Origin of the sequence: Simiaoa sp., assembly GCF_051972595.1 — a bacterium.
In the GTDB taxonomy this organism is placed as follows: Bacteria; Bacillota; Clostridia; order Lachnospirales; family Lachnospiraceae; genus Acetatifactor; species Acetatifactor hominis.
Map to the genome: position 1 here is coordinate 1 of NZ_JBOKRY010000014.1, position 57,671 is coordinate 57,671.

The 57,671-nt window shown below is 48.2% G+C and carries 40 protein-coding genes and 1 riboswitch (1 of these 41 running past the window's edge); of the genes, 33 read left to right on the forward strand and 7 right to left on the reverse strand.

The genetic code is table 11. The features are described 5' to 3' along the window. From guaB to pdxR, 11 genes are all read left to right on the forward strand, one after another. On the forward strand, window positions 1–1,314 hold a 1,314-nt coding region (gene guaB / locus ACTRDR_RS07005; RefSeq protein WP_440526640.1), incomplete at its 5' end, for an IMP dehydrogenase. 244 nt (window positions 1,315–1,558) lie between these two features. Next, on the forward strand, window positions 1,559–7,708 hold the full coding sequence (locus ACTRDR_RS07010; protein WP_440526641.1) for an MBG domain-containing protein: 6,150 nt from the start codon (window positions 1,559–1,561) through the stop codon (window positions 7,706–7,708). A 284-nt stretch (window positions 7,709–7,992) separates the two neighbouring features. Then, window positions 7,993–9,315 carry an IS30 family transposase gene (locus ACTRDR_RS07015; RefSeq protein ID WP_440526642.1) on the forward strand — a complete coding sequence of 441 codons (1,323 nt, stop codon included), beginning with the start codon at window positions 7,993–7,995 and terminating at the stop codon, window positions 9,313–9,315. Window positions 9,316–9,782: 467 nt separating this feature from the next. Then, window positions 9,783–11,078 carry an ATP-binding protein gene (locus tag ACTRDR_RS07020; protein ID WP_440526643.1) on the forward strand — a complete coding sequence of 432 codons (1,296 nt, stop codon included), beginning with the start codon at window positions 9,783–9,785 and terminating at the stop codon, window positions 11,076–11,078. A 280-nt stretch (window positions 11,079–11,358) separates the two neighbouring features. Beyond that, window positions 11,359–13,950, forward strand: a complete 2,592-nt coding sequence (locus ACTRDR_RS07025; RefSeq protein ID WP_440526644.1) for an EAL domain-containing protein — start codon at window positions 11,359–11,361, stop codon at window positions 13,948–13,950. Between the two features lie 52 nt (window positions 13,951–14,002). Beyond that, a riboswitch (ZMP/ZTP riboswitch) is annotated at window positions 14,003–14,096 on the forward strand. A gap of 52 nt (window positions 14,097–14,148) precedes the next feature. After that, window positions 14,149–14,856, forward strand: a complete 708-nt coding sequence (locus ACTRDR_RS07030) for an IMP cyclohydrolase (RefSeq protein ID WP_440526645.1) — start codon at window positions 14,149–14,151, stop codon at window positions 14,854–14,856. Between the two features lie 40 nt (window positions 14,857–14,896). Continuing rightward, window positions 14,897–16,075: a phosphoribosylaminoimidazolecarboxamide formyltransferase gene (locus ACTRDR_RS07035; protein ID WP_440526646.1), complete on the forward strand. Its 1,179-nt coding sequence runs from the start codon at window positions 14,897–14,899 to the stop codon at window positions 16,073–16,075. A 153-nt stretch (window positions 16,076–16,228) separates the two neighbouring features. Next, window positions 16,229–17,776, forward strand: a complete 1,548-nt coding sequence (locus ACTRDR_RS07040) for a DHH family phosphoesterase (protein ID WP_440526647.1) — start codon at window positions 16,229–16,231, stop codon at window positions 17,774–17,776. 93 nt (window positions 17,777–17,869) lie between these two features. After that, complete coding sequence (locus ACTRDR_RS07045; RefSeq protein ID WP_440526648.1) at window positions 17,870–19,564, forward strand: glutamine--tRNA ligase/YqeY domain fusion protein; 1,695 nt, start codon at window positions 17,870–17,872, stop codon at window positions 19,562–19,564. Window positions 19,565–19,588: 24 nt separating this feature from the next. Further along, a complete protein-coding gene (locus ACTRDR_RS07050; RefSeq protein WP_440526649.1) occupies window positions 19,589–20,434 on the forward strand; it encodes a DUF2225 domain-containing protein in 846 nt (281 codons plus the stop codon). A 9-nt stretch (window positions 20,435–20,443) separates the two neighbouring features. After that, window positions 20,444–21,850, forward strand: coding sequence for a MocR-like pyridoxine biosynthesis transcription factor PdxR (gene pdxR, locus ACTRDR_RS07055; protein WP_440526650.1), 1,407 nt, complete (start codon window positions 20,444–20,446; stop codon window positions 21,848–21,850). 30 nt (window positions 21,851–21,880) lie between these two features. Here the strand turns inward: pdxR and ACTRDR_RS07060 are convergent, their stop codons facing one another. Beyond that, window positions 21,881–22,273 carry a hypothetical protein gene (locus ACTRDR_RS07060; RefSeq protein WP_176862062.1) on the reverse strand — a complete coding sequence of 131 codons (393 nt, stop codon included), beginning with the start codon at window positions 22,271–22,273 and terminating at the stop codon, window positions 21,881–21,883. A 113-nt stretch (window positions 22,274–22,386) separates the two neighbouring features. Between ACTRDR_RS07060 and ACTRDR_RS07065 the strand changes: the two genes are divergently transcribed. Then, complete coding sequence (locus ACTRDR_RS07065) at window positions 22,387–23,025, forward strand: TetR/AcrR family transcriptional regulator (RefSeq protein WP_440526651.1); 639 nt, start codon at window positions 22,387–22,389, stop codon at window positions 23,023–23,025. A 37-nt stretch (window positions 23,026–23,062) separates the two neighbouring features. On the opposite strand, the gene ACTRDR_RS07070 is transcribed toward ACTRDR_RS07065, so the two are convergent. Next, window positions 23,063–23,824, reverse strand: coding sequence for a DUF6062 family protein (locus ACTRDR_RS07070; RefSeq protein ID WP_440526652.1), 762 nt, complete (start codon window positions 23,822–23,824; stop codon window positions 23,063–23,065). 191 nt (window positions 23,825–24,015) lie between these two features. Between ACTRDR_RS07070 and ACTRDR_RS07075 the strand changes: the two genes are divergently transcribed. The 3 genes from ACTRDR_RS07075 to ACTRDR_RS07085 all read left to right on the forward strand — a co-directional run bounded on the left by ACTRDR_RS07075 (window position 24,016) and on the right by ACTRDR_RS07085 (window position 27,847). Beyond that, window positions 24,016–25,362 (forward strand): MBOAT family O-acyltransferase, encoded by a 1,347-nt coding sequence (locus ACTRDR_RS07075; RefSeq protein WP_440526653.1) that lies wholly within the window; start codon window positions 24,016–24,018, stop codon window positions 25,360–25,362. A gap of 23 nt (window positions 25,363–25,385) precedes the next feature. Beyond that, a complete protein-coding gene (locus tag ACTRDR_RS07080) occupies window positions 25,386–26,339 on the forward strand; it encodes a GDSL-type esterase/lipase family protein (protein WP_440526654.1) in 954 nt (317 codons plus the stop codon). A gap of 140 nt (window positions 26,340–26,479) precedes the next feature. Beyond that, on the forward strand, window positions 26,480–27,847 hold the full coding sequence (locus ACTRDR_RS07085; protein ID WP_176862072.1) for a solute carrier family 23 protein: 1,368 nt from the start codon (window positions 26,480–26,482) through the stop codon (window positions 27,845–27,847). Between the two features lie 157 nt (window positions 27,848–28,004). On the opposite strand, the gene aroA is transcribed toward ACTRDR_RS07085, so the two are convergent. Further along, on the reverse strand, window positions 28,005–29,345 hold the full coding sequence (gene aroA / locus ACTRDR_RS07090; protein ID WP_440526655.1) for a 3-phosphoshikimate 1-carboxyvinyltransferase: 1,341 nt from the start codon (window positions 29,343–29,345) through the stop codon (window positions 28,005–28,007). A 404-nt stretch (window positions 29,346–29,749) separates the two neighbouring features. Here aroA and cysK point away from each other — a divergent pair, with 404 nt between their 5' ends. From cysK to ACTRDR_RS07120, 6 genes are all read left to right on the forward strand, one after another. Further along, on the forward strand, window positions 29,750–30,688 hold the full coding sequence (gene cysK / locus ACTRDR_RS07095) for a cysteine synthase A (protein WP_440526656.1): 939 nt from the start codon (window positions 29,750–29,752) through the stop codon (window positions 30,686–30,688). A gap of 123 nt (window positions 30,689–30,811) precedes the next feature. Continuing rightward, window positions 30,812–31,822, forward strand: a complete 1,011-nt coding sequence (locus tag ACTRDR_RS07100; protein WP_440526657.1) for a methionine ABC transporter ATP-binding protein — start codon at window positions 30,812–30,814, stop codon at window positions 31,820–31,822. After that, window positions 31,812–32,474 carry a methionine ABC transporter permease gene (locus ACTRDR_RS07105; protein WP_117464845.1) on the forward strand — a complete coding sequence of 221 codons (663 nt, stop codon included), beginning with the start codon at window positions 31,812–31,814 and terminating at the stop codon, window positions 32,472–32,474. The genes ACTRDR_RS07100 and ACTRDR_RS07105 overlap by 11 nt, the downstream gene beginning before the upstream one ends. A gap of 86 nt (window positions 32,475–32,560) precedes the next feature. Next, window positions 32,561–33,466: a MetQ/NlpA family ABC transporter substrate-binding protein gene (locus tag ACTRDR_RS07110; protein WP_440526658.1), complete on the forward strand. Its 906-nt coding sequence runs from the start codon at window positions 32,561–32,563 to the stop codon at window positions 33,464–33,466. A 276-nt stretch (window positions 33,467–33,742) separates the two neighbouring features. Then, window positions 33,743–34,183: an Rrf2 family transcriptional regulator gene (locus ACTRDR_RS07115; protein WP_176862090.1), complete on the forward strand. Its 441-nt coding sequence runs from the start codon at window positions 33,743–33,745 to the stop codon at window positions 34,181–34,183. A gap of 378 nt (window positions 34,184–34,561) precedes the next feature. Further along, on the forward strand, window positions 34,562–35,467 hold the full coding sequence (locus ACTRDR_RS07120) for a DegV family protein (protein ID WP_440526659.1): 906 nt from the start codon (window positions 34,562–34,564) through the stop codon (window positions 35,465–35,467). Window positions 35,468–35,475: 8 nt separating this feature from the next. Here the strand turns inward: ACTRDR_RS07120 and ACTRDR_RS07125 are convergent, their stop codons facing one another. Further along, entirely contained in the window at window positions 35,476–36,339 is an 864-nt protein-coding gene (locus tag ACTRDR_RS07125; protein ID WP_440526660.1) for an HAD-IIA family hydrolase, read from the reverse strand. Window positions 36,340–36,717: 378 nt separating this feature from the next. On the opposite strand from ACTRDR_RS07125, the gene ACTRDR_RS07130 reads away from it, so the two are divergent. The 8 genes from ACTRDR_RS07130 to ACTRDR_RS07165 all read left to right on the forward strand — a co-directional run bounded on the left by ACTRDR_RS07130 (window position 36,718) and on the right by ACTRDR_RS07165 (window position 47,976). Next, complete coding sequence (locus ACTRDR_RS07130) at window positions 36,718–37,161, forward strand: SseB family protein (protein ID WP_440526661.1); 444 nt, start codon at window positions 36,718–36,720, stop codon at window positions 37,159–37,161. Window positions 37,162–37,181: 20 nt separating this feature from the next. Further along, window positions 37,182–37,871 (forward strand): hypothetical protein, encoded by a 690-nt coding sequence (locus ACTRDR_RS07135; RefSeq protein WP_440526662.1) that lies wholly within the window; start codon window positions 37,182–37,184, stop codon window positions 37,869–37,871. 36 nt (window positions 37,872–37,907) lie between these two features. After that, the gene (locus ACTRDR_RS07140) at window positions 37,908–38,660 is read left to right on the forward strand and encodes an exodeoxyribonuclease III (protein ID WP_440526663.1); all 753 of its coding nucleotides are present in this window, start codon (window positions 37,908–37,910) and stop codon (window positions 38,658–38,660) included. Between the two features lie 24 nt (window positions 38,661–38,684). Next, window positions 38,685–42,119 carry a helicase-exonuclease AddAB subunit AddB gene (addB, locus tag ACTRDR_RS07145; protein WP_440526664.1) on the forward strand — a complete coding sequence of 1,145 codons (3,435 nt, stop codon included), beginning with the start codon at window positions 38,685–38,687 and terminating at the stop codon, window positions 42,117–42,119. Between the two features lie 152 nt (window positions 42,120–42,271). After that, complete coding sequence (addA, locus tag ACTRDR_RS07150; RefSeq protein WP_440526665.1) at window positions 42,272–46,156, forward strand: helicase-exonuclease AddAB subunit AddA; 3,885 nt, start codon at window positions 42,272–42,274, stop codon at window positions 46,154–46,156. A gap of 107 nt (window positions 46,157–46,263) precedes the next feature. Continuing rightward, a complete protein-coding gene (locus ACTRDR_RS07155; RefSeq protein ID WP_249326578.1) occupies window positions 46,264–46,611 on the forward strand; it encodes a helix-turn-helix domain-containing protein in 348 nt (115 codons plus the stop codon). Beyond that, window positions 46,601–47,416, forward strand: coding sequence for an ImmA/IrrE family metallo-endopeptidase (locus ACTRDR_RS07160; protein WP_440526666.1), 816 nt, complete (start codon window positions 46,601–46,603; stop codon window positions 47,414–47,416). The genes ACTRDR_RS07155 and ACTRDR_RS07160 overlap by 11 nt, the downstream gene beginning before the upstream one ends. Window positions 47,417–47,550: 134 nt before the next feature. Beyond that, window positions 47,551–47,976: a hypothetical protein gene (locus ACTRDR_RS07165; RefSeq protein ID WP_440526667.1), complete on the forward strand. Its 426-nt coding sequence runs from the start codon at window positions 47,551–47,553 to the stop codon at window positions 47,974–47,976. A gap of 76 nt (window positions 47,977–48,052) precedes the next feature. Here ACTRDR_RS07165 and arcC read toward each other — a convergent pair whose 3' ends face one another. Next, on the reverse strand, window positions 48,053–48,988 hold the full coding sequence (gene arcC, locus ACTRDR_RS07170) for a carbamate kinase (RefSeq protein ID WP_440526668.1): 936 nt from the start codon (window positions 48,986–48,988) through the stop codon (window positions 48,053–48,055). Between the two features lie 92 nt (window positions 48,989–49,080). After that, window positions 49,081–51,138 (reverse strand): methyl-accepting chemotaxis protein, encoded by a 2,058-nt coding sequence (locus ACTRDR_RS07175; protein WP_440526669.1) that lies wholly within the window; start codon window positions 51,136–51,138, stop codon window positions 49,081–49,083. A 327-nt stretch (window positions 51,139–51,465) separates the two neighbouring features. On the opposite strand from ACTRDR_RS07175, the gene ACTRDR_RS07180 reads away from it, so the two are divergent. Together ACTRDR_RS07180 and ACTRDR_RS07185 are read left to right on the forward strand one after the other, a co-directional pair. Beyond that, window positions 51,466–52,593, forward strand: coding sequence for an acyltransferase (locus tag ACTRDR_RS07180; RefSeq protein WP_440526670.1), 1,128 nt, complete (start codon window positions 51,466–51,468; stop codon window positions 52,591–52,593). Next, window positions 52,590–54,569, forward strand: a complete 1,980-nt coding sequence (locus ACTRDR_RS07185; protein WP_440526671.1) for a hypothetical protein — start codon at window positions 52,590–52,592, stop codon at window positions 54,567–54,569. The genes ACTRDR_RS07180 and ACTRDR_RS07185 overlap by 4 nt, the downstream gene beginning before the upstream one ends. 90 nt (window positions 54,570–54,659) lie before the next feature. Here the strand turns inward: ACTRDR_RS07185 and asnA are convergent, their stop codons facing one another. Further along, complete coding sequence (gene asnA / locus ACTRDR_RS07190) at window positions 54,660–55,670, reverse strand: aspartate--ammonia ligase (RefSeq protein WP_440526672.1); 1,011 nt, start codon at window positions 55,668–55,670, stop codon at window positions 54,660–54,662. Between the two features lie 233 nt (window positions 55,671–55,903). On the opposite strand from asnA, the gene ACTRDR_RS07195 reads away from it, so the two are divergent. Both ACTRDR_RS07195 and ACTRDR_RS07200 read left to right on the forward strand, forming a co-directional pair. Further along, complete coding sequence (locus tag ACTRDR_RS07195) at window positions 55,904–57,205, forward strand: putative DNA modification/repair radical SAM protein (RefSeq protein WP_440526680.1); 1,302 nt, start codon at window positions 55,904–55,906, stop codon at window positions 57,203–57,205. Further along, a protein-coding gene (locus ACTRDR_RS07200; protein ID WP_440526673.1) for a TIGR03915 family putative DNA repair protein crosses the window boundary here: on the forward strand, window positions 57,202–57,671 show its 5' portion. It continues 298 nt past the right edge of the window; only the first 470 of its 768 coding nucleotides appear in the window; the start codon lies at window positions 57,202–57,204; its stop codon lies beyond the right edge, outside the window. The genes ACTRDR_RS07195 and ACTRDR_RS07200 overlap by 4 nt, the downstream gene beginning before the upstream one ends.

The window sequence follows — 57,671 nt, forward strand, 5'->3', positions numbered from 1 at the left end:
ATGGATACCGTTACCGAGCATCGCATGGCGATCGCTATGGCAAGACAGGGTGGTATCGGTATCATCCATAAGAACATGTCTATCGAGGCACAGGCAGAAGAGGTAGACAAGGTAAAGCGTTCCGAGAATGGTGTCATCACCGATCCTTTCTCTCTGTCTCCCGAGCATACTCTGGCAGACGCAGATGCACTGATGGCGAAGTTCCGCATCTCCGGCGTACCTATCACCGAGGGCAGAAAATTAGTCGGCATCATCACCAACCGTGACCTGAAGTTCGAGACCGATTTTACCAAGAAGATCAAAGAGTCCATGACCAGCGAAGGTCTGATCACCGCTCCCGAAGGCATCACCTTGGAAGAGGCGAAGAAGATCCTGGCAAAGGCAAGAAAAGAAAAGCTCCCCATCGTGGACAAGGACTTTAACTTAAAGGGTCTGATCACCATCAAAGATATTGAGAAGACCATCAAATATCCTCTGGCAGCCAAGGATTCCCAGGGCAGACTGCTCTGTGGTGCCGGCGTAGGCATTACCGCTAACGTACTGGATCGTGTGGCAGCTTTGGTAGCAGCCAAGGTTGATGTCATCGTACTGGATTCCGCACATGGTCATTCCCAGAACGTATTGAACTGCCTGAAGATGATCAAGGAAAAATATCCCGATCTGCAGGTGATCGCAGGTAACGTAGCTACCGGCGATGCAACCCGTGCACTGATCGAGGCAGGTGCAGATGCCGTTAAGGTAGGTATCGGACCCGGTTCCATCTGTACTACCCGTGTGGTTGCAGGTATCGGTGTTCCCCAGGTATCCGCTATCATGGACTGTTACAGTGTGGCAAAGGAATACGGTATTCCCATCATCGCAGATGGCGGTATCAAGTATTCCGGAGATATTACCAAGGCGATCGCAGCCGGCGGTAATGTATGTATGATGGGTTCCATGTTCGCAGGATGTGAGGAGAGCCCGGGAGAATATGAGCTGTTCCAGGGCAGAAAGTACAAGGTATACCGTGGCATGGGGTCTATCGCAGCTATGGAGAACGGCAGTAAGGATCGTTACTTCCAGGAGAATGCGAAGAAACTGGTACCCGAAGGTGTCGAAGGTCGTGTGGCTTACAAGGGCAGCGTAGAAGATACCGTATTCCAGTTACTCGGTGGCCTCCGTTCCGGTATGGGCTACTGCGGTGCACAGGATATCGAGACTCTGAAGGAGACCGGCAGATTTGTGAAGATATCCGCTGCATCCCTGAAGGAGAGCCATCCTCATGATATCCATATCACCAAGGAAGCTCCGAATTACAGCGTGGATGATAAATAAGTTGTAAGAAAATAAAATATAGAACCAGGAGAAACGCACCCTCGTCGGTGCGTTTTTTTTCGGAAGAAACTCGTTTACAAAACGGGAATCTCGGGTGACTATTGAACGAAAAATTTCCCCTACGGTCGATTCATGTCATTTTTGGGTCGATTCATGCAAAAAATGGTTTTGCCGAGAGAAAGTGTGGTACGTTATCTTTAAGATAATGGGTATCACTATGCCCGTCGGAAAGAGGTAGAACGCTATGAAAAAACGAGTATTGAGCATGTTACTGGCATTTATTCTCTGTTTCTCAACACTGCCCATGACAGCATTCGCACAGGAGGCTGATGCGGTGACAGAGCAGGAGGAACAGCAGGAAGCAGCCCCTGCGGCAGAGCCGGAAGAACAGCAGGAAGCAGACTCTGCGGAAGAGCAGAAGGAAGCAGAAGCAGTGGCGGCACCGGGGGAAGAGACTTCGTCCGATAAGAGCACCACTGCGGCAACTCCCGGTACGGAAGATCCCACTGCGGGCGAAGCCCCCGATACTGTGAAATCCACTGGTGAAAGCATTAGCGATAATGATGCCGGCACGCAGGACACCGCGGCAGACGATGAGAAGAAGGCAGCAGTGCAGAAGGTACAGGCACTCATCGATGCTCTGCCGGAGACAGTGACGGAAGACAATGCAGAAAGTGTCGGTGAGCAGCTGGAAGCTATTGACGAGGCTATGGAGTCACTGACCGAGGAGCAGATCGCAGAACTGGATATGACACGACTTAATGCCATTTCTGAGGCTATGAATGCACCGATGACGGTGGCGGAAGGTGAAACACACATTCATTATCTCTGTGGCGGAGATGAGTGTAATAAAGTCGGACATACGGAGACTGACAAAGTCACCTTTAAGGCATGGAAAGAGACATCTGCACTGCCCACGGTGGTAGGTAACTACTATCTGATGAATGATGTTACATTGAGCGAGTCTTGGAGATTTGTCAACGGTGTAGTACTTTGTTTAAATGGGCATACGATCACCGTGGAAGCTAAAGATTCTGGTATTACAGTAGGGAACGGGAAGACATTTACCCTCTGCAACTGTACGGGCAGTGGAAAAATCACTCACGGAACGGATAGTAATGGCGATAAGTATGATGGCAGAGGAGTAGATGTGTCGAAAGGTACCTTCAATATGTACGGTGGCAGTATCACTGGCAATAAGGAACTTAAAGGTGCAGGCGTAGACATGTATTGTGGTACTTTTAATATGTACGGCGGCAGTATCACCGGGAACGAAGCCAAAAACCTTACTACAAATAGTGACAATGTAGGTATAGGCGGCGGTGTGTACATGGAGCAAAACAGCACTTTCAATATGTACGATGGAACAATAAGTAATAACACAGGTGAATATGGCGGTGGAGTGAATATCAATTCTAAGAGCGTTTTCAATATGAGCGGTGGCACTATTGAAAATAACAAAGCTACTGGCAATAATATGGCTTTTGGCGGTGGCGGCGGAGTGAACATTGCTGGCTCCACTGACGACACTTTCAATATGAGTGGTGGTACAATTAGGGGCAATACGACGAACACATATGGTGGTGGTGTGTATGTGAGTTGGAATTTTAATATGACCGGTGGCGAGATCACTGGTAACAGAGCTGCTAAATACGGAGGCGGTGTGTACGTAAAATCCGCATATGGTAATATGGGTCATTTTACAGTATCCGGTTCGGCTAAAGTCTCTGATAACACAACGAGTAATGTCTACCTGCCTGATGGTGCGACGATGGCCATTGGCCAAGGAGGATTTGACAAAACTGCCAGTATCGGTGTGACCACAGAGAATTTACCGACACTGGGCAGCTATGTTGCCATAGCTACAGGTGCTGCTGATGACTATAAAGACGGTACATTTACCGCTGACCAAACTACTGGTGACTGTGAATTTCGACAGGTGGGTGATCAGATCCTGCTTGTCAATGGTACGCTGCATCAGCATCCTATCTGCGGTAAGAACTGTGACCATGGCGGCGCGGACACCGACGAGGCATGGAAGGGTGTCTCTTCACTTAGTGAAATTAAAACAGGCGGATATTACTATTTGACGAAGGATATCGACCGGACGCAGACATGGAATCTTCCAAATGCTAAAGTGGTACTCTGCCTGAATGGTTATAACATCACTGCAAATGCGAATGTAGATGTAATCAAGACATCAAGTTATGCACAGTTTATTTTGACCGACTGCAGGGGTGAGAAGACGGAGTACGGCAAAATTACTCATAAAGAGGGAAGTGTAGGGCGTGGTATATATGTCAATAGCAGCTTCACCATGTATGGAGGGGAGATCAGCGGAAACACAGTTGATGCACCTTCTGCTTCTGATAAAGAATACGGCGGTGGTGTATATGTGTCTGATGGGTGTTCTTTCACAATGAATGGTGGAAAGATTACCAGTAACACAGCAGGGGTTTATGGTGGCGGTGTGTATTTAAGCCGTAAAAGCAATTTCACAATGAACGGAGGTAGTATTACTGGTAATAGGGCCCAAATGAGTGGCGGCGGTGTGGAATTATATGGAGGAAATTCCGGCGACGATAGCACATTCACCGTTAGTGGCAAAGCAGTGATCAAAGACAACCTTACGAAAGGTAGCTCTACAAAAGCCAACAATGTCGCTTGTAACGGAACGATTATCAACGTTGCCTCTCCCGGACTGGATAGTGAGGCACATATTGATGTAAGAACAAGTGAAATTAGCGCGGGAGACTATAAGGTTGTGGCGCAAGGCAAAAGTTCCTACCAAATGAAGGATACGGATGCGGAACGCTTTCATAGTGATAATGGCTATGCATCGAAATTAATAGGAAACAGCATTGTTTTTATGAATGGTATGTTGCACGAGCATGCCGTTTGCGGTAAGACGGACTGTACAGAGGCAGGTCATGACAATACCCTGTGGATACCTTTGACTTATGACAGCGAGAAGCAGATACTGCAATATGGTGGAAAAAGTTTAAAGAAGCCCACGTATAATAATAAATATACTCTTCCAGCGGGCAATTATTATCTGTTTGCTGATATTACACTCGACGGATCTATTGAGATTAGCGGCGATGTAAATATCTGTCTGAACGGACATACAATTTCTACAAAATTATATAATAGTGTCTTTGATATAAATTCGCACAAGCTTGCGGTTTGTGATTGCAGCACAGGTCATTCGGGGAAAATAGAAATAATAGATAATCATAGCGAAACAAATCCATCGTTCGTTGTAAGGTTGTATGCTGCACAGCTTTGTCTGTATGGAGGTACGATTCAGGGAGGCGATTATGGAGTATATAGCAATAATTCTAGCGTGGAGCTTTTCGGAGGCAGCATTACCGGTAATACAATCGGAGTAGATGGTTCGTCTTACGATTCGCTAACAATTGGTGGTGATGCAAAGGTCATTAACAATACAACGAAGAATCTCGTACTGCTCCGCAAATCAGTCATCAGTATTGATAAAAGCCTGACATCGAATGCCCGGATAGGCATCTCAACATTCACTGAACCTTCAGCGAATGCAAACATCAAGATTGCCACCGGTGCGACGAATTCCGAGCTGGATTATGCACAGATATTCACTCCAGATACAAGCGAGCAGAAATACGTAGTCACCAAGGATGAGAAGGGCAATCTGTACATGGGACTTCATCAGCACAGCTGGACATACACCACAGGCGGCGACGATACGATCAAAGTAACGTGCAGCGCTGATGGCTGTAATTTGGAAAGTGATTTTGCTGCCACCTATATGGTTACTGCACCGACGGTTTTGACCTACAGTGGTAGCGATAAGGTGGCTACTGTAAAAGTCAGTGATAACGCTACTGGTGAGGAATTCCCTGATGTGCCTAAGATTGTCTATCAGAAACAGACCGGAGGTTCATTCGAGGAGATGGAAGGCGTACCTAAGGATGCCGGCACTTATCGGGCTGAAATTATGATGGGGAATCAATCCGCATGGGTCATTTATGCCATTAAAGAGAAGACGGTTACCACTCCGACCATTGAAGTCACGACTCCCGTAACCTACAATGGTACGGCGCAGAAACCGACTGTGGTTGTAAAGGACGGAGCAAATGTGATTCTTGCCAGTGAGTATAGTGTTTCCTATGCAGATAATATCAATGCTGGCACCGCTACTGTAACAATTACGGATGTAGCAGGTGGAAACTATAATGTCAGCGGAAGTACGACATTCACCATTGATAAAGGAACCTACACCGGAACAGTAGGTAAGACGGTAAATATTATAAAGAACCGTAGCACTGCGCAGACAGGCACTCTGACGGCGGAAGACTTTTTCCCGGAGGGAGCGGTACCCGAAGGCGCTGTGATTTCCAATGTTAATGGTGGCTTCGACAGTGATGTGATGAATTCGTTGACATTAGATAAAGATGCTGGAAAAATTTCCTATATCACTGCGGCGAACATTACCTCCACGACTGACCAGACACGCATAGTTACCATCTCTTCCGCAAACTACGAGAATATTGAGGCAACCCTGACCTTCCATCCTACGGACAAGATGACGGTTACGATCGACGGTCTGACCTATACGAACAAGACTTATGACGGCGGTGTGATTCAGCCTACCGGTACATTGCATGTTACCGGCGGCGACGTTCCTACAGACGAACTGGAAGTGCTGTATGAGGGTACAAGTGCGAATGGTACGAACTATAGCAACAGCAATGCACCCAAAGATGCAGGTACTTACAAGGTGACCTATAAAGTAGCTGACAGCAACGAGAGTTATACCGGCGAGGTGACGTACCCCTTTACCATTTCTCCGAAGGCTGTTACCGCGGATATGATTGGAGCGATTGCTGATGAGACATACACCGGCAGTGCTATTAAACCGAAACCGGTTGTGACGGATGGCAATACTATACTGACTTCTGGCACAGACTTTGACTTCAGCTACGACGAGAATATCAATGCCGGCGAGAATACAGCGACCCTGACCATCACCGGACAGGGGAACTACACGGGAAACGCAATCCGGAAATTCACGATCAAGCCGAAGGACATTAGTAGTGCGACAATCCGGCTGAACAACAACAGTTTTACTTATGATGGTATAGCGAAGAAAGTGGAAATTGCTTCGGTAACACTTGGTGAAAATACAAATATTTTGATTTTGACATCACCCACGGATTATGACATCAAAGCGGGTAATACGTTCATTAATGCAAATGATGCCATCACTCTGACCATCGCTGGCAAGGGCAATTATACCGGAACAGCCACCACGACCTGGAAGATTACTAAGGCAGCTCCCAAGCTGGGGAACTTCGACGTGACTCCGGATCTTTCCCAGAAGCAGACCTACGATGGCAAACCGAAAGAGGTGACTGCGAAGACTAAGAACGGTGTGATCGACATGGGTGATGTAACGGTATACTACGAGGGTACTTCCGGTACTACCTATCCCAGAAGTAAAACAGCACCCACCAACGCCGGAACCTATCAGGTGATCCTAACCGTGGCAGAAGGCAAGAACTACACCACAGCAGAGATTGAAGCGGGTACACTGACCATTGATAAGGCGGATCTTACAGTAGAAGATGTTACAGAATTCTTCGAGTACACGAAGACCGGCGCACAGACCATCAATATAGCGAACCTTGTGCCGGGCGCAAGAAGCTATGCACTTGGTACGGCTGCCGGTGACCTCGGGGTTCTCTCGGAAGCTATTAGCATAGATGCAACAACAGGTCTTATGAAGTTTACATTGTCTGCACTGACGATAGGCAATATCGACAATAAGGTGACTGTGCCTGTGACCATTACCTCGGAGAACTATGAAGATGTTACCGTCAATGTGATCATCTACATTTCACCGGAATATCGGATTATCGATGGCGCAAACAGTTCCTGGACACAGAATACGGATGGTACTGTCGTGATCCGCGGAAACGGCGAAATTTCCAGGTTCCATGCTGTAAAGGTAGATGGAAAAGTGATCGATCCTGCTAACTACGATGCAACAGAAGGCTCTACCATTATCACCCTGAAGGCAGAATACCTTAAGACATTAGCTACAGGCAGTCATACCTTTGCTATCGTCTGGAACAATGGTATCGCAGGTACTAACTTCACGGTTGCAGCCAATACCTCCGGCAATAACAGTGGTAATAACAGCAACAATAATGACAGCAATCATGGCAGCGATAACAGCGGCAACAATGACAGCGGTAATACGGCAGGTGCGGCTGCCAATACCGCCGTCGCTTCGGCGCAGGAACTGGACAAGGTTCCGGCGACCGGAGATCCCTTCGGTATCTGGCTGACGCTCTTTGCGATATCCCTGACCGGACTCGCTGGAATGCTGGCAAGAAGAAAGAAGAACTAAGAAAATAAGTAATACAGAAGCCCCAACGCAGGGATAAAACTCTGCGGCGGGGCTTTTTGTGCATTTTGCGGCACACGTTTCTCTATGGGAATATAGCGCTCAATTGAAAAAGTAACTTCCAGTTACTAAGGTTTTTATATTTTATAAAACAGAAATAAGTCATACAAACATGAAGATGGAAGATAGTCTTGTAAATAGATGATCTTCCTTTTCTTTTTTGTGTAATAATGGTAATCACTTCAGTAGTGTCAGGAGATGGCAGCAAGACTAAGGAGGATAAGTACATGTCATCCTATAAATATAAGCATCTGACACTGGATGATCGCATTACCATACAGAAAGCTTTAAAAGAGGGGCAGACGTTCGTTGAAATAGGCGCTCTGATAGGCAAGGATCCATCAACTGTTTCTAAAGAAGTGAAAGCCCATCTTGATTATCGAAATACTGGTACGCGTTCCAGAGGCTATAATCCATGCAGACACAGAAAGAGATGCACTAAGCAGTATATCTGTGGCGAAGATAGCTGTGGGTTTATTAATCGGTTATGGCACGGAAAAACATACTGTTCTGAGTGTGCTTTGTGCATGGTCAATTGTCCTGATTTTGAAGAGGAAAAATGTTCAAGTCTAAAGAAAGCACCCTATGTTTGCAATTCATGTAAACAGGTACGTTCCTGTACTCTTGCCAAACAGTTCTATGATGCAAAGGAAGCTCATAAAACATACGAAAAGACACGTTCTGATTCCCGTAAGGGTATCGATATAACACCAGAAGAACTGGATCGGCTTGATGCCATCCTTTCGCCTCTTATCAAACAAGGCCAGTCGATTCATCAAATTTGTATGAACAATGCAGCAGAAATCATGGTAGATGAAAGGACCATTTATAACTACATAGATGCCGGCATACTTTCTGCTGGAAATATAGATCTTCCCAGAAAAGTGCGTTATAAAAAACGCAAATCCAAAAAGGTTGTACGTGTCGATAAGAAATGCCATATTGGGCGTACCTACGAAGATTTTGAAACTTTTATGAAAGGACATCCTGATTTCAACGTGGTGGAAATGGATTCGGTAGAAGGCACCAGGGATTCCACAAAGGTGCTGCTTACAGTATTCTTTAGAAACTGTTCCCTTATGCTGGCATATCTTAGGGAAGCGAATACAGCCAAGTCGGTAACAGAAGCGGTGAACCATCTTTATGAGATACTTGGGCGGGAACAATTCTGTGAGATGTTCCAGGTCATCTTAGCAGATCGCGGAAGCGAATTTACGGATCCATTGGCAATAGAGTTTGATGAGGATGGAAGACGCAGAACCTATGTGTTTTACTGTGATCCGCAACGTCCTGATCAAAAAGGAGGTATTGAAGTAACTCATGAATTCATCAGAAGGATTGTTCCTAAGAAAACATCATTTGCTTTTCTTACACAGGATAAAGTCAACCTGATGATGAGTCACATTAACTCCTATACAAGAAAGAAGCTGAATAATCGATCCGCACATCAACTATTCAGCTTCTTTTATGGCGCGGATACAGCCTCTAAGCTTAACCTGGAAGCTGTTCCTGCTAATGAAATCATACTAAAACCTGAACTGCTGAAGTAAAACTGCCAATGTCATCTCCTGATCATGTCACCCATATCCCAGAGGTGGAAGTTTCCCTTGCAAACATGCAAACGAAGCGACGACTTCTTATTTGCATACAGTAAAATATGACTTCAAGAGTATAGTAACATGCTAAAAAGCCCTATTTCAAGCGGTTTGTAATACTAAAGTCCACTCCTGCAATACTAATTTCCAGTTGGCACTGTCTTCGCAATACTTATTTCTGTTTTCAAGGTGCTGATCCCGAAGTTAATCTTGCAAAAATAATTCAAGAAGAAGTTACCTTTGCAAAACGGAAGTTAAATTTGCTATTTACCATGGGAATATAGCTTATAGTGGTAAAGGTAGAAAAATGTTAAAAACGCAAGAACATTCATGTAATATAGTGCAAAATCAGCATCAAAAACATTTGATTTTTACACGAATATGGATTATGCTATACACAGAAGCTTTATGGAGGACGAAGGATGTATAGAAAGATTATGGACTTCTTAGAAACGTGGAAAGAAAGTGAACATCGTAAACCCCTTATTTTGCAAGGGGCAAGACAGGTGGGAAAAACCTACTCCATTTTAGAGTTCGGACGAACTCACTATGAGAATGTGGCATATTTCAATTTTGAAACAGATCCTAAATTGAATGAAACTTTTGAAGAAAACATCAGTCCTGATTATCTGATCCCCATTTTGTCTCATATTGCGGGTCAGACCATCGTAAAAGAAAAAACGCTGATTGTATTTGATGAGGTGCAGCTTTGTGAAAGGGCTCTGACTTCTCTGAAATATTTTAACGAGAGCGCTCCAGACTATCATATCATTGTTGCGGGCAGCCTGTTAGGTGTGGCTGTCAACAGAGAAAAGGTCTCATTCCCTGTGGGCAAGGTGGATATGAAAACCCTGTATCCCATGGATATGGAGGAATTTATGATCGCTATGGGTGAGGGAGATCTTGTGAAGCAGATCAAAAGGTGCTTTGCAACAGATCAGCCGATGCCGGCGGCACTCCACGATGCGGCTATGCAGCTTTACAGGCAGTATCTTGTAGCAGGCGGGATGCCGGAGTGTGTGATGCAGTTTGCCCAGACAAGGGACTATATCCTGATCCGCCATATACAGGATACCATTCTTGCAAGTTATCTCAACGACATGAGTAAGTATAATAATCTGAATGAAATCAAGAAGACCAGGCTTGCCTATGACAATATTACCGTTCAGCTTTCGAAGAAAAATACCCGTTTTCAGTATAAGCTGATGAAAAAAGGAGGGCGGGCGTCTGAATTTGAGAATGCCATAGAATGGCTCTGTCTGTCCGGAATCGTATCACAGGTCTATAAGGTAGAGCAGATTAAAAAGCCTTTGGAAAATTATCGTGATATCGACGCTTTTAAGATATATGTTTCGGATTTGGGGCTGCTTTGTGCCAAGAAGGATCTGGCGGCCAATGATATTCTGTATATGGTTGAAGAATTGAATGATTTTAAGGGCGGTATGACGGAGAATTACGTCAATGTACAGCTCTCCATCAATGGTTACAATACTTACTATTGGGAGTCTGAGCGTGGTGCGGAGATAGATTTTGTTATTCAGCGTGACGGGCAGCTGATCCCGATTGAAGTGAAATCTGCCGACAATACCAGAGCAAAGAGTTTAAAGGTCTACATGGATACCTATAAGCCTGCATATGCCATCAAACTCTCTGCAAAAAACTTCGCATTTGAAGATAACAAAAAGATAGTACCGCTCTATGCAGCGTTTTGCATCTGAATACGACAGGTGAAGTAAAAATAATTTTTATTCTGTTCTTTTGGCGGATAGTATTTTCTGGGGGGTGCAACCCGTCCTCTACGGTCGATTCATGACATATTTGGGTCGATTCATAGTATTTGCAATAATTGACAAAATGAACTGAATTTTTCAAGCAATTTAATAAATATAGCAAAAAATGTAAAATAATAGCTTGTATCAATTTCGGAATGCATGGTAGAATATAAATATTCGGGAAAGAATTTCTGGATATTTTACAGAGAAACAGGGGAGCAAAAAAGTGGCTGAGATTGCATTACGTGAATTGATAGACGAAAAGCGCCTGCAGCATCTGCAGAACGAGTTCTGTAAAGTGACGGGAGTGATGGCTGTCTGCGTGGACAAGGAAGGCAGAGCCATAACAGAGCCCTACATCGATAAGTCTCTGATACGACCGGATGGGGAAGATCCGATCGTAAGGGAGTATCGAAGAAAAGCGGCGCAGGCGTTGGACAGAGTACAGGAAGGATCCCTTGAGGAACAGGTGGTGGAAGAGCTGCCGGACGGTGGACATGTGGCAGCAGTTGCTGTCAGAGTGGAGAACACCATCATTCTATACTGGCAGGTATATGATCTGAAGAAGCTTGACACCATATCTTTTTACCAGATCCTGGATCTGCTGAGGGATACCAGTGCGGATATTTACAGAGACCGTATGTCCTGCTTCAGCGCGGAAGCCGAGAGCAGAAGGAGCAGATATGCGGAGGAAGAGATGAGTCGCAATCTCCATACGATAGAGGCGACTACGGAGATCGTTCAGCTCTTAGACAGTGATGAACAGATCGAACTGACCATGAACCGATGGCTGAAGATTTTGGCACAGCACATTCAGGTAGACAGTGCAGAGATTTTTCAGCTGCAGGCAGACACGGATACGATGGATGTAGCCGTAGAATGGCTGGCACCGGGACAGATCTCTTATTTTGACAAGACCAGTGGGATTTTCGTGAATTCTTTTCTCCATACAGAGAAGCCACTGGTGGTATCTACGGACAGCGTGGGTAAGGCGGACTCTGAGGAAATTGAAAAGATAGGCATGAAAGCCGTGATGATTTTTCCTATCCTGAAGCAGGAGAGCGGCAATATGATGCTGTCTCTGAACCATAGGCGGCAGGCACATGTATGGAGCATGTCGGAGATCAAGTTCACCTCGGACGCGGTGAAGATCTTACAGAGTATCCTGACCAGACGAATCCAGAAACATTCCCTGGCAGGTTCCTATGCGGCGCTGGAAGAGATACTGGACAATGTGGGCTGTGCCATCTACGTAACGGATCAGAACACGGGCAGGATGCTGTTCGCCAACCAGATATTGAAGAATACGTTTGCCAAGGAACTGATGGACCATAATTTTGATGCTCTGTTACAGTCCAGCGTCCGCAAGGACAAGAACCGTACCGTGAGTGTTGTGTATCATGCCGAGAAGGAGACCTGGTATGATCTGCTGTGCAAGGAGATCGCCTGGGTAGACGGTAAAAAAGCCAACCTGTACTCTCTGTATGATATTACGGATAAAAAGCTGTACCAGCGCCGGATCGAGCAGCAGGCGTACACAGATTTCCTGACGGGACTGTACAACCGTATGTGCTGTGAAAGGGATCTGGCGAGACAGATCGATCAGGCGAAGAAGACCGGCGGAACCGGTGCTCTGCTGTATCTGGATCTGGATGATTTCAAGCATATTAATGATGGACTTGGTCACCAGTACGGTGATGTGCTGTTGAAATCCATCTCCCATGCATTAAAACGGATCAACGGTATTGAGAACACCTGCTACCGTATGGGCGGCGATGAATTCGTTATTGTGATCCCTCCGGAAAGCTATCCCCGGTTTGGAAATATCGTGGAAGATATTAAAAAGATCTTCAGCAAGCCCTGGTTTTTGAAGGATGCAGATTATTACTGTACTATGAGTATGGGTATCGTCACCTTCCCGGATGCCGGAGATTCCGTGACAGATCTGATCAAAAAAGCGGATATTGCCATGTATGAGGCGAAAAAGACCGGTAAAAACCGTGTAGAAACGTATCGGGAAGGCAATGATTCTGTATCGGGACGCCGTCTGGACATGGAGAAGAACATGCGTGATGCCACGGTGGAGGGCTACCGGGAGTTCGAGGTCTATTACCAGCCGATCATCGATATTCAGGGTGGAAAGGATGTCTGCGCCGGTGCGGAGGCACTGATCCGCTGGAACAGCGCGAAGCTGGGATTCATCTCTCCATCGGAATTTATTCCCCTGGCAGAGTATCTGGGACTGATCAATCCCATTGGCAATTATGTGCTGACGGAGGCCTGCACCCGCTGCAAACACTGGAACGATACGGGATATCCGGATTATAAAGTAAATGTCAACCTCTCTGTGGTACAGCTCCTGCAGTCGGATATCGTGGAGACGATAGAAAAGGCATTACAGGACACCGGTCTGTCTCCGAAGAATCTGACATTGGAGGTAACAGAGAGCCTTGCCATCAACGATATGGAGCGTATGAAGGAGATCCTGAACCGGATCAAGGAACTGGGCGTCTCTCTGGCACTGGATGATTTTGGAACCGGTTACTCTTCCCTGAACCATATCCGTGAGATCCCCATCGATGTCATCAAGGTGGACCAGAGCTTCGTCAAGGATCTGGCGGGAGATGCTTACTCTCAGTCCTTTATCAAGATGGTGGCAGAGCTGGCGCAGACCATTGGAGTCAGTATCTGCGTGGAAGGTATCGAGACCCCGGAGCAGTTCAAGGTACTGCAGGGCATGAAGGTCAAATACATTCAGGGATATTATTTTGACCGTCCTTTGGAGCGTCATGCGTTTGAGGCAAAATATGTGAAGTAACAAAATTATCAAAATCCCTCTTGTCAAGTATCGGGCAACCATGCTACTATTGATATAGCTACACGACTGGCGGAACGCAGCCTGCTGCAGTGGAGATACCCACAGGGAGTGTAGAATAGTGAAAGCCGACCGCCTGGGCACCGTCTATTTGTGGTGCTTAGGCGGATTTTTATTTTAAAGGATAAACGGAGGAAAACTATGTTACAACTGGAACAGGAACTGAAAAGTAATGCTTATCCCGGCAGAGGTATCGTGATCGGACGCTCTGCGAACGGTAAATATGCCGTAACCGCGTATTTTATTATGGGAAGAAGTGCCAACAGCCGCAATCGTGTGTTCGTGACAGAGGGAGAGGGAATCCGTACCCAGGCTTTCGACCCTTCCAAGTTAGAAGATCCCAGTCTGATCATCTATGCGCCGGTACGTGTCCTGGGCAACAAGACCATCGTGACCAACGGCGATCAGACCGATACCATCTACGAGGGAATGGACAAACAGTTAACCTTTGAACAGTCCCTGCGCAGCAGAGAATTCGAGCCGGACGGACCGAACTACACACCGAGAATCTCAGGTATCATGCATATCGAGAATGGCAAGTACAATTATGCCATGTCTATTTTGAAGAGTGACAACGGCAATCCCGATTCCTGCCTGCGTTTTACTTATGCTTACGAAAATCCGCTTCCCGGAGAGGGACGATTCATTCATACTTATATGCATGACGGCAATCCGCTGCCCAGCTTCCAGGGGGAGCCGAAGTTAGTGGAGATCCCCGATGACATGGATGCATTTACCGATATGCTGTGGAACAGCTTAAATGAGGACAACAAGGTCTCCCTGTTCGTTCGTTTCATCGACATCGAGACCGGTAAATACGAGACTAAGATTGTGAACAAGAATGTGTAAAGTTCTGAATAGTGAATATCGTAGATAGGAGAAAAATAAGATGAACGAGATTCAGTTAAAATACGGATGCAACCCGAACCAGAAGCCTTCCAGGATCTTCATGGAAGACGGAAGTGATCTGCCTGTTACCGTACTGAACGGCAAACCCGGATATATCAATTTCCTGGATGCTTTCAATGGCTGGCAGCTGGTAAAAGAGCTGAAGGAAGCTACGGGACTTCCCGCAGCCACTTCTTTTAAGCATGTATCCCCTGCCGGTGCTGCGGTAGGACTTCCCTTAAGCGATACTCTGGCGAAGATCTACTGGGTGGATGATCTTGGAGAGCTGTCTCCTCTGGCATGTGCTTATGCAAGAGCACGTGGCGCAGACAGAATGTCCTCCTTCGGTGACTTTATCGCATTGTCCGATGTCTGTGATGCAGATACCGCCCGTCTGATCAAGCGAGAGGTATCCGACGGTGTCATCGCTCCCGGCTATACCGATGAGGCACTGGAGCTGTTAAAGCAGAAGAAAAAGGGTGCTTACAACATCATCCAGATCGATCCTTCCTACCAGCCCGCTCCCATCGAGCACAAGCAGGTATACGGCATCACCTTTGAGCAGGGACGTAACGAGCTGGATATCAACGGTGATCTGCTGTCCAATATCGTGACGGTGAACAAGGAGATCCCGGAGAGTGCTCTGATCGATATGAAGATCGCACTGATCACCTTAAAATATACCCAGTCCAATTCCGTATGCTATGTCAAGGACGGTCAGGCTATCGGCATCGGCGCAGGCCAGCAGTCCCGTATCCACTGCACCAGACTGGCCGGCAGCAAGGCAGACAACTGGTTCTTACGTCAGTCTCCCCAGGTACTGGGTCTGCAGTTCGTAGACAGCTTAGGCAGAGCCAACCGTGACAATGCCATTGATGTCTACATGGGTGATGAGTACATGGATGTGCTGGCAGACGGCACATGGGAAGGCATCTTCAAGGTAAAACCTCCCGTATTTACCAGAGAGGAAAAGAGAGCATGGCTTGACAAAATGCAGGATGTAACTCTGGGAAGCGATGCGTTCTTCCCCTTCTCCGATAACATCGAGAGAGCACATAAGAGCGGCGTAAAATACATCGCACAGCCCGGTGGATCCGTGCGTGATGCAGATGTGATCGCATGCTGCGATAAATACGATATGGTGATGGCATTTACAGGCATCCGTCTGTTCCACCACTAAGACAGATATTTGCGGGCAGGACTGTAACAGGACCTGCCTGTATTTCATTTTTATGTGGGTAGCGATCCTGAGTTTCGCTGAATAGAATAAGAGAGACGACCTGGGTAAAGTTACCGGGAGCATTACAACGAGGAAGATGAGGAAAGCGTAGTTATGGACAGACGAGGGGAAGAGAAAAGCAGAGAAATGATGCTGGATGAATTATTGGGATATGACCGTGTGACGATCCAGTGTCATGATAATCCGGATGCAGATGCGATAGCGTCCGGGTTTGGATTGTATTGCTTTTTCCGTGATCAGGGAAAAGACGTGAGGCTTCTGTATGCCGGGAAAAACAGAGTGAGAAAGGCCAATCTGACGCTGATGGTGGAGAAGCTGGGGATTCCGCTGAAATATCTGGCGCATCCCGGAGAGGAGCCGGTGGACGGACTTCTGATCACCGTGGACTGTCAGTTCGGTGCCGGCAATGTGACGAAGATCCCGGCAGAGGAGATCGCAGTGATCGATCATCATCCGCTGGAGGTGATCTGTACGGAGAAAATGCGATTACAACCTAATCTGGGCAGCTGTGCGACTTTGGTATGGACCATGCTTCAGGAGATGCATTATCCGGTGGAGAAAAATAAAAATCTGGGGACTGCCTTGTATTATGGGCTGTTCATGGACACCAATCAGTTCTCGGAGCTGTCCAATCCGGTGGATATGGATATGCGCGAGAGTCTGAACTTTGACAAGAATCTGATATCACTGTTCCGCAATTCCAATATTTCCCTGAAGGAGCTGGAGATCGCCGGAGTGGCACTGTTACGCTGCAATTACAATGACGATTATCAGTTTGCTGTGATCCATTCCCAGCCCTGTGACCCCAATGTGCTGGGACTGATCAGTGATTTCCTGCTCCAGGTGGCAGGAGTGAATACCTGCGTGGTCTACAATGAGGACGGCGGCGGATATAAATTCTCCGTCAGAAGCTGTATCAGAGAGGTCAATGCCAATGAGCTTTCGGAATATCTCTCGGAGGGGATCGGCTCCGGCGGCGGTCATGTGGAAAAGGCCGGCGGCTACATCAGCATGAAGCTGTATGAAGAGAAATATCCCACACTGCATTCCGAGGCTTATTTCAATAACCGGATGACACAGTATTTTGACAACTTTGAGATCGTATATGCGAAAGAACGCAAATTCCCTGTAACAGAAGGTAAAAAATACCGCAGACGGAAAGAGCTGCTCGCCTGCCTGAAGGCAGCGGATCTGGCAGAGCTCGGAAACGTGGTATCCATACGTACCGAGGACGGCACGATGGATATCGACACCAGACAAGATCGGTATTTCACGCTGGAGCGTACCGGGGAGCTGCATCCGGTCCCGGCTGAGAGATTTCACCGGATCCTGGAACTGTGCGAGCTGCCGCTGCCGGAGGAATATTGCAGTTCTATGGGATATATCCCGAGAGTCAAGGACGGCAGGGATGGCAGTAATCATCTGCTGACGGAATATGTCCGTATGAGTATGCCCGCGGATGCTTTCTGTATCTATGCCCTCGAGCTGAAGCGGGGAGTAAAGATATTCCCTATCTGGGATGAGGATACTTATATGACGGGCAGAGCCGGAGATTATCTGGTGGCCAGTGAGGATGATCTGCACAATATGTTCATAGAGCCTGCGCAGAATCTTCTGAATAATTTTGAAGAGATGGCATAAGAATCACAAAAAAAGGTTTATAAAATTTTCCTTGTGTGGTAAGATTAAGGTTACGAAAACAGTATTAAGTAAACGAAAGGCAAGGATATTACCATGAGCGAACTGGAAAAAGAAATCGTAGATTCCGCAGAAGTGAAGGAGTCTAAGAATTTTATAGAGCAGATCATCGACAAGGATCTGGCGGAGGGTGTATACGATACGGTACATACCCGTTTCCCTCCCGAACCCAACGGATATCTTCATATCGGACATGCCAAGAGTATTCTCTTAAACTACGGCCTGTCCCAGAAGTATAACGGTAAATTCAACCTGCGTTTTGATGACACCAATCCCACCAAGGAGAAGGCAGAGTTCGTAGAATCCATCAAAGCAGATGTAAAGTGGCTGGGCGCAGACTGGGAAGACAGACTTTTCTTCGCATCCAACTATTTTGACCAGATGTATGAAGCAGCAGTAAAGCTGATCAAGAAGGGCAAGGCTTATGTATCCGACTTAAGTGCAGAGCAGATCCGTGAGTACAGAGGAAGCCTGACCGAGCCCGGTAAGGAGGATCCCGGCAGTGCAAGAAGCGTTGAAGAGAATCTGGCACTGTTCGAGGATATGAAGGCAGGCAGATACGAGGACGGAACCAAGGTACTGCGTGCCCGCATCGATATGGCATCTCCCAATATCAACATGCGTGATCCCGTTATCTACCGTGTGGCACATATGTCTCACCAGAATACCGGCGACAAGTGGTGCATCTATCCGATGTATGACTTCGCACATCCCATTGAGGATGCCATCGAGGGTGTGACCCATTCGATCTGTACACTGGAGTTCGAGGATCACAGACCTTTATATGACTGGGTGGTAAGAGAGCTGGAATACCCTCATCCTCCCAAGCAGATCGAGTTTGCCAAGCTGTACCTGACCAATGTGGTCACCGGTAAGCGTTATATCAAGAAGCTGGTAGAGCAGGGCATCGTGGACGGCTGGGACGATCCCAGACTGGTATCCATCGCAGCGCTGCGCAGAAGAGGTTTCACACCGGAATCTATCAAGAAGTTCGTAGAGCTGTGCGGTATCTCCAAGGCACAGTCCTCCGCAGACTATGCAATGTTAGAGTACTGTATCCGTGAGGATCTGAAGGCAAAGGCACCCCGCATGATGGCAATCTTAGATCCTGTGAAGCTTGTCATTGACAACTATCCCGAAGGACAGACAGAGATGCTGCCCGTAGTCAATAATCCGGAGAACGAGGAGCTTGGCAGCCGTGAGGTTCCTTTCGGCAGGGAATTATATATTGAGAGAGAAGACTTCATGGAAGAGCCTCCCAAGAAGTATTTCCGTATGTTCCCCGGCAACGAAGTGCGCCTGATGAACGCATATTTTGTAAAGTGCACCGGCTGTGTCAAGGATGAAAGCGGCAAGGTTGTGGAAGTACATTGTACCTATGATCCGGAGAGCCGCGGTGGCAACAGCCCGGACGGCCGTAAGGTTAAGGGAACCATCCACTGGGTAAGTGCAGCGGAATCTGTGAAAGCAGAGGTTCGTCTGTATGAGAATATCATCGACGAGGAAAAGGGTGTATACAACGAGGACGGAAGTCTGAATCTGAACCCCAATTCTCTGACAACACTGACAGAGTGCCGCTTAGAGCCTGCATTTGCAAAGGCACAGGCGTATGACCGGTTCCAGTTCGTAAGACAAGGCTTCTTCTGTGTGGATTATAAGGACACCAAGCCCGGAGAACTGGTATTTAACCGTATCGTATCTCTGAAAAGTTCTTATGTACTGCCTAAGTAAGTTTGGAAAGGAAGAGACAAAAGAATGTCAGACAAATTGTTCGGGCTGGCCGGACTGGGCCTAGATAACCTGGAGGATATGGATATCTTCGGACAGGAGAAAAAGGAAGAACAGGCAGCGGCCGAGGCGCCTAAGATAGAAGAAAAGGACCTGATCTACGACAAGAATTTTACCTGCCCGGTATGCGGAGAAGATTTTCCCGCCAAGATCATGAAGACCGGCAAGGCGAGACTTTTAGGCACGGATCAGGATCTTCGTGCAAAATACGAAGGGATCGATGCGGTAAAATATGATGTGATCCTGTGTCCCCATTGCGGATATGCGGCGTTGAACAGATATTTCAACAACATTACCAAGGTATATGCCAAACTGATCAAAGAGAATATCAGCAGCAAAGTACAGCTGCATACCTATGATGACGATATCTATACCTATGAAGAGGCGATCGAACGCTATAAGCTGTGCCTCGTAAATGCGGTGGTAAAACGTGCCCATGCCAGCGAGAAGGCTTATATCTGTTTAAAGAGCGGATGGCTCATGAGGGGCTATCAGGAATATCTGGAAGAATCCGGAGATACGGATATGGCGCGTCTGCGTGAATTGAAGAACATGGAGGAGACCTATCTGAAGAATGCTTATACCGGCTTCACGGAAGCGCTTCAGACCGAAGGATTTCCCATGTGCGGTATGGATGAAATTACGGTGGAGTTCCTGATCGGAGTATTGGCCACCAGATTTCAGAAATACGATGTGGCAAGTCGTATGGTGGCTTCAATCCTCACATCTCCATCGGCCAATGCCCGTACCAAGGACAAGGCAAGAGAGCTTAAGGATCAGATCCTGGAGGAACTGAAGAGCCAGAAAAAGTAGGACAACATTATGTATGATATGACGATCCGGCTGCGTACAGACAGTGACAAATGTCTGTACCAGCAGATATATGAGCATATACGACAGGAAATCAGGGAAGGGAAGCTTCTGGCAGGAGAGAGGCTTCCCTCCACGCGTTCTCTGGCAGAATATCTGCAGGTGGCGAGAAGTACGGTGGACTATGCCTATGACCAGCTGTTAAGCGAGGGATATATTGAGGCAAAACCTTATAAGGGATACTTTGTCTGCCGGCTGGAGGGGATTTTTACCATGGAACAGCGGGAGATGACAGAGCCGGAGGTGGTCAGACCTGACAGTCAAGAGGACGGGACACAGGTGCAGGTCGACTTTTCCCCTTATGGAATCGATATGACCGGATTCCCCTTCGGAGTGTGGAAACGGATCACGAAAAATATCCTGAATGATAGTAACAGTGAGCTGTTTGCCCAGGGAGAGCCCCAGGGAGATTATGACCTGCGAATGACCATCAGCCGGTATCTGCATTCTTCCCGTGGTGTGAACTGCCGCCCGGAACAGATCATTGTGGGAGCAGGGAACGATTATCTGTTACTGTTATTAGAGAAAATACTGGGGAGACATGTGGGGATCGCCATGGAGAACCCTACGTACAAGAGAGCTTACCGGATCTTTCAGTCATTTGCCTATCGTATTTATACGGTGGATATGGACGATAAAGGGATGCGGGCGGACAGGCTTTCGGAACTTCCGGTCCGGGCAGCCTATGTGATGCCGTCCCATCAGTATCCTACCGGTGCGGTCATGACCATCGGCAGAAGAGCAGAGCTGTTACGTTGGGCGGAAAAGGAACCGGACCGCTATCTGATCGAGGATGATTACGACAGTGAATTCCGCTACCGTGGGAAACCGATCCCTTCCCTGCAGTCCTCGGACAAACGGGGCAAGGTGATCTACATTGGTACCTTTTCCAAAGCGATCGCACCGGCGATCCGTGTCAGCTATATGGTGCTTCCGGAGAGCCTGTTAGAGGTCTACCGCAGGGATTGTTCTTTTTATTCCTGCACAGTGTCGAGAATTGACCAGCGGATCTTAAATGAATTTATCCGGGATGGCTATTTTGAAAGGCACCTGAACAAGATGCGGATGCACTATCGTGCCAAACATGATCTGCTGCTTGCAGAGTTAGAGCCGTTTAAAAAGGCTTTTACAATCTCCGGGGAGGATGCAGGACTGCATCTTCTGCTGACGGCGAAAGGAGCTGTCACAGAAGCACAGCTATTGTCTGCTGCGACGGAAGCGGGGGTAAAAGTCTATGGCATGTCGGAAAATATGGTGGAGACCGATGCCCCGAAGGCAACGATACTGTTGGGATTCGGAAGTGTGAGTGAGCCGGAAATGAAAGAAGGTCTTCACAGACTGCAAAAAGCATGGCTGTAAGACCTTCTTAATAGGGATCCTTATGGATTCTTATTCTTCACTGATGGGAGGCTCTGCCCCCTCTGCATCTTCCTCGTCGAAGAATTCTTCTACGTCTTCCACGGTCTCATCCTCTTCCCCGGACAGATCGGGTGCCTGATCGGAGAGTGGAGTGAAAGCGGATGCATCAGTGTCAGCATCTGTGGTATCTGCCTTCTCGGGTGCAGCAGCATCGGGAGTCTGTGCGGCAGTATTCAGAGGAACATAATTGCGGGAGAATTCATTGCTCTCTTCGAGATCCTCATGGAAATCATCGTAATCGTCATCTGCTTCGGAAGATTCCTTCAGCTTGGAATCCTTCTGTTGCATATAGTAGTAAGCAGCTGCGGCTGCGGTACCTACTGCTGCGGTGAACAGCAGAAATTTGCCAAATTTTTTAGCCATAGGGTTGCTCCTTCCATATTGTAGTGTATGTAACGGTTCGGAATCATATACATTTGTCCATACAGTTATATGATAAACCTTATTGACCAAAATGAAAAGGGATATGTTGCGTTATGAATGAGAAATTTTTTGATTTAAAAAAGGAAAAACAGGACAGGATGATCAATGCAGCACTGAAAGCATTTGCTCTTAGCGGCTATCGGCATGCCAGCACCGATGATATTGTGAGGGAGGCGGCTATCAGCAAGGGCTTGTTATTCCATTATTTCGAAAGCAAACTGGGAGTATATGCATTTGTCTATGATTACAGCGTCCGTTACCTGCTGTTGGAGCTGTCTACGGCGGTGGATGCGAAGGAGACGGACATGTTTGCTCTGATGCAGCAGGTGGAATGCGGGAAAATGCATGCTATGTGCCGGTATCCCTATCTGCAGCAGTTTTTAAACCGGGCACAGTCCGAGAATGTCAGCGAAGCCCTGTTAGCTGCCGAAGAGAGCAGACGGCGCCTGGAGGACGCTTACGAAGCCATCTACGAAAAAGCGGATCTTACCGGGTATGCTTCTGCGGAGGATGCCCGGAAGCTTCGTAAAATGCTGGAGCTGACCATTAAGGGACTGATGAACGAGCGGATTTTAGAGGATGCTTTTCAGCCGGAGATGTTGTATGAAGAGATCACAGAGTATCTGAACTTAAGCAGAAGGCTGGCGGAACGTTCCACACAGCCCTCTGACGAAGAGTTTTCGGAAAAATAGCATCCTATTTGCATCATAATTTTGAAGGAAATGATAATTATTTAGACATCTTATAGGCGGGATCTGCGGGATATCCGCCTTTTAATTTCTGCATGCCGCGCTGGATGGCATCTTTGGAGTTCTTCCAGTCGGCGTCCTTATTTCGGTAATCGAATTTCTCCACCAGCCAGGATACATCCTCAGAGATTCGCTGCATGTTCGCTTCCATGACGGGCAGGAGGCCGTCGTAGAATTCCTGCTTTTCCTTATCGGAGAGCTTGCGGTCGGCGGCTTCGCAGAGGTCTCCGAAGTGAGGCAGGCAGAAGCCTTTGCCGTCTTTTATTTTTTTACGGAAGCTGTCATCATTTTTCCACAGATAGAAAAAGGTGTCCAGGTATCTTTCATAAGTATCCTTGTACTGGGAACAGATATAGCAGGAGTCCTCTTTTGCACGGATCCACATACCGATGGTATTTTCACTGCCCTCGGCTTTTTTGAATTTTCCCAGAAGAGAACTTTTTCCGGGGCGGAAGGAAACAAATTCCTGCTGCATTTCCCGGATCATACGCTGATAGTGCGTTTTCAGGATCCAGGCGTTGCCCAGGGTATTGCCATAGTCAAACATCTTCTGAAAATGATAGCGGCAGAAGCCTGCTTTGTCGGTCTGCTCTCTGATATCTGCTTCCATATAGGAGGAGCCGGAGCCTAAGACGAAGTCCAACAGATCCTGCTCGATACTTCTGTGGATGAAGCAGAAAGGACATTCGTCCTGTGCGTTGACGGCATCGTTTAAGGGGATGGTATATAACTGTTCTTTCATAGGAAATATCCTTTCTCGATCGTTGTTATATCTATTGTATACGAAGCCGGAAAAAATTGCAAAAAGATTAAGCAGTTGTAAAATATTGTCATTTAAAATTAAGAATTGTTTAGTTGTAATACCCTGTGTTTCAAGCTACTATGATATAAAGAACAGAATTAGTAATAGAAAACAGAAAGATGTGATTTATTTTGATATTCAGCAGTATTGAATTTCTGCTGTGGTTCCTGCCGGTTTTTCTGATCGTCTACGGAATCACACCTTCTAAATACAGAAACCTGACGCTGCTTGTGGGAAGCATTGTTTTTTATGCCATGGGAGATGCAGGAAATCTTGCACCTTTGATGATTTCCGTCTTATGTAATTATTTTATCGGGCTGCATCTGGCAAAGCGCAGCCCCAGGACGTTATGGCGCAAGAGGCTGTTGTTCGTGACAGCATTGAGTATTAACATTGGCATTCTGATCTGGTTTAAGTGCCGGGGAGGTTCTGCGGGACTTCCTCTGGGGATCAGTTTTTATACCTTTCAGATATTGTCTTATCTGATCGATGTATATCGCGGAGATGCAGATAGGGAGTATTCTTTTTTAAAATTTGCAACTTATGTGGTCATGTTTCCGAAGCTGATCTCCGGCCCCATTACCCGTTATGGTGAGGTGAAATACAGCCTGTACAACAGGACTTTTACTATGCAGGGACTGGAGGACGGCATGAAGCTGTTCATCTTAGGACTGGCTGCCAAGGTGCTTTTGGCGGATCGCGTGGGGATATTGTGGCATGAGGTACAGGTCACGGGATTTGAGAGTATTTCCACACCGCTTGCATGGCTGGCGGCAATCGCCTATTCCATGGAGATTTACTTCGACTTCTGGGGATATTCTCTGATGGCAATGGGGCTGGGCAGAATGCTTGGGTTTGAACTGCCGGTGAATTTCCGAAGACCCTATATGGCGAGAGGCGTGAGAGATTTCTACCGCAGATGGCATATGACACTGGGGCAGTGGTTCTGCCGGTATGTTTATATCCCGTTGGGCGGTAGCAGACAGGGTGAGATACGCACGATTTTTAACCTGTTTGCGGTATGGATATTAACTGCATTCTGGCATGGCACCGGCTGGAACTTTTTCTGCTGGGGCGGATTGCTCTGGATCTGTATTGTACTGGAACGGCAGCTGGGAAGATTAAAATTCGTACATAAAATGAAAGTACTGCCGCACATTTATCTGTGGCTGATCATTCCCGTAAGCTGGATGTGCTTTGCCATTACGGATCTGTCACAGCTGAGGGTCTATCTGGATAAAATGCTGTGGTTGGTACCGGGGATCAGCGGCGGCTATGAGGATGCGTGGAAAGCATTGTCTACCTACGGCGGGCTGTTAGCCGTATCCGGGCTGGCATGTACACCGGTAATCGAAAAGTTGTATAATTACGGTAAGGATAAGATCCTGATGAAAATATTGCTGGCAGCGGTATTCTGGTATTGCGTCTGGAGACTTATATTAGAGGGAAATAACCCATTTATGTACTTTAGTTTTTAGAAAATCTGGATAGGATAGGAAATATGTTACAGAAACTACGACAATGGATAAGAAAATTATCCTTTCCCATCAGTCTGCTGCTTATGGGAGTCCTGTTTTTTACATGGACGGACAACTGGCAGGTGTATACGGATCCACTTCGGGAATTGTATAACAGGGGTGTGCAGCTGGCGGCCGGTGCCCGGATGGGTCAGGCATCGGAGCCCGGACAACAGGATGGAACCGTATCGGGGGATACGGTCCCGGAAGGCACAGAAGATCCCGCAGGGGAAAGTCGGACACCAGCAGCGGGAGAGACATCGGCAGACACGCAGACAGAGACAATGACAACGGAGGAACCACAACCGACAGAGCCTTCGGAAGAACTGCCCAAGGAAGTGGTCTACCATACGGTGGATGACAGCTATTTTGCTGATGCTCTGTTCATCGGGGATTCCCGGACAGTGGGAATGTATGAATACGGTGGCCTGGAAGAGATATCCACATTTTATGCCTCTACCGGACTTACGATTTATAAGATGTTCGATTCGAAAATAGTAGCGGTGCCTGGGCAGAAGAAAAAGATCACGGTGGAAGAAGCACTATCCGAGAAGCAGTTTGCCAAAATCTATCTGATGATCGGTATTAATGAGATGGGAACCGGTACGGTGGAATCCTTCATGAAGGCTTACGGGGAGGCAGTACAGCATTTGCAGCAGCTGCAGCCCGATGCGGTGATCTACCTGCAGGCAATCATGAAGGTGACCACGGAGCGCTCCGGGCAGGGAGACTATATTACCAATGAAGGCATCGAAGCCAGGAATGAAGAAATCGCGAAGCTTGCGGACGATGAGAAGATTTTTTATCTGGATGTGAATCCGCTGATCTGCGATGAGACCGGGGGAATGGTGGCATCCTATACTTATGACGGAGTGCACCTGAAGGCCCAGTATATTCCCATCTGGCTGGACTTTTTGAAAGAACATGCAGTGGAATAAATTTTTTCTTGACTGTGGAACGATGAAAAGCTATCATGTAACTAATAAGGTCACATAGGTGTGGGCAGGTAGAGGACTATCTGCCTATCTCTATGCGGCAAATATTACAAGTCACATGTCTATGACACAGGAGGAGAAAAATGAGCGAGAAGACTACACTCGGCGAAAATGGCATTTACGATGCCAGATCCTTGGGCGTGCCCAAGATGCTTCTGCTGGGACTTCAGCACATGTTCGCAATGTTCGGTGCTACCATTCTGGTACCCATGCTGACAGGTCTGGATGTTTCCACAACTTTGTTATTTGCAGGTCTGGGAACTTTATTGTTCCATCTGCTGACCAAGAGAAAGGTACCCGCATTCCTGGGTTCTTCCTTTGCTTTCTTAGGTGGTTATGCCGCGATCGCACCTATGGCAGACGGTGCGGATAATTCCGCATTGCTTCCTTATGCCTGCTTTGGTGTTGCCTGTGCAGGTCTGCTGTACCTGGTATTATCCCTGTTGATCAAGATCTTCGGTACTGGCAAGGTAATGCGTTTCTTCCCGCCCATCGTAACCGGACCTATCATCATTGCCATCGGTCTGACACTGTCCCAGTCCGCTATCAACAACTGTTCCGCAGACTGGCTGATCGCAGTGGTCGCTATTGCACTGGTAGTGATCTGCAATATCTGGGGTAAGGGAATGGTGAAGATCGTTCCGATCATCATCGGTGTTGTCGGTTCTTATGTGCTGGCAGCTATCTTAGGCCGTGTGGATTTCACGCCTGTTGCGGAAGCTGCATGGATCGGACTTCCCATCCATTGGAATGAGACCGCTTTCTGGGCACTGTCCGACGGCAACACTTCTCTGTTAATTACTTCCGTGATCACCATTATGCCGATCGCCCTGGCTACCATGGTAGAGCATATCGGAGATATCTCCGCTATTTCTTCTACTGTTGGTATCAACTATATCAAGGAGCCCGGATTGCATCGTACGCTGTTAGGTGATGGTCTGGCTACCATTATTGCATCCCTGTTCGGCGCTCCTGCGAATACCACTTACGGTGAGAACACCGGTGTACTGTCTCTGACCAAGGTATTCGATCCCAGAGTTATCCGTATTGCAGCAGGCTTCGCTGTACTGTTCTCCTTCTCTCCGAAGGTAGCAGCATTGATCGGATGTATGCCTACCGCTACCTGCGGTGGTGTATCCCTGGTACTGTACGGTATGATCTCTGCAGTCGGTGTCCGTAACATCGTAGAGACTCAGGTAGACTTTACCAAGAGCCGTAACGTTATCATCGCCGCTCTGATCCTGGTACTGTCCATCGGTATCAACTACAGTGCAGCAGGCGCTATCGCATTCCACATCGGCGAGATCACCATCAGCCTGTCCGGACTGGCAGTAGGTGCGCTGACCGGTATTATCCTGAATGCAATATTGCCCGGTAAGGATTATAAGTTCGATGAGGACAAGCCCGATGACACCGGCGTATGCTTCGCAGTAAAGGGTCAGGAGAACTAAGACATTTTTGCTGAAAACAGCATAAACTGAACAAAGAAAGTAAGAGAGAGTATCCATGGCAGGAGAATAGGGCTGTGGATACTCTTTTTTTCAGTTTGCGTGCCCATGACGCGCAAACTAAAAAGGAGCCCACGCATGGACTCCTCCGGCTGTGCGCCTAAACTTCTGATATCTCTGCGATCACTTGGTCAAGTACTTCAAAATAGTTCTCGAAGGTCTTGCGGCAGCATCCGGGATCGTCGATCACGATGCCCTCCGTGCGCAGTCCGGTGAGGGCAAAGCCCATAGCCATGCGGTGGTCATCGTAGGTTGCTATGGTGCAGGGGCGCGGAGAACCGGGATAGATGGTGATGCTGTCCTGCGTCTCTTCGCAGCGGATGCCCATACGGGTCAGTTCTGTACAGATGGCATGGATACGGTCACTCTCCTGGAAACGGATGTGTCCGATGCCTGTGATACAGGTGGGGCTGTCGGCAAACGGTGCGATGGCTGCCAGTGTGATCGCCTGGTCGGAACAGGAGGACATGTCCACCGTGATACCATGGAAAGCGGGAGCCTGCGCCCCGGCGTCCGGCAAAACGGCAGGAGGCAGCAGGAGGACGCCTTTCTCCGTATCCTGTGCGGTACATCCCATTTTCTCTAAGATACGCAGGAATTCCACATCTCCCTGCAGACTTTCAAAATGCACATGCTCCACACAGACCGGGATCCCCATTAGCGGTACCATGGCATAGAAATAACAGGCAGCGGAGACATCCGGCTCAATCTGATAATCTAATGCTTTATAATGCTGACCGGCGGGAATACGGAACTGATCCGGGGCGGAGCGCTCCACGCAGACACCGAACTGCTCCATCATCTTCTGTGTCATTTCGATATACGCCATCCCGTGGGTACCCTCTACCTGAATCGTAAAATCTTCCGAAGACAAAGTAGAAGCAATCAACAGCGCACTCAAAAACTGACTGCTGTGCCCGATATCAATGGAGATATGATCCTGTCCGAATCCATGAGCGGTCAGCGTAAAAGGAAAATGTCCCTCTTCTCCTTCACAGCGGATCTCACATCCAAGCTCTTCCAAAGAAGACAGAAGAGGTGCCATCGGACGCTTCCTCATCTGCTCCGAAGCATCCATATGAAAAACACCTTCCGAGACACCTAACGCAGCCGTCAGAAAACGCGCTGCCGTTCCCGCACTTCCCACATTTAACGCAGCTTCTCCACAGGGAACCTTTCCTCCCAGTCCTTCTACCGTGACGATACAGCTCTCCTCATCCACCGTCGTCTTAAATCCAAGATCCTGCACACACTTAAGAAAATGCCTCGAATCATCCGAGAACAACACCCCGCGCAGCGTCGACTTTCCCTCCGCCAGCATCGCCAGAAGGAGACTGCGGTTCGTGATACTCTTAGACCCCGGTACCCGGACTGAGAGAGGTTCAGTCGTTTTTTTGATATCACTATATATAGTAGGAACGCGGTAAATGTTATTTGCCATGGATGGTGTTTCCTTCCTTGCTTCTTTTAAATATAAAATCATCGAGATAACCGAGTAGCTGACATTGGGGTAAGGGCAAGCAGACTCTAAGCAGGCGTCGGTACCATAGCGTCCCAAGGGACGCATTGCGTGGGTATTATCCACGCTTATGTACCGCTACGCGCTGCGTCCGTAAGCGAATCGTGCTAAAGCACGCGCGGGTCTGCGGCTCTTAACCCCAATGGAGGCTACGTGTTGATTATTAAATCATACCATTTTCCATTCCACGGCACAACTCTCAAAAATTTTTAAAAATAATGGTTGACATTCCTAGCGGAATAGTATAGTATAAATCCATAACATCCATATCAGATAAGTAGGAAATAAAAACAAACATAATTTTCAAGTTTAAGGAGGATTCTATTATGAGCAAGATTTACACATCCGCAACCCAGCTGATCGGACATACACCCCTTTTAAAGGTAACAAACTACCTGAAGGACCAGAACATCGAAGGGGTAGAACTGTTAGCAAAGCTGGAGTACTTCAATCCCGCAGGAAGCGTTAAGGACAGAATTGCACTGGCAATGATCGAAGATGCCGAGAAGAAGGGTATTTTAAAAGAAGGTTCCACCATCATTGAACCCACCTCCGGCAACACCGGTATCGGCCTGGCAAGTGTGGCTGCAGCCAAGGGTTACAGAACCATTCTTACACTTCCCGAGACCATGAGTGTGGAGCGTCGTAACCTCCTGAAGGCATACGGTGCAGAGTTGGTACTGACTGAAGGCGCCAAGGGTATGAAGGGTGCTATCGCCAAGGCAGAAGAGCTGGAGAAGTCCATCCCTGGCGCTGTGATCCTCGGACAGTTTGATAATCCCGCGAACCCTGCCGCACATGCAGCTACCACCGGCCCCGAGATCTGGGAAGACACCGATGGAAAGGTTGACATCTTCGTAGCAGGTGTAGGTACCGGCGGAACCGTGACCGGCATTGGCACTTATTTAAAATCCAAGAATCCGGGTGTGAAGATTGTAGCAGTAGAGCCTGCAGATTCTCCCGTACTTTCCGGCGGACAGCCCGGACCTCATAAGCTGCAGGGTATCGGTGCAGGATTCGTTCCTTCCGTTCTGAATACCGGCATCTACGATGAGGTATTCACCGTTACCACAGACCAGGCATTTACCACCGGCCGCCTGATCGCCCATAAGGAGGGTATCCTCGTGGGAATTACCTCCGGCGCCGCTCTGTACGCAGCAGCACAGATCGCAAAACGACCTGAAAATGCAGGCAAAACAGTCGTAGCATTGCTTCCTGACTCCGGTGACAGATACCTGTCCACCCCGATGTTCGCAGAAGCTTAAGACGAAATTTACAGAACTGGACAGACTTGCATTCTTGTGTTAGAATGTATGGCATGGTACTAGGAATTCAAGGAATTCGCGCTTTTCTCCCCTTAAAAGCACGAACCTGGAATGGAGGAACTTATGGAACCGATCATTCAGATCAAGAATGTAACAAAAACTTTTATTGGTAAAGATAATCAGGTAGAAGCCTTAAAGGGTATCAGCCTGGATATCAACAAGGGAGACATCTACGGCATCATCGGTATGAGTGGTGCCGGAAAATCTACCCTGGTACGCTGCCTGAACTATCTGGAGAAGCCCACCACGGGAACCGTAGTCGTAGAAGATCAGGATCTTTCGACACTGACTGAGGCAGAACTTCGTAAGGTTCGTACAGGCATCGCAATGATCTTTCAGCATTTTAATCTGCTCATGCAGAGAAGTGTTCTGGACAATGTATGCTTCCCCATGGAGATCGTGGGTGTGAAGAAACAGGCGGCCAGAAAGCGCGCTATGGAACTGCTCGAGATCGTGGGACTGAAGGAAAAGGCAGACTCCTATCCTTCCCAGCTCTCCGGTGGACAGAAGCAGCGTGTGGCAATCGCAAGAGCTCTTGCCAATACGCCGAAGATCCTGCTGTGTGACGAGGCGACCAGTGCGCTGGATCCCACGACGACCAAGGAGATCCTGAAATTATTACAGGACATCAACAAACAGTACGGCATCACCATCGTGATTATCACGCATGAGATGGCTGTGGTACAGGAGATCTGTTCCCATGTAGCCATTATCGATGCCGGAGAACTGGCAGAGCATGGTACGGTGGAGGAGGTATTTTCCAGACCCCAGTCCCAGGCAGCCAGAAAGCTGGTGTTCATGGTGGATCCCAAGGCGAAGGAAATGTCCGGCAAACGCTGCATCCGCATTGTTTTCACCGAGAATTCTTCTTTCGAGCCTGTGATCGCCAATATGGTGCTGGAGTGCAAGGCTCCCGTCAACATCCTGTTAGCGGATACCAAGGACATCGGTGGTATCGCCCATGGACAGATGATCTTACAGCTGCCGGAGGATGAACTGGCAGCGAACAAGATGATCCATTATTTACAGGAGAGAAAACTGGAAGTGGAGGAGCTGAAAGACTATGTGGGATAATGCAACGATTATGATGCTGGTGGAAGGCACCTTTGTTACTTTGTATATGACCCTTGTTTCCACATTTATGGGGTATGTACTCGGACTTCCTATGGGAATTGCCCTGGTGATTACCGCACCGAAGGGACTGCGTCCGAACAAGATCATTTATAAGATTCTGGATGTGATCGTCAACATTGTGCGAAGCATTCCGTTTTTGATTTTGTTGATCATGATCATCCCTTTGACCCGTATCATTGTAGGAAAGAGCTACGGCCCGACGGCTACCATCGTTCCTCTGACTCTGGCAGCGGCACCGTTCATTGCCAGAATGGTGGAATCTTCTCTGTTGGAGGTAGATCACGGAGTGATTGAAGCAGCACAGAGCATGGGAGCTAACCTGTGGACGATCATCTGGAAGGTTATGCTGGCAGAATCCAGAACCTCATTGCTTGTGAATGCGACCATTGCACTGGGAACGATCTTAGGCTACTCCGCTATGGCAGGTGCCGTAGGTGGAGGCGGACTCGGTGATATTGCGATCCGATACGGTTATTATCGTTACCAGACCGATATTATGCTGGTGACAGTAGTATTGTTGGTACTGTTGGTACAGCTGCTGCAATATATCGGAATGACGATTTCCAAGAAATTGGATAAGAGAACCCGTTAGGGAAAACGAAAAGATTGAGGCAGATGTAAGGCATCTGATTCAATAGATTAAAATTTTTTACCAAAAGATTTAGGAGGAGAAGTATTATGAAAAAGAAAGTGATTGCTTTGATTGCAGTTGCAGCATTGTCCGTGAGCGCACTGACCGGCTGCGGCAGCAACGACACAGCTGCTCAGACCAGCGAGGCAGCTGTAACAACAGCTAACCAGGAAACCACTGCCCAGACTACCGAGGCAACAGAAAGCAAGGAAGTAGCTGACACCGATACCACTATCAAGGTAGCTGCAAGTGCAGTACCTCATGCAGAGATCCTGGAGGCAGCAAAGCCTCTGTTAGCGGAGCAGGGTTATACTCTGGAGATTCAGATTTTTGATGACTATGTACAGCCTAATTTAGTAGTAGAGTCCGGTGATTTCGATGCAAACTACTTCCAGCATATCCCTTATCTGGAGAGCTTCAACGAGGAGAAGGGTACTCATCTGGTAAATGCCGGCGGTATCCATTACGAGCCTTTCGGACTGTATCCCGGAACCGAGACCAGCTTAGACAACATTGACAATGCAACCATCGCAGTACCCAACGATACCACCAACGAGGCACGTGCTCTGTTACTGTTACAGGATAACGGTTACATCACCCTGAAGGATGGTGTGGGTCTGACCGCTACTATTAAGGATATCGTTGAGAACCCTCACAACATCACCTTCGTAGAGCTGGAAGCAGCACAGGTTCCCAGAACCCTTCCCGAGGTATCCTTCGGTGTCCTGAACGGTAACTACGCTATGGAAGCAGGCCTGACTGTTGCAGAGGATGCTCTGCTGTATGAGAGCGATGATTCCGAAGCAGCCGCTACTTATGTAAATGTAATCGCTGTTAAGGAAGGCAACGAGAATCTGCCTAAGATCAAGGCGCTGGTAGATACCCTGAAGTCCGATGAGATCAAGCAGTTCATCAACGAAAATTATAATGGTGGCGTTATCCCTTACAAGTAAAGTGTAACGGATTTGCATGTAATACAACATAAGTAATGCGAAAATACGGAGAGCATTCCGTGGGATGGGAGGAGATTTCTCTGAACAGAGTTCGATTGGGTGCTCTCCAGATTTTTCTGCTGTTTCCACAAATCCTATATGAACTATGGGAAAAGAAAAATAAGGTAGAATCTGTGGAAAGCGCAGAAAGATTGGAGCAGTTTGAACCGCTTTGGCTTAAGCCGGCTGATATGAAAAGCAAAACAGAGCAGGAGAATGCTCGGAAATGAGGATAGGATGAAAATTTCAACCAAAGGAAGATATGCAGTACGTGTCATGCTGGATCTGGCATTGAACAACAACGGAGAGTGTATCAAGGTAAAAGAAATTGCTGCCAGACAGGGAATTTCCGAAAAGTATCTGGAGCAGATCATTGCTGTGTTGAATAAGGCAGGATATGTGAAGAGCGTCCGTGGTGCCCAGGGCGGTTATCGCATTGCCAAAGACCCGGCAGATTATACGGTGGGAATGATCCTGCGGCTGACAGAAGGATCCCTTGCACCGGTGGCCTGCCTGGAAGACGGTGCGGACATCTGTGAACGCTGCGATACCTGTGAGACCCTGGAGGTATGGCAGGAGCTGTATGATGCGGTGAATAAAGTAGTGGATGGCGTGACGATCGCAGATCTGGTGGAACGACGCAACAAGCGCCTGGAGAATCTGGATTACTCCATATAACATGATATCAGAGTCAAAAGGTCTAAGCCCACATAAGAATTGACAGCAGCCCGGCAGGTTTCCTGCCGGGCTGCTGTCTGTTTGCAGAGAATGAAAGGGGGTCATTCCTGCAGAAAAATGTCAACCAAGAGAATGAATGGTTAACAACTTTAGTATATCGGGAGAAGAACCTATTGTCAACGAAAGTCTGACAAAGGTTGACACCCTTTCATCGACAAATATCGCGTGAAACAAATTTTGAAATTGATATAGTTACAAAAACTACATCAAACGATATAAAATACCACGAAATGAAATGCAACACTAAAAACTCATTGCTTTTTACCCTACAACGTGGTAAGCTAAACTCTGAAAAGAAGCAGAAAGGTGTATGCGAGAATGAGCGAAGCATTTCATATTATATCAGACGGTTCCTGCGATCTTCCCATGGAGCTTACCAAAGAGAAAAATATTACAGTAGTTCCCTTCTATGTATCTTTTGAAGAGGGAAAATATCAGAAGGAAATGGTAGAGATCGGTGTACGTGAATTCTATCAGAAAATGGTGGATCATCCGGATGTATATCCCAAGTCCTCTATGCCGTCCGTACAGGATTACCTGGATGCATTTCTGCCTTATGTCAAAGCAGGAACCCCCATTATCTGTATCTGTATTACGACCAAATTCAGCGGCTCTATGCAGTCCGCACTGAATGCGAAGGCGATTCTGGAAGAGGAATATCCCGAAGCACAGATCTATGTCTGCGATTCCACAGTGAACACTGTTCTTCAGGGAATCTATGTACTGGAAGCTGTAAGGCTCAGAGATGCAGGTGCAGGATATCAGGAGAGCATTGACCGCCTGAATGAGATCAAGAGCTCCGGAAGAATCTTTTTCACGGTCGGAAATATGGAATACTTAAAGCATGGTGGACGCATCGGCAAAGTAGCAAGTGTAGCAGGAAGCCTGCTTGGCATCAAGCCTATCATCACCTTAAAAGAAGGCGAGATCTTCCCCTCCGGTATCGGCAGAAGCCGCCGCAAGACCGTGGACAAGACTATCGACCTGCTGCTGGCATATCTGGCAGAGGAGAAGGCAGATATTGCAGATTACAGTATTTGCATAGGATATGGCTACGATAAGGAAGAAGCCGTGGAGTTTAGGGATAGACTGGTAAGCAGACTGAAGGAGAAGGGATACGACATCGACACCATTCCCATTTTCCAGATCGGTGCTACCATCGGCGTACACACCGGACCTTATCCGCTGGGAATCGGTGTCGTGAAGAAATCCATTAGAGAGTAACATTCCATTTATTCTTTGCAGGCATCTAACAGCTCCTGCACATTTTCAAAAGCATAATCCGGCAGGTATTGGGTATTCGGCTCCCCCTCGGGAGTCAGAATATCCTTTTTTTGTGCCTCGCCGGTGAAAAGGACACAGGTGTCTACGCCGCCGTTGATGCCGCAGGCAATATCAGTGTACAGGCGGTCACCCACCACCAGAGTCTCTTCGGGGGTGAAACCGGATACCTTTAGGCATAAGTTTACGACTTCTTTGCTGGGTTTGCCTAAGTAAATGGGCTGCTTATCGGTGGTAGCGGTGATCATATCACAGATCGCACCGCAATCGGGAATAAATCCGAAGTCGATGGGGCAGCGCAGATCCGGATTGGTACCGTAGAAGGGAACGTCCTGGGTGAATAAAACCTTGCAGACTTCCGTAAGCTTGCCGTAATTTAATTCACTGTCGTAGGCAACCACCACACAGTCGATATTCTCTTCGCAGACCTCGGTGACATGAAGTCCATTTTTTCTCAGTTCGGCGACGAAGGAAGCAGTTCCCAGTACGAAGATCTTTTTTTCTGCATAATTTTCCTTCAGAAAACGCAGCGTCATATAGCCGGAGGTGATGAACTGATCCTCTGTGCTATCCAGGTGAAACGCATCGTGGAATTTCTTCACATAGTCCAGTCCGCTTTTCGTGGAATTGTTGGTAATGTAATAAGCCCTGCCACCGATGGCATTGATATAGCGGATCAGCTCCGCACTGCCTTCGTACAGGGTATCGCCCACGGCAATCGTTCCGTCAATGTCGAACAGGAAAAGCTTTTTATTTTTCAGACGAGCCAGTTTAGCGGCATCGCTGTATCTATGCTTCGGGTCAAAAGTGTTCATAATGGTCCTCATTTCTGAGCTTAAAATGCTCAGGTTCATGTTAGCAATGAATGTAGTCACTGTCAAGGAAAAGACAGCGCGCGGAGGAAAAATGTGCGGAGGGAAAATGTGCGGAGGGAAAATGTGCGGAGGGAAAATGTGCGGAGGAAAAATGTGCGGAGAGAAAATGTGTGAAGGGAAAATGCGCGAAGGAAAAATGTGCGAAGGGAAACGTAAGTGGAATTGCGTAAGCATTTATGGTATGATAGCCATAGGCATGAGCTGTGCTGCCCGTGTCCCTTATGTAATCAGGCAACTTGCAGACAAGATTGCGTAAGAATATGGGAAACAGGGTGAAGCAGCTTAACGACTACAAATAAAAAGGACAACATTACTGTTATGGATGAAAAGAAGGATAAAGGTTTACAGGGAAATGAAAAAATAGAAGAGGCAATTCTGGCATTACAGCAGGAGCCCACGGAAGAGCTTCTGGCACACGCCCTGACGGTGGTGCGCAGACGGATGCGGGAGCAGGGGCAGTTCATCGTGGCGGTGGAACCGCCTTCCGCAGATGTGAAAGAAGCGGTGATGCAGGCTGCCGGAACCGCTATGCGCTTACAGGCGGTGCAGACCTCAGATGGGAAAAAATGGTGGTCGGCGTTTACCGGCTTTGAAGAAGAATTGAAGGGAAGCGGCAGTGTGATGTCTACGTTTCTCACGGATATGGAGCAGCTGTTCCGTATGACGCTGAACGTAGACGGCATTGAAGGCGTAATCCTGAATCCCTGGAACCGGACATTGATGTTGGACAAGCAGCTTCTCCGTATCATTCTCGGAGAATAACAAAAAAGGAGAATCAGAGCATGACAGAAAGCTATGAACTGCAGGTGCTGTTCACGGAGGAAGAGCGGAACACTTACGCCGACTGGGGTATCAAAAAAGAGAAAGTACTGATACCATTTGCCATAGCGACAATCCTGATCTATGTGATGACGGCAGCATTTGTCGTAATGAAAGTCTGGGGCGTACGGGACAGTGATCATGTGTTGTTCCAGATGCTGGTACTGGGCGACTGGATCCCGGAACTGACGGGAGTGCTGGCGGTCCTCATGACGATCCTGCTGCTGGGGCCGTTAAATTTTATACTGGACAAAATATGGAAAAAACCGGCAGAACCTATGACCCTGATCATAGAACCCGAAGGAACGAACGTGAAGATTCGTAAGGCTCAGACCGGCAGAGAAGAGAATCTGAAGAATCGGAAGATGGCGACGGAGACGGAGAGCTATCCGCTGACACAGTTGTTCGCTTTCTTAAATCCGGAGGACAACACCATCTGTTATCAGAAAAAATGGTACACAATTGGTGAAAATACCATAGAAAACATATATCCTGCAAATTACAGACATCCCTGGATGGATCACCCGGAAAATAAAGCAAGCGCAATCACAGATGTGCAGAGGCTTACGGAGATTCTGAAAGGGTACGAAGCGTCCCTGGAGGCTGTCCGCAAGGAGCGGGAATGGCTGGAAAAGCATGGCGGACAGGTATAGCAGATAGAGTAGATAAAATAAGAAAGAGGAATAAGCATGAAATTTATATCGTGGAATGTAAACGGACTGAGAGCCTGCATGCAGAAAGGCTTCTTAGATTTTTTTAAACAAATAGACGCAGATATTTTCTGCTTACAGGAGACTAAATTACAGGAGGGACAGATTGACTTAGATCTGCCCGGATATCACCAGTACTGGAACTATGCGGAGAAAAAGGGCTATTCCGGTACCGCCATTTTTACCAAGGAGGAACCCTTGCAGGTGACTTACGGCATCGGCGTGGAAGAGCATGACCATGAGGGGCGCGTGATCACCGCAGAATATCCGGAATTTTATTTCGTGACAGTCTATGTACCCAATGCCCAGCAGGAATTAAAGCGCCTGGATTACCGGATGCAGTGGGAAGCGGATTTCCTGGCGTATCTGAAGAAGCTGGAAGAGAAAAAGCCGGTGATCTATGCCGGAGACCTGAATGTTGCGCATCAGGAGATCGACCTGAAGAATCCGAAGACGAACCGCGGCAATGCGGGATTCAGCGACGAGGAGCGCGCCTGTTTCTCCAAAGTACTGGAAAACGGATTTATCGATACCTTCCGCTATTTTTATCCGGACCAGACCGGAATCTACTCCTGGTGGTCATACAGATTCCAGGCGAGGGCGAAAAATGCCGGATGGAGAATTGACTATTTCGTGGTATCGCAGTGCCTGCAGGACAGACTGGCGGATGCGAAGATCCACACGGAAGTACTGGGATCGGACCATTGCCCGATCGAGCTTGATTTACAATAGGCAGAAGACTGCAAAAGGAGACCTATGAGCTTACGTTTCTATTTCGGACCATCCGGGTCCGGCAAGAGTCACAGAATCTATGAAGAGATCATGCAGCGGGCGGTGCAGGAGCCGGGGAGGAATTTCCTGATCATCGTGCCGGATCAGTTCACCATGCAGACCCAGAAGGATCTGGTCATGCGCAGTGACAGAGGTGGCATCCTGAATATCGATGTCTTAAGTTTCGGACGACTCAGCCATCGTATCCTGGAGGAAGTAGGAACGAAGGAAATGCCCGTATTGGATGACACCGGTAAAAGTCTGGTGCTGCAGAAGATCGCAGCAGATCTGAAGGAGCAGCTGCCTGCCATGGGAAGCCTGTTGCATAAGCAGGGCTATATCCATGAGGTAAAAAGTGCTATCTCTGAGTTTATGCAGTACGGCATCAGCACACAGGACATGGATAAGCTGATCGCCAGCGCCGAAAAAAGGGGCGCACTGGCAATGAAGCTCAGAGACTTAAAGACGCTGTACCGGGGATTTCAGGATTATATCAGGGATCATTTTATCACCACGGAGGAGACACTGGATGTGCTGCGCAGATCCCTGGCAAAGTCCAAGATCCTTCCGGACAGTGTGGTAGTATTCGACGGATTCACGGGATTTACTCCCATACAGAACCGACTGATCCAGGAACTGATGCGGGTGTGCGCGGAGACCATAGTCACCGTGACTATCGGCGCGGAAGAAGACCCGTACCAGCCGGACGGCGAGCAGAAGCTGTTCCACTTAAGTAAAAAGACGGTGGCGGATCTGGTGAAGCTGGCGGCGGAAGCAGAGGTGGAGCGGGGGGAAGATGTCTTTGTCAAAGGCGGCATCAACCGATTCACCCAGGCTCCGGCGTTATGCTATCTGGAGCAGAATCTGTTCCGGTACCAGTATGAGCCCTACACGGAAAAGCAGCAGGAGCTTTGCATGTTTGAGGCACTTTCTCCCAGAGAGGAAGTCCATCAGACAGCATTGTATATCCGGAAGCTGATCCGGGAAGAAGGACTTACTTACCGGGATATTGCCGTGGTCATCGGTGACCTGGAGGGGTACGCATCCTATGTGGAGACAGAATTCGGGCAGCTGGAGATTCCCTGCTTTATAGACCGGACCAGAGGGATCGTCTTAAATCCCATGATCGAATATATCAAGAGCGCGCTGCAGTTGTATATTAAGGATTTTTCCTATGACACAGTGTTTCATTTTCTGCGAAGCGGCATGGTGGACATTTCCAGAGAGGAGATCGATGAACTGGAAAACTATGTGATCCGCACCGGAGCGAGAGGGTATCGTACTTACAGCAGGCTGTTTACCCGCAGGACGGAAGAAATGCAACAGGGTAGTGGGCAGGACGACACAGAGCGGGCGGAAGAGACCCTGGAGCGTCTGAACCGTATCAGGCAGCAGTTTGCGGATACCGTGGAGATTCTGCATATGGCTCCCCGGGCAAAAGCCGGCGAGTATGTGGATCATCTGTATGATTTTTTAGAGCAGAATCAGGTACAGCAAAAGCTTTTGAATTATCAGCAGCAGTTCGAGCAGGAGGGCGACCTGGCAAAAGCCCGGGAATATGCACAGATCTACCGCCTGGTCATGGATCTGCTGGATCAGATCTATGGGCTGTTGGGGGAGGAAGAAATATCGTTACAGGAATTTGCGGATATCCTGGATGCCGGATTCGGCGAGATCACAGTAGGTACGATTCCGCAGAATGTGGATCGTATTGTGGTGGGTGATATGGAGCGGACCCGTTTAAAGCAGGTTAAAGTACTGTTTTTCCTGGGGGTAAATGACGGAAATATTCCGAAGAATGCCTCCAAGGGCGGCATTATCTCCGATATGGACAGAGAATTTTTAATAGAGTCCGGAACAGAAATGGCACCGAGTCCCAGGCAGCAGATGTACATTCAGAGATTGTATCTGTATCTGAATATGACGAAACCCTCAGAACGGCTGTATCTGTCTTATGCCAAGGTAAACAGTGATGGAAAGGGAATCCGTCCGTCCTACCTGATCGATACGGTACGGAAGCTTTTTCCGCAACTTGCGGTGGAATATCCCCAGAACCGCAGCCGTATCGAGCAGATCGAGGGCAGACAGGAAGGCGCCAGGTATCTGGCGGAGGAACTGCGGGAATATGCGGACGGAACGCTGCAGGAAGAGGAACGGCAGGATTTTTATCTCATGTACCGTGCCTACGAAGCGGATGCAGAGGGCAGAGACCGTCTGACTGCGGCAGCATTTAGAAGATATAAGGAGAGCGGTCTGTCAAGAATCGTGGCGAGAGCACTGTACGGCAGGCAGCTGGAGAACAGTGTGAGCCGCTTGGAGACTTACGCCGCCTGTGCCTGCAGGCATTTTCTGCAATACGGTCTGTCCCTGCGGGAGCGGGAAGAATTCGGCTTTGAAGTGTCGGATATGGGTAATATTTACCATGCGGTATTAGAAAATTTTGCAGGAAAACTTGCAGAATCCAACCTGACATGGTGGAATTTTTCCGAAGATTTTGCATTAAAAACGGTCAAAGAATCGGTGGAAGCATACGCAGCAACTTACGGAGAGACAGTATTATACAGTTCTGCAAGGAATGAATATGCCATTACACGTATGAGCAGGATCCTGACCCGGACGGTGCTGACCTTGCAGCAGCATCTGAAGCAGGGAAGCTTTCAGCCGGATGACTATGAGCTGTCCTTCCGGTTCGCGGAGGATCTGGACAGTATTCATGTGGACCTGTCCGAAGAAGAGAAGATGCACCTGCAGGGACGTATTGACCGTATTGATGTATCGGAGGACGCGGAGCATGTCTATGTTAAGGTCATCGATTACAAGTCCGGCAATAAGAAATTCGACCTGGCGGCATTGTATTACGGACTGCAGTTACAGCTGGTGGTCTATATGAATGCGGCAATGGAGCTGGAGGGCAGAAAGCATCCGGACAAGGAGATCGTGCCGGCAGCGCTTTTATACTATCACATCGATGATCCTACCATAGAGACACCGGTGGAACTGTCGGACGAGCAGATCAATGAGCAGATCCTTGCGAAGCTTCGGATGAACGGTGTGGTGAACAGTGATCCCGAGGTCGTGGAACGGCTGGACCATTACTTGCAGGATAAATCTGCAGTCATTCCGGTGGAGAAGAAAAAGGACGGAAGCTTCAGTGCCAGGTCCGGAATCTTAAGCCGGGAGGAGATGCAGTTGGTATCTGCTTACGTGGATGCGAAGATCCGGGATATCGGCAGGGAGATCCTGGATGGTAAAATAGTGGCAAACCCTTACGAGAAAGGGAATGAGGAAGCCTGCACGTACTGTGCCTATAAAAAAGTCTGTGGCTTCGACGGCAGTATCCCGGGGTATGAGAAGAGACAGCTGGAGGATCTGGATAAGCAGACGCTGATGCAGCGGATGCAGGAGACGGTGGAAGCGTAGGGCAAAAGGTGCCCGGTGGGAGTGCATGTCCGTCAGAAAGCATGAAGAAAAGTGCCTGCCGCACGTAGAAACAGGGTGACAGGATAGAGACAGGATGGCAGGATAGAGATAGGATAAAGATAGGATAAGAGAATCAGGAACAGAGGTAGTATATGGGAATGAAATTCACCCCGGAACAGCAAAGGGTAATCGAACTGCATAACAGTAATATTCTGGTATCGGCGGCCGCGGGAAGTGGTAAAACGGCAGTGTTGGTGGAACGTATCATCCGTATGATCTGTGACGGAGAACATCCGGCGGATATCGACAGACTGCTGATCGTGACATTTACCAATGCCGCCGCAGCGGAAATGCGGGAACGTATCGCAGCCGGAATCGCCGCAAGACTGGAGGCGGATCCCGGCAACGAGCATATCCAGAAGCAGTCTGCACTGTTGCATAATGCGCAGATCACCACTATCGACAGCTTCAGTCTGTTCCTGATCCGGAACCATTTTAATGAGATCGGACTGGATCCGGATTTCCGCGTGGCGGACGAGGGAGAGATCAAGCTGCTTCAGCAGGAAGTACTGGCGCAGCTTTTAGAGGATGCCTATGCAGGGAATTTTGTTCCGGAAGAGGTCCTGACATCCCGGGAAGGTCATGATAATGAAGAAACAGTTCCGGAAATGGGAGCACTGGAACAGTTCCACGCTTGTGTGGAGTATTTCTGCCCGGGAGGCAGGGAGAGCGTGCTGGAGCAGCATATCTTGAATCTGTCCCGCTATGCGGGAAGCTTTCCCTGGCCTGCGGAATGGCTGGAGGAACGCAAGAACGATTATGCGGCTGGTGATCTGGATGCACTGGTTCGCAGCGATTACGGACAATATCTGACGGAACGGGTGAACCGCACCGTGGAGGGATGCCTGGAAAAACTGCGGGAAGTGAAGCGGCTGTGTGAACTGCCGGATGGTCCGTATATGTACGGGGAACTGACTGATGCAGAGATCGAACAGCTGGAGAGACTTATAGACTGCAAGAACCTGGAGGAACAGGCTGCTAAGATTCCCGCCGTGACTTTCGCGCGGCTCCCTTCTAAAAAGGATGACAGTGTGGATCCCGCCAAACGGGAACTGGCAAAGGCAATCCGAAACAGTGTGAAGGATACCTTAAGTGACCTTTCAGAGAGCTATTTTAAGACCCCGTTAGAACTGGCAGTGGAGCAGGGAAAAGCCTGCAGAGAGCCGCTTCGGATGCTGCTTGACCTGGTATTGGAATTCGACAGAAGGCTCCTTGCTGCCAAGCAGGAGAGACATCTGATCGACTTTTCCGATATGGAGCATTATGCGCTGCAGATCCTGTTAAAGCGGGAAAAAGTGGAAGAAACCGGCGGCACAGGAACGGATCACGCCGAAACGAAATATCGTATTGTGCCAAGTGACGTTGCAATGGAGTACCGCCAGTATTTTCAGGAGATCCTTATTGATGAGTACCAGGACAGTAACCTGGTGCAGGAGTATCTGTTAAGCGCTATCTCCGGGGAAGCTGAGGGACATTACAACCGCTTCATGGTAGGCGATGTGAAGCAGAGCATCTACAAATTCCGTCTGGCGAGACCGGAACTGTTTCTGGAAAAATACGACACTTATCAGGAGACCGGGGATCTGTGCCGGATCGACCTGGCAAAGAACTTCCGAAGCCGTATCCAGGTGGTGGATGCGGTCAATGGTGTATTTTCCCGGATCATGAGCAGGGAGATCGGCGGGATCGCCTATGATGACAAGGCGGCACTGTATCCAGGGGCAACCTATCCTGCTGCGGAGGATCCTGCGTACGGCAGTGAAGCTTTGCTGATCCGCAAGCCGGAAAAGGGAGAGCGCGAAGAGAGCGGCATCGGAGAGCAGCATGCCGAGGGTGCGGGAGTCCTTGTGGATTACGACAATGTACGCCAGCTGGAAGCACTCGCCATTGCTGCCCGTATAAAGCAGTTGAAGGGCAGTCTGAAGGTCATGGAGAAGTCCACGGGAGAACTTCGCCCGGTGCGATATTCGGATATGGTCATCCTACTCCGTACTACCAGCGGCTGGGATGAAGAATTCAAAAAGATACTGGAACAGCAGGGAATCCCTGTCTACATCACATCTAAGACCGGATATTTCGGGGCACTGGAGGTGCAGGAGCTGTTGCAGTTTTTACGGGTGCTGGACAATCCAAGGCAGGATATCCCGCTGTTTGGCGTGATGCAATCCGTCTTCGGTGGATTCACCCAGGAAGAGATCGCGCAGATCCGCAGTGGCGGGGAAGGGCATTCCAGAAAACGGATGACATTATATGAAGCACTGAAGGAAGTGGCGAAGAGCGGTCGGACGGTGGAAGAGGGAGAAGAGACATCAGCGGGCGAAAGCGCTGGGGAAGAAACAGAGCTTTCACAAAAGGCAGATACCTTCTTACAACGGATTGGCCATTACCGTGACCGGACTCCTTTCACCTCGATCCGTGACCTGTTGCAGCGGATACTTGACGATTATGATTATCTGAATTATGTGACGGCACTTCCCGCCGGCAGCAAGCGCCGCGCGAATGTGGAGATGCTGCTTACGAAGGCATCCGCTTTCGAGAAGACCAGTTATTTCGGACTGTTTCATTTTATCCGTTATATGGAGCAGCTGGAAAAATATGACGTGGATTACGGCGAGGCGGACACTCTGGATGAAAATGCAGATGTGGTCAGGATCATGAGTATCCACAAAAGTAAAGGACTGGAATTCCCGGTGGTGTTTGTCTCCGGACTGTCGAAACGTTTCAACATGCAGGATGCGAACCAATCCCTGATCGTGGACATGGATCTGGGGGTTGCGGTGGATTATGTGGATTCCGTACGACGTATTAAAAATAAGACCCTCCGCCGGGCGGTTCTGTCCGCAAAAATGAAGGAAGATAATCTGGCGGAGGAATTACGTGTGCTCTATGTGGCACTGACCCGTGCCAGAGAGAAGCTGATCTTAACAGCGGTATTGGACAAGGCTGACGAAAAGTGGGAGTTGGCGCAGATGACCGGACAGGAGAGGCTGACTTATCTGGATTTCTGTGAGGCGGGAAGCTATATGGATTTCCTGCTGCCGATCCTGCCGAAGACGGGAATTGCGGTGAAGACACTGAGAACGGAGGACCTGGCGGCAGAGGAGATCAGAGAGCAACTGCGCATGGGTGACCGCAGGGAGGAACTGCAGCGGGTAGCGGATGGGGAGGTACTTTTACCCGGAGATCCGGAAGAAAATGAGCGGAAGCTTATGCGTCTGCGGGAGCGTTTTGCTTATCAATATCCTCATCCCGGGTTACAGAAGTTGTATACCAAGACCACAGTGTCAGAGTTAAAAATCGCAGCCATGGCGGAGAAGGACGAAGCAGCTTTCCACACCTTTGAGGAAAAAGAAGTCGTTCCCTATATTCCGGCATTCCGCAGAGAGCAGGAAAAGGTCAGCGGAGCTGTCCGGGGAAGTGCTTTCCACCGTGTCATGGAGCTGTTGGATTTTACGTATGTATTTGTCGAATCGGGACTGTTTGAAAAATGCCCCGGAGATTATGAGACATACCGTAAGAGACTGGACGCGGAGAGACTTAAGAAGCGGTTGGAAGAATTCATACAGCGGGAAACGGTATCTTTACGCCTGACGGAGGAATATGCCAAAGCAGTCAGTCTGCCGAAGATCCTCAATTTTCTGGAACAGGAGCTGGCATACCGCATGTGGCGTGCGCAGGAGCAGGGGCTTCTATACAGAGAGCAGCCCTTTGTGCTGGGCATTGATGCGAAACGCCTGGATCCGGATCTGCCCGAGGAAGAAAAGGTGCTCATTCAGGGTATCATCGATGTCTTTTTCATAGAAGACGGTGAGATTGTTCTGCTGGACTACAAGACCGATGTGATCGACTCCCTGGAAGCCCTTTGGAACCGCTACAACGTTCAGATCCAGTACTATGAGGAAGCGCTGACGAAGCTGATGCAGATGCCCGTGAAGGAGCGGATCCTGTATTCCTTCTACTTAGAAAAGTATAAGTAAAAACTCAAAGTCAACGAAATGGAGAGCAAAATTCGATATAAGTAAATGAAATGTTGATTCTTTCCGCGGAACTTGTTATACTTACAATGGAAACGGAGGTTGAGACTATGTATGCTATGGAATTTGCACAGGTCGGAGAGAATATACAGCATCTTTTGGATGAGAGAGGTATGACACAACAAAATCTTGCGGAGGCATTGGGAATTTCCAAACAAGTCGTGAACAAGATTATAAAGGGGAATAAAGCTATTAATGTAAAGGAAATTGCAGAGATAGCACAGATACTGGGAGTTTCGGCGGATGATTTATTGATGGTAAGAGATACGAACACTGCACCTGACAGCTTAAGCTTTATGGGAACGGTACAGGATGAGGATACATTACAAAAGATCAACCGGATCAGAGAAGCAATCGATGAAATCCATATGTTGGAAGGGGTATTACATGACAAATGAATTGAATGAACTGGAAGTAAGAGAGATCAAGAATCTTGCAAAGGAAAAGTTGGGACTTTGCAGTAAAACGAATGATATTATCGGAACACAGATTTTTTCCATACTAAGTATGTATGCACGGGTAATCTATTATCCCCTGGGACAGGAGGCTCCATGGGGATTTACCCGAATCAGCGGTTCCAGAGACGATGCAGCTCTGGAAAAGCCTTTTGTAGCTATTAATTCGTCTATTTCTATGGATCGTCAAGTCTTTGCGGCAGCACATGAGTTATACCACATCTGGTTTGAACAAAATCCTGATATTTTACCGGCAGATTTATTAAATGAACAGAACAAAGAAGTGAATGAAAAAAAGGCAAATCGGTTTGCAGCAGAATTTTTGGTGAGTGAGCAGTTGCTTTGCCAGGAAATTGAACTTTATCAGATACAGGAAATTACAATTAAAAACATTTTGCAATTGGCCGCTTTATTTACTGTTCCTTACCGAACCATGGTAAAAAGACTGTATGAGATCAGACGGATTACAGAGGCACAGCAGATAATCTTTCTAAACGAGACAGAAGAAAGCATTGAGATATATTCCAGAAAATATTCTATTCTGAAACAGGCGGCAGATGAACGGGTAACATTGGATAATCTCACGGAACTTGCGGTGGAAGCTTATGAAAAGGGATATATCACTTATGAAAAGTTGGAATATTTATTGGAATTCAGTAATCTGATTCCGGCGGATCTGGGAATAAAAAAGAAGGATTCCTATGCTTTTCCCTCCGATGACGAACTTGCAGACATCATGGAGGAGTAGCGCATGATAGATAGATCGTAGATGCGGATTTGTGTATTAAATTAGGAGGAAGTGCAAAATATCGCTATCTTTATGATATTTTACCGATGGTTGCGGCACATATCTATATGCATACGCATGCACATGGGGAGGTTATGATGCCCTCCAGTGCCATACAGCAGTTAAATGAACTTATTGCAGAAGGAAAAGTAGTCCTTGTAAATGAAAGTAATCTGAAAATGGCAGATAAGGCAGTGTATGCTGCAACTTATGAAAATCTTGCTAAAGTGATGATAGATCCACGCAGACCTAATAAAAATAAGGGAGAAGTATGTTCTCTGGCGTATGCAAAAGCAACCGGAATTCCGGTGTTTGCGACAGATGAAATGAATCTCCAGCCGATCATTGATACACAGTTGAACACGGGAATAGATGATATTACCTGTATACGAATCGTGGACATTATTGAAAAGGCACATCAGGGTGAAATCTCAGTACCGAGAAAAGTTTGTAAGGCACTTTGGATCATTTGCGGAAAACTGAAGGAAACATTCGACCGGGAAATCTGGCCGTTAGAATAAAACAATAATAAAAAAGATCTGAAACTAAAAAAGGAGATATCACTCAATGGATATCTCCTTTTACTTACGAATGAAATTATGCGGTGATCACAGTGCCTGCCTTGCCCTTAATGGCATCCTTGACATGATCCATGGAGGTGATCAGGACTTTGCCGGTGGGAACCTTCTCGAGGTAAGCGATGGCTGCTTCGATTTTGGGAAGCATGGTGCCTTCCTCGAACTGTCCTGCTGCGATCAGATCCTTTGCTTCTGCTACGGTGAGAGTCTCCAGTGCTGCCTGATCCTCCTTACCGAAATTCTTATAAACATAGGGAACTGTGGTCAGGATGATCAGCTCGTCACAGCTTAGGTCGGAAGCAAGCTTACCGGCGATGGCATCCTTCTCGATGACTGCGGAAGCACCCTTCAGCGCATGCTTCTGCTCAATCACGGGGATTCCGCCGCCGCCACAGGCGATGACTACCTGATCTGCGGCTGCCAGTGCACGGATGGCTTCGATCTCTACGATGTCGATAGGCTTGGGGGCAGCAACGACACGGCGGAAGCCCTTGCCGGGATCTTCCTTGACATAGTTGCCTTTCTTTACTTCAATCTCAGCATCTTCCTTGGACATGTAACGACCGATGACCTTGGTGGGCTCATAGAAAGCCTCATCATAAGGATCTACCGTGACCTGGGTGAGGATGGTGCTGACCGGCTTGGAGATACCGCGGTCCAGAAGCTCTGCACGAAGAGAGTTCTGGATATCATAGCCTACATAACCCTGGCTCATAGCGGAGCAGACACACATAGGTGCGGGGGTATAGTCGATGTAAACACGGCGTAACTCGGTCATGGCCTTATGGATCATGCTGACCTGCGGACCGTTACTGTGGGTGATCGTCAGCTGATAATCTGCCTCCACCAGGTCTGCCAGAGCCTTGGCGGTTACTTTTACCGCATCCCACTGCTCGGTAGTGGTATAGCCCAGGGCGTCATGTCCCAGAGATACGACAACTCTTTTTTTGCTCATAAGATTACCTCTCTATATGTATTTTCCTAAGAATTTCTTCGTCAAAAGATGTTACCAGTATAACATATTTTCTCCAGGGTGTATAGCCATTTCTATACAATGAAACCTTCCAGAATAGTAGTCAGCTCCTCTGAGCGGGCTGCCAGTGCGGAGGTGGCTTTGTCCAGATTCTGAATAGCCTGCAGCTGTTTTTCGGCAGCAGTCTGTACATTGGAGGATCCGGCAGCAGTTTCTGCGGATACTGCGGAGATACCGGAGATGGCGGACAGGGTAGTGGTGCGCTGGTGTTCCATTTCCGACACGCCTGCATTGATCTGCTGCAGGAATTTCAGAAGCTCTGTTACCTTGGAATCTATCTCACGGAAGGAGTCTGTGGTACTGCCAACGGACTGGTTCTGATCCGCTACAATGCCCTTGGCCTGTCTGGCAACCTGTGTAGCTTCGTCTGTGGTAATCTCAATCTCTTCGATGATCCGGGAGATCTCACCGGAGGAGTGCAGGGACTGATCCGCCAGCTTCTGGATCTCCTGAGCGACCACTGCGAAGCCTCTTCCGGATTCGCCGGCTCTGGCAGCTTCAATGGAAGCGTTAAGGGACAGGAGGTTGGTCTGCTCTGCAATCTCATTAATGGCTTCAGTGATGGAGCCGATGGCTTTGGATTTCTCGTTCAGCCTGCCGATGGTATCTACGATGTTGGAGGTGATCTGCATGGTGGAAGAGGTATTCTCCTTCAGATGTTCCACGGATTCGATACCGGTATGGATCGCAGCGGTGGTGCCGGTGGCAAGCGCACTGATCTGGTCAGAATGTGAGGATACGCTGCCGATGGTGTCGGACAGAGAGTCCATCTGCTGCAGGCAGTCCTCAGAGCTTTCATCCAGTTTTTCAATACCCTGGCGCATTTCACCTACCTGATTCTGGATATCCTGGGAGGTAGCCAGGAAATGTGAGGAAGCCGCAGACATATCGGTGGCAGCTCGGGATAATTCTTCATTGACATTCTTCAGCCCGGATACAAGCTTCTTCATGTGTGCGATCATATCACAGATGCCATCAGCTAATAGCTGGAATTCGTCATTGCGCTTGGAGTGGACTTCAATCGTCAGATCTCCGTCAGAGACTTTTTTCAGCCGGCGGATAAAATAGTAGATGGAGCCGCCATACTGCCCGGCTAACAGAGACCCCAGCAGGATCGCCACGGCACTTGCTGCAACGACAAGGATCAGAGATACATTTTTAATCTCCGCTGTCTGACCGATGATATTTGCCTGAGGGATCAGGGCACAGATCATGGCATTACGGGTACTGATCTTGGAATAGAGAAAGAGATATTCTGCGCCTGCCTCTTCTACATAGGAGGAGCCGTTGTCTTCCTCAGAGGCAAATGCCTCATCTACATAGGATTTGCCGACAAAGGTATTTTCTGTTGCTGTATCGGAGCCGGAGGAGAGGTATTCGGTGCCGTCGCAGGTGACAAAGCCTACGAGACTGCCCTCACCGCCATCCAGGGAGGATAAGGAGGTATCCAGGACACTCGGTTTGAAATCAATGATCAGGATCGCCGGAGCGCTGGAAAAATATCTGGCGAGGCGTACACTGTATTTGGAGGAATCCGTGCCAAGCTTTGCGTCGGCCTCGGACTGGTTGCCGAAAAGGTAATATTTTGCCTTATCCGCGGATAAAATCTGACCCTGGGAGCTTTCAAGGTACGCACTTAAGAGACCGGTCTCCTTCGTTTTCGTGGTAGAGATCGTTTTCTCTTTGTCGGAAAGCACGTAAATATTGGAGAGCAGGGCATCTGTGGTCACGGCCTTGATAAAGGTATCTTCATAGGTGTTTGGAGTATTGTACAAGGTAGTGGCATCGTTATCATACAGACCGTTCAGATATTTCTTCAGGGTATCCTCATTCATATATCCCTTGTAGTTGGACTGGACCGTGTCAAAAGAAAGCGTCAGGTACTGATTCATCATGCTGACGGTCTGGTCCACGGAGTCGCGGTAGGTTGCAATGATCTGTGTGGTAGCCTTCTGATAGGATACGAGACCTAAGACAATGATAAAGACCACGGGGATCAGAAAAGCGAAGATCAGCTTAAAGCGTATCCGATTCCAGAGAGGGATAGGGTTTTTCTTGGTATTTTTTGTCAAAATAGACACCTCCGATGCAGATTTAGTATTGATGGATACATTTTACCAAAGTTTTACCCAAATATCTACATTAATGTGAAAACGATTTCTTAAAATGAGCCTCTTTCATAGGCGGGAGCGCTTTTGCTTTACATAATATGTTACAAGGTAATATAATGATACCAGGGTCAAAAGGTCTAAGCCCACATGAGCTTGCTCATAAGTGGGTGAAAGACCTTGGGTAGGATTGTGGGAGTGCGTAGCACGAAGCAATCCGTAGGTATTAAAGTTTGGGATATAATGATACCAGATGAAGGAAGCAATGGCGGGAAGGAAACAGGAATCGATATGCAGAAAAAAGAACGTATGGCAAATCTGGAAGTACTGCGCTGTGTGGCAATGATGATGGTCGTGGTGCTGCACTACCTGGGCAAGGGAGGACTGCTGCCGGATCTGACAGCGCCTTTATCAGCGCAGGATATGGCAGCCTGGCTGTTAGAAGCAATCTGCATTGTAGCCGTGAATGTGTATATGATGATCAGCGGATACTTTTTATGCGAAAGTTCTTTTAAACTGAGCAGGCTGCTTACGCTGTGGCTGCAGCTGTGGCTGTATTCTGTGGGTATCGGTGTGCTGGCTGCGGTGACTGGGATTGTTCCTGCGGCGGAAGTGAGTACGCATTATTATCTGACATTACTGTTCCCGGTGACCATGGGGCATTACTGGTTCCTGACGGCGTATGTATTTTTATATATTCTGTTACCCTTCGTGGGAATCGGGCTCAGACGGATGACGAAGCAGCAGTTTCAGGTGGCCCTGGTGCTGCTATTTGCTGCATTTTGTCTGGTTAAATCCATTCTGCCCTTCCGGTTGGAGGAGGATAGCAAGGGCTATGACTGCATCTGGTATCTGTGTGTGTTTTGTGCAGCCGCATATCTTCGCAGATTCGGAATTCCTTTTTTACAGAAAAAATCCCGGGCGTTGTTGCTGTATCTGATCGGCGTCCTCGGAACTTTTGGAGAGGCAATGCTGCTGCATTTATTTTATCTGCGGACAGGCAGCCTGGAACTGATTTTGAAGCTTCCGTATGAATATAACCATATTTTCCCGTTCTTAGCTTCTGTCGGGCTGTTTTGCCTGTTTCTGGACAGTGACATCCGGGGGAAGATCGGCAGCGTGGCGGTGAAGATCGCACCTTACACATTAGGAGTGTATCTGCTGCATGAGAACCTTGGGGTGCGTTATGCCTGGCAACCCTGGCTTGGTTCGGACCGCATAGACGGTGTCGTATCGTTGCTCTTATGGACTGTTATCGCAGTGATCGTGGTATTTGTCCTGGGAATTTTGGTGGATGTTATCCGCAAAAATATCTGTGAAGGATTGCATAAGATATTCCTGCACATTCGTCCCTATCGTGTTCTTACGGAAAAAATACAGACCGTAGATACTATGTTCAAAAGAGAGGTAACACCGTGACAGATAACGTTAAAAATAAAATAGCGGGAACCGGCGGTCAGAGCCATAGACGCCTCTGGGAGTTCTTATTCGTGGCTGTTCTGGTACTGTATCCCCTGCGGCATATAACCTGGGGGCTGGATCTGTGGGATACCGGCTACGGTTATGCGAATTTTGAATATATGGGAACCCGGCATATGGATCCTATGTGGCTTTTTTCCACTTATCTGACCACTGCCATCGGACATTTCCTTAGTCTGCTGCCCGGAGCGAAAACGCTGGTCGGCATGAATTTTTATACGGGCTTAAGTATCAGCCTGCTGGCGGTTCTGGGCTATTATTTTTGTACAAAAGTGCTGAAGATACCTGCCGGGCTTGCCTTTTTGGGCGAATTTACAGCAGTAAGCTTTTGCTGGTGCCCTACGGGATCTTTTTATAATTATGTGACGTATGTATTCTTCCTGGTCTCCGTGATCTGTCTGTATCTTGGGCTGTCCCGGGGGAAAGGAGGTTTACTGTTTGCCGCAGGGGTGGCACTGGGCTGTAATGTGCTGGCAAGATTTTCCAATCTGCCGGAAGCCGCGATGATCGTGGGTGTGTGGGCATACGGGATCATCTGCTGGCTGGAAGAGCGCAAAGGCATTGCGCAGGATTGTGGTGGCGTTGCGGGAAATGCGGAAACGGAAGATAAGAAAGTACGAAAAAAGGCAGCAGACAGGAGGCTTCGTAAGAAACTGTTACAGGATACCGGCGTGTGCCTGGCGGGGTATCTTACGGCATTGCTGGTATTATTCGGTTACATTCAGATCCGCTATGGCATGGATGCGTATGTAAGAGGCATTCAGAGGCTGTTCTCCATGACGGAGGTGGCTACGGATTATACTGCCGCATCCATGATCCTGGGAATGTTCGACTGGTATTTCCAGAATCTGTACTGGGAGCTTAGGATGTGCGTATTCCTGGTCGTGGGAATGATAGCGGTGGGATTATTGGAATTCGCCGCAGCTTGTGTAAGAGACTCTTTTGCAGGGAAGGACACGATAAAAAAGGTGCTGCGGATCCTGGAATGGGCCGTAAGCGCGCTGCTTGCTGTGATCATGGTATTCTGGCTGTACCGGCAGGGGTTCTGCGCTACGGAATACACACATTACGGCGCAATTATCTGGCCGGGAGTGACCTTTTTAACACTGACGCTTTTGGTAACGCTGTGGCGGATATTCACACCTTCTGCACCGAAGGAGGAAAAGCTGGTCAGCGGTCTGATCTTCCTGATCGTGCTGATCACTTCTCTTGGAAGTAACAATAAGCTTTACCCCAGCATGAATAATCTGTTTCTGGCATTGCCTTATATGTATTGGCAGTTTTATCGGTTCTGCAAATATGCCGGCAGCTTCCGGTGGAAGCGGGTCACTATATCCGCTGCTCCCGCAAAATGTATCTTTGGTGGGTTCTTTCTGTTATTTTTCATTCAGGTGGGACTGTTTGGAAGAAGTTTTGTATTCGTGGAGGGTACCGGTGTGCAGGAGCTCAGTGCGCAGGTGACCAGTAACGAGACTTTGCAGAATGTATGGATGAGTGAGGAACGTGCCGGATGGATGCAGGAGATCTCCGAGTATGTGAATACCGGGGGACTTGCGGGAAAGGATGTGCTGCTCTACGGTCAGATCCCGGCATTGTCCTATTATCTGCAGATGCCTGCGGCATTCAATCCCTGGCCGGATCTGGATTCCTATCAGATCGCACAGATGGAAGAGGATATGCTTAAGATGCAGGAGCGGATGGATGCGGATGCGACTTACCGTCCGGTGGTATTGCTGGAGAAAAAATATGCCGTGTATCTGGAAGAAGGAGAAGCAGCACTTAAGGCCATGCAGCCTACGGAAAAAGAGTGGGAATATATCGTGGATAATCCCAAGCTTATGCTGATCGGAAAGTTCATGGAAGATCATGGGTATGAGAAGACTTTTGAAAATGAGAAATTTGTGATCTATGAATAGAAGATATATAGATGAAATATAGAAGAAATATAAAATAACTCCCCGGAAGACTTCATCTTCCGGGGAGTTTGCTTTGGAAATAAAACGATCTTATAACAACTGTAAGCCGTTCTTTTCTGCAGTCTCCATAACCTCATCGGACCACAGAGAACACTGTACTTCGCCGATATGAGCTTTTCTTAAGAAGAACATACAGATACGGGACTGACCGATACCACCGCCGATGGTAAGAGGAAGCTCACCGTTAATGACTGCCTTGTGATAAGGAAGCTCGGCACGCTCGGGGCAGCCAGCCTTCTGTAACTGGTCTAACAGAGCCTTTTTGTCTACACGGATACCCATACTGGACAGCTCCAGAGCGATATCCAGAACCGGATAATATACCACGATATCCGCATTCAGAGACCAGTCATCGTAGTCCGGGGCACGACCGTCATGAGGCTTACCATTCTCTAAGGTCTCACCGATCTGCATGATGCAGACAGCACCCTTAGCCTTGGCAATGTAGTATTCGCGTTCCTTCGGAGAATAATCAGGGAACATTTCCTCCAACTCACTGGTAGTCACGAAGAAGATGTCATGAGGAAGGATCTCTTCAATGTAGTCATAATGGATGGACATATACTTCTCGGTCTTGCGCAGAACCTTGTATACGGTGCGGACGGTCTCTTTCAGAGTCTCCAGATTCCGCTCATCCCTGGTGATGATCTTCTCCCAGTCCCACTGGTCTACATAGATGGAGTGGATGTTGTCGGTGGTCTCATCCTGGCGGATGGCACTCATGTCGGTGTAGAGACCCTCACCGGGCTTAAAACCATACTTCTGCAGGGCATAGCGCTTCCATTTTGCCAGAGACTGTACGATCTCTGCTTCACGGTCTCCCTGTGCAGCAATATGGAAATTTACAGGACGCTCCACACCGTTTAAGTTATCGTTCAGTCCGGATGTGGGATCCACAAATAAAGGAGCAGATACGCGCAGCAGGTGCAGGCGCTCTGCTAACAATCCCTGGAAAAAGTCCTTCACTGTCTTGATGGCAACCTGTGTTTCGTACAGGTTCAGCTGAGACTTATAATTTTTAGGTATGACAATATCTGACATACTGACCTCTCATTCTGCCGCCTGGCGGCTTGTGATACAAAATACTCCTATATTATTTAACTGCGAAATGCGTGATTTTGCAAGCTTTTTTTCGGAAAAAATAACCACTTGCAAAAATCGAACATATGTGCTAATTTAGATACATAACAGAACGGATGTTCTAGCTTTGGAAATTTTCGGTAAAAGGCGGTGATAACTTGGAATATCTTATACAAAATGGAGAATTATCCATCATGCAGAAGCTGGAGATCCTGACGGATGCCGCTCGTTTTGATGTAGCCTGCACGTCCAGCGGCGTGGAACGTAAGGGAGACGGGAAGCACATGGGTAACTGTGCGAAGGCAGGGATCTGTCACAGTTTTTCTTCCGACGGCAGATGCATTTCTTTACTTAAGATATTGATGACCAATGAATGTATCTTCGATTGCAAATATTGCCTGAACCGGAAGTCCAACGATGTCCCCAGAGCCACTTTCACACCGGAGGAGATCTGCACGCTGACCATGGAGTTCTACCGACGGAATTATATCGAGGGACTGTTCTTAAGCTCCGGCATTGTACAGGATCCTACGTTTACCATGGAACTGTTATACCGGACCATTTGGCTGCTTCGGAATCACTACCACTTTAACGGCTATGTCCATGTGAAGGCGATTCCCGGGGCAGATCCGGAGCTGGTGCAGCGGATGGGATATCTGGCAGACCGCATGAGCGTGAACTTAGAACTCCCTACTGCGGAGGGGCTTCGGACACTGGCACCGAATAAGCACCGGAAGAATATTCTGACCCCCATGCGGCAGATTCAGAATGGCATTCATGCGAATAAGGAGGAACTGATCCTGTACCGTAAGAGTCCCCACTTTGTCTCTGGTGGGCAGTCTACACAGATGATCATTGGTGCAACGCCGGAGACGGATTATCAGATTTTAAATGTGGCGGAGAGCCTGTATCAGAAGTTTGAGTTAAAGAGAGTCTTTTATTCTGCGTTTGTAAAGGTCAACGAGGACAAAAGCCTGCCGGCACTTCCGGGAGGACCGCCGCTTCTGAGGGAACACCGTCTGTACCAGGCGGACTGGCTGCTTCGGTTCTATGGATTTCGGGCGGAGGAACTGTTGGATGAGAGAAGACCGTATTTTAATGTCATGTTAGATCCCAAGGAGGATTGGGCAGTGCGGCATCTGGAATGTTTCCCGGTGGAGATTAACAGATCTCCCTACGGGGACTTGCTGCGGGTGCCGGGGATCGGTGTGAAGAGTGCCAGGCGGATTCTTGCTGCCAGGAGGAGTACAAAGCTGACCTTTCAGGATCTGAAGAAGTTAGGGGTGGTATTAAGGCGGGCAGTGTATTTTATTACCTGCAGCGGCAGGATGATGTATCCCACGAGGCTGGAGGAGGATTATATCGTGCGGAATCTGACGGATCCGAAGGACCGGATCCGGTTCGGAAGCGATGGTATGAGTTACCAGCAGATGACGTTATTTGATGACGGGATGTTCCCGAACGGGGTACGGCAGGAGGAAAAGCTTATTATATGAAGATATATCATTGCGAGGATTCCTTAGAAGGGATATTCACTGCCATTTACAATACCTACGAGGATCATTCTCCCGTCCGGGATACTATGGTCACCACCATCGAGGAGAACCTGCTGTTCTCAGAGTCGGTGGAGGTGGTGCCGGATCCGGAGAAGACGATCAAGGTGATCCGTACGTTAAAGCGCAGATTCGGGGAAGCGGATTATGAGACACTGTGTCTGGCGCTGGCATCGCCGAAGCCGGAGAAGGCACAGGCGGTATACCGGACCATTGCGAAGGGACTGGCTGAAAAGTGCGCGGCGGGGCATCTTATGGATGCCCTTGCAGACACTTATGTGAACCAGACCTTCGGCCTGGCAAGGGCAGCCGGGAATGAATATCATCATCTGAAGGGATTCGTCCGGTTTGAGGAACTGGAGAATACGATCCTCTACTCGAAGATCGCACCGAAGAACAATATCCTGAC

Coding starts and splice junctions, on each gene's coding strand:
- ACTRDR_RS07010 (WP_440526641.1), top strand. CDS start 1,559: ATGAAAAAACGAGTATTGAGCATGTTACTGGCATTTATTCTCTGTTTC.
- asnA (WP_440526672.1), bottom strand. CDS start 55,670: ATGTCAGATATTGTCATACCTAAAAATTATAAGTCTCAGCTGAACCTG.
- ACTRDR_RS07105 (WP_117464845.1), top strand. CDS start 31,812: ATGTGGGATAATGCAACGATTATGATGCTGGTGGAAGGCACCTTTGTT.
- ACTRDR_RS07135 (WP_440526662.1), top strand. CDS start 37,182: ATGACAGAAAGCTATGAACTGCAGGTGCTGTTCACGGAGGAAGAGCGG.
- cysK (WP_440526656.1), top strand. CDS start 29,750: ATGAGCAAGATTTACACATCCGCAACCCAGCTGATCGGACATACACCC.
- addA (WP_440526665.1), top strand. CDS start 42,272: ATGGGAATGAAATTCACCCCGGAACAGCAAAGGGTAATCGAACTGCAT.
- ACTRDR_RS07115 (WP_176862090.1), top strand. CDS start 33,743: ATGAAAATTTCAACCAAAGGAAGATATGCAGTACGTGTCATGCTGGAT.
- ACTRDR_RS07140 (WP_440526663.1), top strand. CDS start 37,908: ATGAAATTTATATCGTGGAATGTAAACGGACTGAGAGCCTGCATGCAG.
- ACTRDR_RS07165 (WP_440526667.1), top strand. CDS start 47,551: ATGATGCCCTCCAGTGCCATACAGCAGTTAAATGAACTTATTGCAGAA.
- ACTRDR_RS07130 (WP_440526661.1), top strand. CDS start 36,718: ATGGATGAAAAGAAGGATAAAGGTTTACAGGGAAATGAAAAAATAGAA.
- ACTRDR_RS07080 (WP_440526654.1), top strand. CDS start 25,386: ATGTTACAGAAACTACGACAATGGATAAGAAAATTATCCTTTCCCATC.
- ACTRDR_RS07035 (WP_440526646.1), top strand. CDS start 14,897: ATGAACGAGATTCAGTTAAAATACGGATGCAACCCGAACCAGAAGCCT.
- ACTRDR_RS07085 (WP_176862072.1), top strand. CDS start 26,480: ATGAGCGAGAAGACTACACTCGGCGAAAATGGCATTTACGATGCCAGA.
- ACTRDR_RS07045 (WP_440526648.1), top strand. CDS start 17,870: ATGAGCGAACTGGAAAAAGAAATCGTAGATTCCGCAGAAGTGAAGGAG.
- ACTRDR_RS07100 (WP_440526657.1), top strand. CDS start 30,812: ATGGAACCGATCATTCAGATCAAGAATGTAACAAAAACTTTTATTGGT.
- ACTRDR_RS07110 (WP_440526658.1), top strand. CDS start 32,561: ATGAAAAAGAAAGTGATTGCTTTGATTGCAGTTGCAGCATTGTCCGTG.
- arcC (WP_440526668.1), bottom strand. CDS start 48,988: ATGAGCAAAAAAAGAGTTGTCGTATCTCTGGGACATGACGCCCTGGGC.
- aroA (WP_440526655.1), bottom strand. CDS start 29,345: ATGGCAAATAACATTTACCGCGTTCCTACTATATATAGTGATATCAAA.
- ACTRDR_RS07195 (WP_440526680.1), top strand. CDS start 55,904: ATGCAGAAGCTGGAGATCCTGACGGATGCCGCTCGTTTTGATGTAGCC.
- ACTRDR_RS07050 (WP_440526649.1), top strand. CDS start 19,589: ATGTCAGACAAATTGTTCGGGCTGGCCGGACTGGGCCTAGATAACCTG.
- ACTRDR_RS07030 (WP_440526645.1), top strand. CDS start 14,149: ATGTTACAACTGGAACAGGAACTGAAAAGTAATGCTTATCCCGGCAGA.
- ACTRDR_RS07160 (WP_440526666.1), top strand. CDS start 46,601: ATGACAAATGAATTGAATGAACTGGAAGTAAGAGAGATCAAGAATCTT.
- ACTRDR_RS07060 (WP_176862062.1), bottom strand. CDS start 22,273: ATGGCTAAAAAATTTGGCAAATTTCTGCTGTTCACCGCAGCAGTAGGT.
- ACTRDR_RS07040 (WP_440526647.1), top strand. CDS start 16,229: ATGGACAGACGAGGGGAAGAGAAAAGCAGAGAAATGATGCTGGATGAA.
- ACTRDR_RS07180 (WP_440526670.1), top strand. CDS start 51,466: ATGCAGAAAAAAGAACGTATGGCAAATCTGGAAGTACTGCGCTGTGTG.
- ACTRDR_RS07120 (WP_440526659.1), top strand. CDS start 34,562: ATGAGCGAAGCATTTCATATTATATCAGACGGTTCCTGCGATCTTCCC.
- ACTRDR_RS07065 (WP_440526651.1), top strand. CDS start 22,387: ATGAATGAGAAATTTTTTGATTTAAAAAAGGAAAAACAGGACAGGATG.
- addB (WP_440526664.1), top strand. CDS start 38,685: ATGAGCTTACGTTTCTATTTCGGACCATCCGGGTCCGGCAAGAGTCAC.
- ACTRDR_RS07020 (WP_440526643.1), top strand. CDS start 9,783: ATGTATAGAAAGATTATGGACTTCTTAGAAACGTGGAAAGAAAGTGAA.
- ACTRDR_RS07125 (WP_440526660.1), bottom strand. CDS start 36,339: ATGAACACTTTTGACCCGAAGCATAGATACAGCGATGCCGCTAAACTG.
- ACTRDR_RS07155 (WP_249326578.1), top strand. CDS start 46,264: ATGTATGCTATGGAATTTGCACAGGTCGGAGAGAATATACAGCATCTT.
- ACTRDR_RS07015 (WP_440526642.1), top strand. CDS start 7,993: ATGTCATCCTATAAATATAAGCATCTGACACTGGATGATCGCATTACC.
- pdxR (WP_440526650.1), top strand. CDS start 20,444: ATGTATGATATGACGATCCGGCTGCGTACAGACAGTGACAAATGTCTG.
- ACTRDR_RS07070 (WP_440526652.1), bottom strand. CDS start 23,824: ATGAAAGAACAGTTATATACCATCCCCTTAAACGATGCCGTCAACGCA.